Origin of the sequence: Streptomyces sp. NPDC059787 (assembly GCF_042732315.1) — a bacterium.
GTDB lineage: Bacteria > Actinomycetota > Actinomycetes > Streptomycetales > Streptomycetaceae > Streptomyces > Streptomyces atrovirens.
The window spans coordinates 57,672-105,396 of the sequence record NZ_JBHWHX010000027.1 but is presented as its reverse complement, the minus strand read 5'-3'; the positions used below and the strand labels follow the sequence as shown (position 1 = coordinate 105,396).

Annotated in this window: 46 protein-coding genes and 1 pseudogene (1 of these 47 running past the window's edge); 31 read left to right on the top strand and 16 right to left on the bottom strand. The window is 71.9% G+C overall.

What is annotated here, in order from left to right:
- Nucleotides 1-64: 64 nt before the first annotated feature.
- Nucleotides 65-3,208 (bottom strand): isoleucine--tRNA ligase, encoded by a 3,144-nt coding sequence (gene ileS, locus ACFV5H_RS24560; protein ID WP_385054801.1) that lies wholly within the window; start codon nt 3,206-3,208, stop codon nt 65-67.
- Nucleotides 3,209-3,787: 579 nt separating this feature from the next.
- On the opposite strand from ileS, the gene ACFV5H_RS24555 reads away from it, so the two are divergent.
- From ACFV5H_RS24555 to ACFV5H_RS24530, 6 genes are all read left to right on the top strand, one after another.
- Complete coding sequence (locus tag ACFV5H_RS24555) at nt 3,788-5,008, top strand: TraR/DksA C4-type zinc finger protein (RefSeq protein WP_385197294.1); 1,221 nt, start codon at nt 3,788-3,790, stop codon at nt 5,006-5,008.
- Nucleotides 5,009-5,074: 66 nt separating this feature from the next.
- Nucleotides 5,075-5,671 carry a signal peptidase II gene (gene lspA, locus ACFV5H_RS24550; protein ID WP_385054806.1) on the top strand — a complete coding sequence of 199 codons (597 nt, stop codon included), beginning with the start codon at nt 5,075-5,077 and terminating at the stop codon, nt 5,669-5,671.
- 43 nt (nt 5,672-5,714) lie between these two features.
- Nucleotides 5,715-6,659, top strand: coding sequence for an RluA family pseudouridine synthase (locus ACFV5H_RS24545; RefSeq protein ID WP_385054808.1), 945 nt, complete (start codon nt 5,715-5,717; stop codon nt 6,657-6,659).
- Nucleotides 6,656-7,123, top strand: coding sequence for a GNAT family N-acetyltransferase (locus ACFV5H_RS24540; RefSeq protein WP_385054811.1), 468 nt, complete (start codon nt 6,656-6,658; stop codon nt 7,121-7,123). The genes ACFV5H_RS24545 and ACFV5H_RS24540 overlap by 4 nt, the downstream gene beginning before the upstream one ends.
- Before the next feature lie 86 nt (nt 7,124-7,209).
- Nucleotides 7,210-8,796, top strand: a complete 1,587-nt coding sequence (locus ACFV5H_RS24535; protein ID WP_385197292.1) for a Na+/H+ antiporter — start codon at nt 7,210-7,212, stop codon at nt 8,794-8,796.
- A gap of 108 nt (nt 8,797-8,904) precedes the next feature.
- On the top strand, nt 8,905-9,645 hold the full coding sequence (locus ACFV5H_RS24530) for an SDR family NAD(P)-dependent oxidoreductase (protein WP_385054817.1): 741 nt from the start codon (nt 8,905-8,907) through the stop codon (nt 9,643-9,645).
- Between the two features lie 7 nt (nt 9,646-9,652).
- On the opposite strand, the gene ACFV5H_RS24525 is transcribed toward ACFV5H_RS24530, so the two are convergent.
- A complete protein-coding gene (locus tag ACFV5H_RS24525; RefSeq protein ID WP_385054820.1) occupies nt 9,653-10,768 on the bottom strand; it encodes a mechanosensitive ion channel family protein in 1,116 nt (371 codons plus the stop codon).
- A 107-nt stretch (nt 10,769-10,875) separates the two neighbouring features.
- On the opposite strand from ACFV5H_RS24525, the gene ACFV5H_RS24520 reads away from it, so the two are divergent.
- Nucleotides 10,876-11,451 carry a dienelactone hydrolase family protein gene (locus ACFV5H_RS24520; protein ID WP_385054822.1) on the top strand — a complete coding sequence of 192 codons (576 nt, stop codon included), beginning with the start codon at nt 10,876-10,878 and terminating at the stop codon, nt 11,449-11,451.
- Between the two features lie 13 nt (nt 11,452-11,464).
- Here the strand turns inward: ACFV5H_RS24520 and ACFV5H_RS24515 are convergent, their stop codons facing one another.
- The 4 genes from ACFV5H_RS24515 to ACFV5H_RS24500 form a co-directional block, all read right to left on the bottom strand.
- Nucleotides 11,465-13,150 carry an alkaline phosphatase D family protein gene (locus ACFV5H_RS24515; RefSeq protein WP_385197291.1) on the bottom strand — a complete coding sequence of 562 codons (1,686 nt, stop codon included), beginning with the start codon at nt 13,148-13,150 and terminating at the stop codon, nt 11,465-11,467.
- Between the two features lie 90 nt (nt 13,151-13,240).
- Nucleotides 13,241-14,056 carry a DsbA family protein gene (locus ACFV5H_RS24510; protein ID WP_385197289.1) on the bottom strand — a complete coding sequence of 272 codons (816 nt, stop codon included), beginning with the start codon at nt 14,054-14,056 and terminating at the stop codon, nt 13,241-13,243.
- A gap of 97 nt (nt 14,057-14,153) precedes the next feature.
- On the bottom strand, nt 14,154-14,855 hold the full coding sequence (locus ACFV5H_RS24505) for a hypothetical protein (RefSeq protein ID WP_385197287.1): 702 nt from the start codon (nt 14,853-14,855) through the stop codon (nt 14,154-14,156).
- 68 nt (nt 14,856-14,923) lie between these two features.
- Complete coding sequence (locus tag ACFV5H_RS24500; protein WP_385054833.1) at nt 14,924-16,264, bottom strand: DUF2252 domain-containing protein; 1,341 nt, start codon at nt 16,262-16,264, stop codon at nt 14,924-14,926.
- Nucleotides 16,265-16,469: 205 nt separating this feature from the next.
- Here ACFV5H_RS24500 and dnaE point away from each other — a divergent pair, with 205 nt between their 5' ends.
- Nucleotides 16,470-20,009, top strand: coding sequence for a DNA polymerase III subunit alpha (gene dnaE / locus ACFV5H_RS24495; protein WP_385054836.1), 3,540 nt, complete (start codon nt 16,470-16,472; stop codon nt 20,007-20,009).
- Between the two features lie 126 nt (nt 20,010-20,135).
- Here dnaE and ACFV5H_RS24490 read toward each other — a convergent pair whose 3' ends face one another.
- Nucleotides 20,136-20,303, bottom strand: coding sequence for a hypothetical protein (locus tag ACFV5H_RS24490; RefSeq protein WP_385054838.1), 168 nt, complete (start codon nt 20,301-20,303; stop codon nt 20,136-20,138).
- Nucleotides 20,304-20,523: 220 nt separating this feature from the next.
- Here ACFV5H_RS24490 and ACFV5H_RS24485 point away from each other — a divergent pair, with 220 nt between their 5' ends.
- The 4 genes from ACFV5H_RS24485 to ACFV5H_RS24470 all read left to right on the top strand — a co-directional run bounded on the left by ACFV5H_RS24485 (nt 20,524) and on the right by ACFV5H_RS24470 (nt 24,668).
- Nucleotides 20,524-21,732 carry an NYN domain-containing protein gene (locus tag ACFV5H_RS24485; protein ID WP_385197285.1) on the top strand — a complete coding sequence of 403 codons (1,209 nt, stop codon included), beginning with the start codon at nt 20,524-20,526 and terminating at the stop codon, nt 21,730-21,732.
- Between the two features lie 347 nt (nt 21,733-22,079).
- Entirely contained in the window at nt 22,080-23,054 is a 975-nt protein-coding gene (locus ACFV5H_RS24480) for an ABC transporter ATP-binding protein (RefSeq protein ID WP_352380352.1), read from the top strand.
- Nucleotides 23,055-23,140: 86 nt separating this feature from the next.
- Nucleotides 23,141-23,962, top strand: coding sequence for an ABC transporter permease (locus ACFV5H_RS24475; protein WP_385197284.1), 822 nt, complete (start codon nt 23,141-23,143; stop codon nt 23,960-23,962).
- 34 nt (nt 23,963-23,996) lie between these two features.
- The gene (locus ACFV5H_RS24470) at nt 23,997-24,668 is read left to right on the top strand and encodes an AAA family ATPase (protein WP_385054846.1); all 672 of its coding nucleotides are present in this window, start codon (nt 23,997-23,999) and stop codon (nt 24,666-24,668) included.
- A 242-nt stretch (nt 24,669-24,910) separates the two neighbouring features.
- Here ACFV5H_RS24470 and ybaK read toward each other — a convergent pair whose 3' ends face one another.
- From ybaK to ACFV5H_RS24450, 4 genes and pseudogenes are all read right to left on the bottom strand, one after another.
- Nucleotides 24,911-25,411, bottom strand: coding sequence for a Cys-tRNA(Pro) deacylase (gene ybaK / locus ACFV5H_RS24465; RefSeq protein ID WP_385054849.1), 501 nt, complete (start codon nt 25,409-25,411; stop codon nt 24,911-24,913).
- A 43-nt stretch (nt 25,412-25,454) separates the two neighbouring features.
- A complete protein-coding gene (locus ACFV5H_RS24460; RefSeq protein ID WP_385054852.1) occupies nt 25,455-26,195 on the bottom strand; it encodes an LON peptidase substrate-binding domain-containing protein in 741 nt (246 codons plus the stop codon).
- A gap of 11 nt (nt 26,196-26,206) precedes the next feature.
- Nucleotides 26,207-27,283, bottom strand: a pseudogene (locus ACFV5H_RS24455) (hypothetical protein).
- A 273-nt stretch (nt 27,284-27,556) separates the two neighbouring features.
- Entirely contained in the window at nt 27,557-29,134 is a 1,578-nt protein-coding gene (locus ACFV5H_RS24450; RefSeq protein WP_385054855.1) for an oxidoreductase, read from the bottom strand.
- A 193-nt stretch (nt 29,135-29,327) separates the two neighbouring features.
- On the opposite strand from ACFV5H_RS24450, the gene hisD reads away from it, so the two are divergent.
- The 8 genes from hisD to hisF are packed head-to-tail and all read left to right on the top strand — an operon-like array spanning nt 29,328 to nt 35,040.
- On the top strand, nt 29,328-30,653 hold the full coding sequence (hisD, locus tag ACFV5H_RS24445; protein ID WP_385054858.1) for a histidinol dehydrogenase: 1,326 nt from the start codon (nt 29,328-29,330) through the stop codon (nt 30,651-30,653).
- On the top strand, nt 30,650-31,759 hold the full coding sequence (locus tag ACFV5H_RS24440; RefSeq protein ID WP_385054860.1) for a histidinol-phosphate transaminase: 1,110 nt from the start codon (nt 30,650-30,652) through the stop codon (nt 31,757-31,759). Before hisD ends, ACFV5H_RS24440 begins: the two co-directional genes overlap by 4 nt.
- On the top strand, nt 31,756-32,349 hold the full coding sequence (gene hisB / locus ACFV5H_RS24435) for an imidazoleglycerol-phosphate dehydratase HisB (RefSeq protein ID WP_024882525.1): 594 nt from the start codon (nt 31,756-31,758) through the stop codon (nt 32,347-32,349). The genes ACFV5H_RS24440 and hisB overlap by 4 nt, the downstream gene beginning before the upstream one ends.
- Nucleotides 32,350-32,352: 3 nt before the next feature.
- Nucleotides 32,353-32,511: a hypothetical protein gene (locus tag ACFV5H_RS24430; RefSeq protein ID WP_385054863.1), complete on the top strand. Its 159-nt coding sequence runs from the start codon at nt 32,353-32,355 to the stop codon at nt 32,509-32,511.
- A gap of 4 nt (nt 32,512-32,515) precedes the next feature.
- On the top strand, nt 32,516-33,157 hold the full coding sequence (hisH, locus tag ACFV5H_RS24425; RefSeq protein ID WP_385054866.1) for an imidazole glycerol phosphate synthase subunit HisH: 642 nt from the start codon (nt 32,516-32,518) through the stop codon (nt 33,155-33,157).
- 4 nt (nt 33,158-33,161) lie between these two features.
- Nucleotides 33,162-33,887 (top strand): bifunctional 1-(5-phosphoribosyl)-5-((5-phosphoribosylamino)methylideneamino)imidazole-4-carboxamide isomerase/phosphoribosylanthranilate isomerase PriA, encoded by a 726-nt coding sequence (gene priA, locus ACFV5H_RS24420; protein WP_385054869.1) that lies wholly within the window; start codon nt 33,162-33,164, stop codon nt 33,885-33,887.
- On the top strand, nt 33,884-34,288 hold the full coding sequence (locus tag ACFV5H_RS24415) for a Rid family hydrolase (RefSeq protein WP_385054871.1): 405 nt from the start codon (nt 33,884-33,886) through the stop codon (nt 34,286-34,288). Before priA ends, ACFV5H_RS24415 begins: the two co-directional genes overlap by 4 nt.
- The gene (gene hisF / locus ACFV5H_RS24410) at nt 34,285-35,040 is read left to right on the top strand and encodes an imidazole glycerol phosphate synthase subunit HisF (protein WP_385054874.1); all 756 of its coding nucleotides are present in this window, start codon (nt 34,285-34,287) and stop codon (nt 35,038-35,040) included. The genes ACFV5H_RS24415 and hisF overlap by 4 nt, the downstream gene beginning before the upstream one ends.
- 3 nt (nt 35,041-35,043) lie before the next feature.
- Here hisF and ACFV5H_RS24405 read toward each other — a convergent pair whose 3' ends face one another.
- Together ACFV5H_RS24405 and ACFV5H_RS24400 are read right to left on the bottom strand one after the other, a co-directional pair.
- Entirely contained in the window at nt 35,044-35,442 is a 399-nt protein-coding gene (locus ACFV5H_RS24405) for a VOC family protein (RefSeq protein WP_385054876.1), read from the bottom strand.
- A gap of 21 nt (nt 35,443-35,463) precedes the next feature.
- Nucleotides 35,464-36,099, bottom strand: a complete 636-nt coding sequence (locus tag ACFV5H_RS24400; protein ID WP_385054879.1) for a TIGR03085 family metal-binding protein — start codon at nt 36,097-36,099, stop codon at nt 35,464-35,466.
- Between the two features lie 75 nt (nt 36,100-36,174).
- Here ACFV5H_RS24400 and hisI point away from each other — a divergent pair, with 75 nt between their 5' ends.
- From hisI to lgt, 11 genes are all read left to right on the top strand, one after another.
- Nucleotides 36,175-36,567 carry a phosphoribosyl-AMP cyclohydrolase gene (gene hisI / locus ACFV5H_RS24395; protein WP_385054910.1) on the top strand — a complete coding sequence of 131 codons (393 nt, stop codon included), beginning with the start codon at nt 36,175-36,177 and terminating at the stop codon, nt 36,565-36,567.
- Between the two features lie 11 nt (nt 36,568-36,578).
- Nucleotides 36,579-38,072 carry an anthranilate synthase component I gene (locus tag ACFV5H_RS24390; RefSeq protein ID WP_385197283.1) on the top strand — a complete coding sequence of 498 codons (1,494 nt, stop codon included), beginning with the start codon at nt 36,579-36,581 and terminating at the stop codon, nt 38,070-38,072.
- Between the two features lie 52 nt (nt 38,073-38,124).
- The gene (locus tag ACFV5H_RS24385; RefSeq protein ID WP_385054885.1) at nt 38,125-38,766 is read left to right on the top strand and encodes a TIGR02234 family membrane protein; all 642 of its coding nucleotides are present in this window, start codon (nt 38,125-38,127) and stop codon (nt 38,764-38,766) included.
- Nucleotides 38,767-38,908: 142 nt separating this feature from the next.
- Nucleotides 38,909-39,136, top strand: coding sequence for an HGxxPAAW family protein (locus ACFV5H_RS24380; protein ID WP_385054887.1), 228 nt, complete (start codon nt 38,909-38,911; stop codon nt 39,134-39,136).
- A gap of 65 nt (nt 39,137-39,201) precedes the next feature.
- Nucleotides 39,202-39,639, top strand: coding sequence for a DUF2752 domain-containing protein (locus ACFV5H_RS24375; RefSeq protein WP_385197281.1), 438 nt, complete (start codon nt 39,202-39,204; stop codon nt 39,637-39,639).
- A 120-nt stretch (nt 39,640-39,759) separates the two neighbouring features.
- Complete coding sequence (gene trpC / locus ACFV5H_RS24370; protein WP_385054893.1) at nt 39,760-40,569, top strand: indole-3-glycerol phosphate synthase TrpC; 810 nt, start codon at nt 39,760-39,762, stop codon at nt 40,567-40,569.
- A 21-nt stretch (nt 40,570-40,590) separates the two neighbouring features.
- Nucleotides 40,591-40,764, top strand: a complete 174-nt coding sequence (gene trpM / locus ACFV5H_RS24365) for a tryptophan biosynthesis modulator TrpM (protein ID WP_385054896.1) — start codon at nt 40,591-40,593, stop codon at nt 40,762-40,764.
- A 131-nt stretch (nt 40,765-40,895) separates the two neighbouring features.
- The gene (gene trpB / locus ACFV5H_RS24360; protein WP_385197280.1) at nt 40,896-42,179 is read left to right on the top strand and encodes a tryptophan synthase subunit beta; all 1,284 of its coding nucleotides are present in this window, start codon (nt 40,896-40,898) and stop codon (nt 42,177-42,179) included.
- Nucleotides 42,176-42,991 (top strand): tryptophan synthase subunit alpha, encoded by an 816-nt coding sequence (gene trpA, locus ACFV5H_RS24355; RefSeq protein ID WP_085573144.1) that lies wholly within the window; start codon nt 42,176-42,178, stop codon nt 42,989-42,991. Before trpB ends, trpA begins: the two co-directional genes overlap by 4 nt.
- A 97-nt stretch (nt 42,992-43,088) precedes the next feature.
- Nucleotides 43,089-43,868 (top strand): thioredoxin domain-containing protein, encoded by a 780-nt coding sequence (locus tag ACFV5H_RS24350; protein WP_385054902.1) that lies wholly within the window; start codon nt 43,089-43,091, stop codon nt 43,866-43,868.
- A 93-nt stretch (nt 43,869-43,961) separates the two neighbouring features.
- Complete coding sequence (gene lgt, locus ACFV5H_RS24345; protein WP_385054905.1) at nt 43,962-44,936, top strand: prolipoprotein diacylglyceryl transferase; 975 nt, start codon at nt 43,962-43,964, stop codon at nt 44,934-44,936.
- 307 nt (nt 44,937-45,243) lie between these two features.
- Here the strand turns inward: lgt and ACFV5H_RS24340 are convergent, their stop codons facing one another.
- The 3 genes in view from ACFV5H_RS24340 to ACFV5H_RS24330 are tightly spaced (each overlapping or abutting the next) and all read right to left on the bottom strand, a layout consistent with a single transcriptional unit that may run on beyond the window.
- Nucleotides 45,244-46,074, bottom strand: a complete 831-nt coding sequence (locus ACFV5H_RS24340) for an HpcH/HpaI aldolase/citrate lyase family protein (RefSeq protein ID WP_385056890.1) — start codon at nt 46,072-46,074, stop codon at nt 45,244-45,246.
- Entirely contained in the window at nt 46,071-47,291 is a 1,221-nt protein-coding gene (locus ACFV5H_RS24335) for a CaiB/BaiF CoA transferase family protein (RefSeq protein WP_385056888.1), read from the bottom strand. The genes ACFV5H_RS24340 and ACFV5H_RS24335 overlap by 4 nt, the downstream gene beginning before the upstream one ends.
- On the bottom strand, nt 47,288-47,725 hold the 3' end of the coding sequence (locus ACFV5H_RS24330) for an ADP-ribosylglycohydrolase family protein (protein WP_385197279.1). The gene runs 1,068 nt beyond the window's last position; the window shows 438 of its 1,506 coding nt (coding positions 1,069-1,506); its start codon lies off the right edge, out of view; it ends in the stop codon at nt 47,288-47,290. Before ACFV5H_RS24330 ends, ACFV5H_RS24335 begins: the two co-directional genes overlap by 4 nt.

Sequence of the window (47,725 nt, the reverse complement as noted above, 5' to 3'; positions counted from 1 at the left end):
CGGATCGTGTGTGGCTGATCGCGCAGTTCCCCGCGCCCCTTGGGGCGCGGGGCTCACCGGCGCCTTACGCCTTGCGCAGGCGGAACGTCAGGGACAGGCCCTCGTCGGTGAACGGCGTGCCGTACGTGTCGTCCGCCTCACCCTGCGCGAAGTCCGTCGCCAGGACCTCCTCCGCGATCAGTCCCGCGTGCTCCGTCAGCGCGGCGACCGTCGCCGGTTCCGTCGCCGTCCAGCGCAGGGCGATCCGGTCGGCCACGTCGAGGCCGCTGTTCTTGCGGGCCTCCTGGATCAGCCGGATCGCGTCCCGCGCGAGCCCCGCGCGGCGCAACTCCTCGGTGATCTCCAGGTCGAGGGCGACCGTGGCACCGGCGTCGGACGCCACCGACCAGCCCTCGCGCGGGGTCTCCGTGATGATCACCTCGTCCGGGGCCAGGGTGATCGTCTCACCGTCGACCTCCACCGAGGCCGTGCCCTCGCGCAGCGCCAGGGAGAGCGCGGCGGCGTCCGCGTTCGCGACCGCCTTGGCCACGTCCTGGACCCGCTTGCCGAACCGCTTGCCCAGCGCACGGAAGTTGGCCTTCGCCGTGGTGTCCACCAGCGAGCCGCCCACCTCGGACAGCGACGCCAGCGACTCGACGTTCAGCTCCTCCGTGATCTGCGTGTGCAGCTCGGGGTCGAGGGCGCTGAAGCCGCCCGCCGCGATCAGCGCGCGCTTCAGCGGCTGGCGGGTCTTCACGCCCGACTCCGCGCGGGTGGCCCGGCCCAGCTCCACGAGCCGGCGCACCAGCACCATCTGCTTCGACAGCTCCGGGTCGATCGCGGACAGGTCCGCCTCCGGCCACGCGGACAGGTGCACCGACTCGGGGGCGCCCGGGGTGACCGGGGCGATCAGGTCCTGCCAGACCCGCTCGGTGATGAACGGGGTCAGCGGGGCCATCAGCTTGGTGACCGTCTCCACGACCTCGTGCAGCGTGCGCAGCGCGGCCTTGTCGCCCTGCCAGAAGCGGCGCCGGGAGCGGCGGACGTACCAGTTGGACAGGTCGTCGACGAACGCGGAGAGCAGCTTGCCGGCGCGCTGGGTGTCGTACCCCTCCAGCGCCTGGGTCACCTGGTCGGTGAGCGCGTGCAGTTCGGAGAGCAGCCAGCGGTCCAGGACCGGGCGGTCGGCCGGGGCCGGGTCGGCCGCCGACGGCGCCCAGTTCGACGTACGGGCGTACAGGGCCTGGAAGGCGACCGTGTTCCAGTACGTCAGGAGCGTCTTGCGGACGACCTCCTGGATGGTGCCGTGGCCCACCCGGCGGGCCGCCCAGGGGGAACCGCCGGCCGCCATGAACCAGCGGACCGCGTCGGCGCCGTGCTGGTCCATCAACGGGATCGGCTGCAGGATGTTGCCCAGGTGCTTGGACATCTTGCGGCCGTCCTCGGCGAGGATGTGACCGAGGCAGACGACGTTCTCGTACGACGACCTGTCGAAGACCAGGGTGCCGATCGCCATCAGCGTGTAGAACCAGCCGCGGGTCTGGTCGATGGCCTCGCTGATGAACTGCGCCGGGTAGCGGGCCTCGAACAGCTCCTTGTTCTTGTACGGGTAGCCCCACTGCGCGAACGGCATGGAGCCCGAGTCGTACCAGGCGTCGATGACCTCCGGCACGCGTGTGGCCGTCTTGCCGCAGCCGCCCTGCGCGCACGCGAAGGTGACCTCGTCGATGTACGGGCGGTGCGGGTCGAGGCCCGACTGGTCGGTGCCGGTCAGCCCGGTGAGCTCCGCGCGGGAGCCGACGACCGTGAGGTGGTCGTCCTCGCAGCGCCAGATCGGCAGCGGGGTGCCCCAGTAGCGGTTGCGGGAGAGCGCCCAGTCGATGTTGTTGTTCAGCCAGTCGCCGTAGCGGCCGTTCTTGACCGTGTCCGGGAACCAGTTGGTGTTCTCGTTCTCCTGGAGCAGCCGGTCCTTGACGGCGGTGGTGCGGATGTACCAGGACGGCTGCGCGTAGTAGAGCAGCGCGGTGTGGCAGCGCCAGCAGTGCGGGTAGCTGTGCTCGTACGGGATGTGCTTGAAGAGCAGGCCGCGCTCGTCGAGGTCGGCGGTGAGCTTCTCGTCGGCCTTCTTGAAGAAGACGCCGCCGACCAGCGGGACGTCCTCCTCGAAGGTGCCGTCGGGGCGGACCGGGTTGACCACGGGCAGGCCGTAGGAGCGGCAGACCTTGAGGTCGTCCTCACCGAAGGCGGGGGACTGGTGGACGAGGCCGGTGCCGTCCTCGGTGGTGACGTAGTCGGCGTTCACCACGTAGTGCGCGGGCTCGGGGAACTCGACCAGCTCGAAGGGGCGCCGGTACGTCCAGCGCTCCATCTCGGCGCCGGTGAAGGACTGGCCGGTGGCCTCCCAGCCCTCGCCGAGGGCCTTGGTGAGCAGCGGCTCGGCGACGACCAGCTTCTCCTCGCCGTTCGTGGCGACGACGTAGGTGACCTCGGGGTGGGCGGCGACGGCCGTGTTGGAGACCAGGGTCCACGGGGTCGTCGTCCAGACGACCAGCGCGGCCTCGCCGGCCAGCGGTCCCGAGGTGAGCGGGAAGCGGACGTAGACGGACGGGTCGACGACCGTCTCGTAGCCCTGCGCCAGCTCGTGGTCGGACAGGCCGGTGCCGCAGCGCGGGCACCAGGGGGCGACGCGGTGGTCCTGGACCAGCAGGCCCTTGTTGAAGATCTCCTTCAGCGACCACCAGACGGACTCGACGTACTCCGGGTCCATGGTGCGGTAGGCGTCGTCGAGGTCGACCCAGTAGCCCATGCGGGTCGTCAGCTCGGTGAAGGCGTCGGTGTGCCGGGTCACCGACTCGCGGCACCTGGCGTTGAACTCGGCGATGCCGTACGCCTCGATGTCCTGCTTGCCGGAGAAGCCGAGCTCCTTCTCGACGGCCAGCTCCACCGGGAGGCCGTGGCAGTCCCAGCCGGCCTTGCGGGCCACGTGGTAGCCGCGCATGGTGCGGAAGCGGGGAAAGACGTCCTTGAAGACGCGGGCCTCGATGTGGTGGGCGCCGGGCATGCCGTTGGCGGTGGGCGGGCCCTCGTAGAACACCCATTCGGGGCGGCCCTCGGACTGCTCCAGGCTCTTGGCGAAGATCTTCTGTTCGCGCCAGAACTCGAGCACGGCGTGCTCGAGGGCGGGCAGGTCGACCTGGGCGGGTACCTGGCGGTACGTCGGCGTTGTCATCAGCGGGCTTCCTCCGGCGGACTTGCTGCCTTCCGTCCGGAGGGACGAGAGCTGTGTCGATCCCTGCGCCGCCGTCGGCGCGCTCCCGCGGTACCACCCTCCTTGGCCCCCCGGTGCGTCGTGTGCTCCGGTGAGCCCCCTCATTGGGGTCGCGATGCCGGTTCTACCGCCCCGTACAGGGGTTTCCTCCGGCGGCTCCGGGGTGATCTTCACGTCGCGCTCGCCCCCGGGCTCACACCGTCCCCGGGTCGCTCTGGGCTGCGTACGCCGCTACTCGTCCCCATCCACGCTTTTCGCTCCGCCCAGTGTACGGCGCGGCGGGGACAGCGGCCGACCGGATTTCCGCTCGCCGTGCGACCCGGCGTACCTCGAATGGCGAAGTGCGCCCGTCCGGATCCCGGGACGTCCGTGTCGGCGGCATACCCGGCGGGGAGCTGGGCACAACGCATGAAGGTTCGCCGCGCGGCGTCCGCGGGGCGAGGAATCGGGCGGTGCGCCCCGTTGCCGCGGGACTCGAGTCGATTTATCGTCCCAGCACGATTCGCGCGCAAGATCACAATATGTGAAGGGGCCGCGGCCATGGTGGCGAAGAAGACCGCCGTACAGCAGCCGGCACCGTCCGGCGCCGCTCCCGGCGGTGGGGCCGAGAGGGCGGGTGGGACGGCCGGAGCCGCGGCGGCGGCGAAGGCACCCACGCGGACCACGACGGCGAAGAAGGCGACGGGCAGGGTGACGGGGGCACCCGCCAGGAAGACGGCGGGGAAGACGACGGCGCGGACGGCGCACGACGGCGAGCCGGTGGCGTCGAAGCCATCCGCCGGAACACCCAGGAAGAAGGCCGCGACCAGGAAGGCACCCACGAAAAAGGCCACCGCGCGGAAGCCGGCCGTCGAGGAGGCGCCCGCAGGGAAGGCCACGGTGAAGAAACCGCCCGTCGACGGGGCGTCCGCGGGAAAGGCCACCGCGCGGAAGCCGGCCGTCGAGGGGGCTTCTGCCGGGGAGGCCGGGGCGAAGGAGGAGGCCGTCGAGGGGGCGTCCGTCGGGAAGGCTGCGGTGAAGAAGCCGGCCGGGGCGAAGAAGCCGGCCGGGGTGAAGAAGGCGGCCGCCAAAAAGGTGGCTGCCGAGGCGGTGGTGCCTGGTGGGGGTGCCGTGGGGAAGAAGGGGTCGGGGAAGGGTGCCGTCCGGGAGGCGGCTTCCGCGGGTTCCCGGGAGGCCGGCCTCCCGGGGAGCGGGGCCGGTGGGCCCGTACAGGATGTGGCCGGGCACAGCACGGCCGATGACGCGGACGCGGTGGATGCCGCGGCGCAGACGGGAGTGACGACGGTGGGTGCGAAGAAGACTCCTGGCACGGCCACGGCGGCGAAGAGCCCCGTACCCAAGGCCCGGATCGGCGCGGCGGAGCCGGGCGACCTCGCGGTGCGTCCGGGGGAGGAGCCCTGGACTCCGGAAGAGGCCGAGGAGGCGCGGGCCGAGCTGACGTCCGAGGTGCTGCGGCTGCGCGAGGAGATCACCTCCTCCGAGCAGTCGCTGGCCGGCCTGATGCGGGACTCCGGCGACGGCGCGGGCGACGACGACGCCGACACCGGCACCAAGAACATCACGCGCGAGCACGAACTCGCGCTCGCCGCGAACGCGCGCGAGATGCTCACCCAGTTCGAGCGCGCCCTCCAGCGCCTCGACGCCGGTACCTACGGCCTCTGCGAGAACTGCGGCGACCCCATCGGAAAGGCCCGTATGCAGGCCTTTCCCCGGGCCACCCTGTGCGTCGAGTGCAAGCAGAAGCAGGAGCGACGGTACTGATCGGCGGGCGCGCGGGGCGTGCCGTACCCTCGTCCTTTAGTCAGGTACCTAGGTTGAGGGACTCACGTGGCAGAGGCGGAGCGCATCATCGGTACGCCGGACACCCCGGACGCGGACCGGGAGGAGCGGGAACGGGCCGGCACCGGGGCGACGTCGGCGGAGGCCGAGCGGCCCCGCGGCAAGCGGCGGATCGCCGTGCTGTTCGCCGTCGCCGTGTTCGCGTACGCCCTCGATCTGATCAGCAAGATGATCGTGGTCGCCAAGCTGGAGCACCACGAGCCCATCGAGATCGTCGGGGACTGGCTGCGCTTCGAGGCGATCCGCAACGCGGGCGCGGCCTTCGGCTTCGGCGAGGCCTTCACCGTGATCTTCACGGTGATCGCCGCGTCCGTGATCGTGGTGATCATCCGCCTCGCCCGCAAGCTTTACAGCCTGCCCTGGGCGATCGCGCTGGGCCTGCTGCTCGGCGGCGCCCTCGGCAACCTCACCGACCGGATCTTCCGCTCGCCGGGCGTCTTCGAGGGCGCGGTGGTCGACTTCATCGCGCCCAAGCACTTCGCCGTGTTCAACCTGGCGGACTCGGCGATCGTGTGCGGCGGCATCCTGATCGTGCTGCTGTCGTTCCGCGGCCTCGACCCGGACGGCACCGTCCACAAGGACTGAACGCGCGTACGGGGTTGTCGGACCCGTCCGGCATACTCGACGGGTGAGCACGATTCCCGAGATCCGTACCCTGCCCGTGCCGGACGGCCTGGAGGGCGAGCGCGTCGACGCCGCCATCTCCCGCATGTTCGGCTTCTCCCGCACCAAGGCGGCCGAGCTCGCCGCCGCGGGGAAGGTCACGGTCGACGGGTCGGTGGTCGGCAAGTCCGAGCGGGTCAGCGGCGGCGCCTGGCTCGAGGTGGAGATGCCGCAGGCGCCCGCGCCGGTGCAGGTGGTCGCCGAGCCGGTCGAGGGCATGGAGATCGTGCACGACGACGACGACGTGGTCGTGATCGTCAAGCCCGTCGGCGTCGCCGCCCACCCCTCGCCGGGCTGGACCGGCCCGACGGTGATCGGGGGCCTCGCCGCCGCCGGGTACCGCATCTCGACCTCAGGCGCCGCCGAGCGCCAGGGCATCGTGCACCGCCTCGACGTCGGCACCTCCGGCCTGATGGTCGTCGCCAAGTCGGAGTACGCGTACACGTCGCTGAAGCGCCAGTTCAAGGAGCGCACGGTCGACAAGCGCTACCACACGCTCGTCCAGGGCCACCCCGACCCGACCAGCGGCACCATCGACGCCCCCATCGGCCGCCACCCGCAGCACGACTACAAGTGGGCCGTCACCGCCGAGGGCAAGCCGTCCGTCACGCACTACGACCTCATCGAGGCCTTCCGCGCCGCCTCCCTGCTCGACGTCAAGCTGGAGACCGGCCGCACCCACCAGATCCGCGTCCACATGGCCGCCCACCGGCACCCCTGCGTCGGTGACCTCACCTACGGCGCCGACCCCACGCTCGCCAAGCGGCTCCGCCTGACCCGCCAGTGGCTGCACGCCGTACGTCTGGGCTTCGAGCACCCCGGCGACGGGCAGTGGGTGGAGTTCTCCTGCGACTACCCCGACGACCTTCAGCAGGCGCTGGAACAGGTCCGCGAGGAGACCTACGCATGAGCGCCGGCCACGTGGTCCGGGTGGCGGAGGAGTCCGCCGACCGCGAGGCGTGCTTCGCGGTCCGCAAGGAGGTCTTCGTCGCCGAGCAGGGTGTCCCCGAGGACATCGAGTACGACGCCTACGACGCCGGGGCCGTCCATGTGCTGGCGGTCGCGGCGGACGGCACACCCCTCGGCACCGGACGGCTGCTGCACGGCGAGGCCGCCGCGGCGAAGAACGGCGGCGACCCGGCGGTCGGCTCGCTGGGCCGGCTCGCGGTGACGAGCCGGGCGCGGGGCCTCGGCGTCGGCGCGGCGCTGGTGCGGGCCATCGAGGAGGCGGCCCGCGACCGGGGCCTCACCGCCGTCGACCTGCACGCGCAGACGCACGCCCTCGGTTTCTACGAGCGGCTGGGCTACGAGGCGTACGGGCCCGAGTTCCCGGACGCGGGGATCCCGCACCGGGCCATGCGGCGCGTTCTGTAGCGGAGGCCGCGAACGGCCGGTGAGGGCGTCGACGTGGCAGGGTGGAGATCCGCCCGCCGATCGTCGATCCGCCCGGAGCCGTGACCGTGGACCAGTTGACCCTGCTGTTCGCCCTGCTGCTCGGGGCCGTGGTGAGTGTCCCGGTCGGGGAGCGGCTGAGGCTGCCGGCGCCGGTGCTGATGACGGTCCTCGGGGCGGTACTGGCCCTGCTGGAGTTCGTACCGAACGTCGACATCCCGCCCGACCTGATCCTCCCGCTGCTGCTGCCGCCCCTGCTCTACGCCGCCGTACGACGGACCTCCTGGCGGCAGTTCGCGGCGAACGTCAGACCGATCCTGCTGCTCGCGGTGGCGCTGGTCTTCGTCACCACGCTGTGCGTGGCCACCGTCGCCCACGCGATCGTGCCGGGACTGCCGCTCGCCGCCGCCTTCGCCCTCGGCGCGCTGGTCGCGCCGCCCGACCCGGTCGCGGCGACCGCCGTCGCCGGGAAGCTGGGGCTGCCGCGCCGGCTGGTGTCGATCCTGGAGGGCGAGGGGCTCTTCAACGACGTCACGGCGATCGTCCTCTACAACGTGGCGATCGCCGCCGCCGTCAGCGGCAGCTTCTCCGCCTGGGAGGCCGGGCTCGACCTGGTGCTGTCGGCCGTGGTGGCGGTCGCGGTCGGGCTCGCCCTGGGCTGGGGCGCCAACAAGCTGATGGATCTCCTCGGGGACGCGACCCTGCAGATCGGGCTGAGCCTGCTCGTGCCGTACGCCTCCTACGTCGCGGCCGAGGAACTGCACGGCTCGGGCGTGCTCGCCGTGCTCACCACCGCGCTGTTCCTCGTCGAGTACGCCACCGACGCCGACGACGTCATGACCCGGCTGGCCGGGCACACCTTCTGGGACATCGTCGACACCCTCGTCACCGGGGTCGCGTTCGGGCTGGTCGGGCTCGAACTGCACAACGCGGTGCGGACCGCGTCCGGCCACTGGGGCGAGCTGCTCAGCTGGGCGGCGGTGATCGTGGGCGTGGTCGTCCTGGTCCGGCTGCTGTGGCTGCTGCCGGCGACCTGGCTGACGAAACGGCTGCACGCCGCGCGGGACACCGCCGAGGAGATCCCGGTGAGCTGGCGCGAGACCGTGGTGATGTGGTGGTCCGGGATGCGCGGGGTGGCCTCCGTCGCGCTGGCGCTGGCGATTCCGCTGGAGACCGACGCCGGGGGTGACTTTCCCGGCCGGAGCGAGATCATCTTCATCGCGTTCGGAGTGATCATGGCGACTCTGCTGGTGCAGGGGCTGAGCCTGCCGTGGCTGGTGGGGCGACTGGGGGTGCGGGCCGACACCGGGCGGGAGAAGCAGTTCGAGCACGACCTGGCGGTCCGGGCGGCGAAGGCGGCGAAGCGGAGGCTGCGCGAGATCGAGGAGGTCGAGGACCTGCCGGAGGAGCTGTCCGAGCAGATGCTGCGCAGCGCCTTCGACATCGGGATGCGGATCAGCCCCGACCTCGCGGACGACGAGCGGCGGGAGGCGCACCGGCAGCGGGCGCGGCGGCTGAAGCGGGTGCGGGGGATTCAGCGGGAGATGCTGAGCGCGGCTCGGCACGAAGTGCTGGCGGCGCGGAGTGAGGCGGGGGCGGATCCGGAGGTCGTGGACCGGGTGCTGCGGCATCTGGATGTGCGCAGTTTGCGCTGATTTTCTGGTTCTACCATCAGCGCACCGCTCGTCCTGTCTTGTTGAGAAATGGGCGTTTACCCAAGGGGCTTGGCATCTTTGGCGGCTTTTCGTTCGTAGAGTCCTCCTATGAATCGGAATGTTGTGATCAGTGGGGGCGGTACCGGGATCGGGCTCGCCGCCGCGCGGGTGTTCGCCGCCGGCGGGGACCGGGTGCTGTTGCTCGGGCGGCGCAAGGACGTGCTGGAGCGGGCCGAGGTGCCGGGCGCCCTGACGTACGCCGCCGATCTCGCCGAGCCCGAGGCCGTGCGCGGTGTCGCCGGCTTCGTGGGCCGGGAGTTCGGGGCCGTGGACGTGCTGGTCCACAGCGCCGGAGGCAACGGGCTCCTCGAACCACCGGCCGACGACGACGATCCGCTCGACGCCGTCGCCCGCTCCTGGACGGTCAACTTCCGGCTCAACCTGCTGACTGCCGCACTGCTCACCGAGGCCCTGCGCGACCGGCTCGCCGAGCCCGGCGGGCGCGTGCTGTTCATCGGCTCCATCGCCGCCTACCGGGGCCACGGACAGGTGGCGTACGGGGCGGCCAAGGCCGGCCTGCACCCGTACGCCCATGACCTCGCCCGGAGACTGGGCCCGCACGGCATCACCGTGAACGTGGTCGCCCCCGGCTACATCGAGGACACCGCCTTCTTCGGCGACGGCATCGACGGGGAACTGCGCGCCCGGCTGGTCGAGGAGACCCTGGACGGGCGCGCCGGAACGCCCGGGGACGTCGCCGCTACCCTGCACTGGCTCGCCTCCCCGGGTGCCGCACACATCACCTCGCAGATCGTCCAGGTCAACGGCGGCGCCGAGCGCGGCCACTGAGGTCCGGTCAGCGCTCCCTCGGATGGGTGTGCACGCGGCGGGCCGCCGGTACGCCGTCGGCGGAGCGGTGATCGCGCCGGCCGGGCGGCGGTACCGCGTCGGCCGCGTTGACCCGGGGCAGCGCGTAGGGGTGGTCGGCGGCCAGCCAGCGGATCATCCCCTCGCGGACCGCGACCCGTACCGTCCAGATGTCGTCCGCGTCCTTGGCCGTCACCAGGGCGCGCACCTCCATGGTGCTGGGGGTGCTGTCGGTCACGGTCAGGTTGAAGGCGCGGCCGTCCCAGGCCGGGCACTCCCGGAGGATGTCGCGGAGCTTCTCGCGCATCGCGTCCAGCGGGGCCGAGTGGTCGAGGTGCCAGAAGACGGTGCCCGTCATCTGCGGCGTCCCGCGCGACCAGTTCTCGAACGGCTGGGACGTGAAGTACGACACCGGCATGGTGATCCGGCGCTCGTCCCAGGTGCGCACGGTCAGGAAGGTCAGCGTGATCTCCTCGACCGTGCCCCACTCGCCGTCCACGACCACCGTGTCGCCGATGCGCACCATGTCGCCGAAGGCGATCTGCAGTCCGGCGAACATGTTGCCCAGCGTGGACTGGGCGGCCACACCGGCGACGATGCCGAGGATTCCGGCCGAGGCCAGCAGCGAGGCACCGGCCGCCCGCATCGCGGGGAAGGTCAGCAGCATCGCGGCCACCGCCACCACACCGACGATCGCCGAGACCACCCGCCGGATCAGCGTCACCTGGGTGCGCACCCGGCGGACCCGCGCCGGGTCGCGCTCGCGGTGGGTACTGGCGTACCGCGTGTACGTGGTCTCGACGACCGCGGCCGCGATCCGGATCGCCAGCCAGGCGGCCGACCCGATCAGCACCAGGGTCAGGGTCCGGCCGATGGCGGCCTCGTGGTCCGGCAGCAGTTCCGCCTCGTCGTACGACCCTCTCAGCAGGGCCGCGCACAGCAGCAGCTGGTAGGGGATCCGGCCGCGGCGCAGCAGACCCCACAGCGGAGTCTCGGGGTGGCGTTCGTCGGCCTTGCGCAGCAGCAGGTCGGTGGCCCAGCCGAGCAGCAGGGTGAGTACGACCGAGCCGCCGACCACGATCAATGGGCGGAGCACGTCATCCATGCCCCCGAACCTAACCGGCTCGCGCGGGCATGAACATGTGACTTCCGCGCGATCGCGGGTAGGGCCGTGATCCGGCGTCGTCACACCGGGCTGGCACCATGGACCGCATGAACATCATGCTCTTTCACTCGACCTACGGTCTGCGGCCCGCTGTGCGCCGGGCCGCGGACCGGCTGCGCGCGGCCGGACACGAGGTGTGGACGCCCGACCTCTTCGAGGGCAGCACGTTCGACACGGTCGAGGACGGCATGGCGTACAAGGAGGAGACCGGCAAGGACGAGTTGCTGAAGCGGGCCGTGCTGGCCGCCGCGCCCTACTCCGAGCGGGGGCTGGTGTACGCGGGGTTCTCCTTCGGCGCCTCCGTCGCCCAGACGCTGGCCCTCGGCGACGACAAGGCGCGCGGACTGCTGCTCCTGCACGGCACGTCGGACATCGCGGAGAACGCCTCGGCGGACGAACTGCCGGTGCAGCTGCACGTCGCCGAGCCGGACCCGTTCGAGACGGACGACTGGCTCACCGCCTGGTACCTGCGGATGGGCCGGGCCGGGGCCGACGTCGAGGTGTACAGATACGCGGGCGCCGGTCACCTCTACACCGACCCCGATCTCCCCGACTACGACGAGGAGGCCGCCGAGGCCACCTGGCGGGTGGCGCTCGGCTTCCTCGACTCGCTGGAGGGCTGACGTCAGCTGGGCGTCACACCGGGTCGTGGGTGCGCTCGACCTTCTGCGTGCCGCTGCGGGTGCGGTAGGAGCGGACCCACTCGGACGTGGCGTCCGCCGCCGTACGGTCGGACAGCACGTAGTAGTCCATCTGCGCCCGCTCGGCGGTGATGTCCAGTACGCCGTAGCCGTGCCGGTCGGTGTCGACCCAGTGGACGTGCCGGTTGGCGGCCCGGATCAGCGGTGCGGCGAGCGTGGAGACGGTGCCCTCGGGGACCTTCACGATGTCGTCGAGGTTGTCGGAGGTGACCGAGGTGACCACGAACTCCGTGGCGGCCGACGCCGACAGCGGATAGGTACCGGCGTTCACCGGCACGTCGTTGGCCCACGCCATGTGGATGTCGCCGGTGAGGAAGACCGTGTTGCGGACGGCGTTCGTCCGCAGGTGGGCGAGGAGTTCGCGGCGGTCGTCGGTGTAGCCGTCCCACTGGTCGGTGTTGAGGGCGAGCCCCTCCTGCGGCAGGCCCAGCAGCTTCGCGAGCGGCTTGAGGAGGCTCGCGGGAAGGGAGCCGAGGGAGAACGGCGAGATCATCACCGAGGTGCCGACCAGCCGCCAGGTGGTGTCGGACGCCGTCAGCCCCGCCTTCAGCCAGTCCAGTTGGGCGCGCCCGGTGAGCGTGCGGTCCGGGTCGTCGACCTCGCCGTCGCCGAGGGAGACCTGCTGGGAGCGGAAGGAGCGCAGGTCGAGCAGGGACAGATCGGCGAGCTTGCCGAAGCGGAGCCGGCGGTAGGTGGTGCCGGCGAGCGCGGGCCGTACCGGCATCCACTCGAAGTAGGCCTGCTTGGCGGCGGCCTGGCGGGCCGCCCAGGCGCCCTCCGCGCCCTCGGTGTGGTTCTCGGCGCCGCCCGACCAGGTGTCGTTGGCGAACTCGTGGTCGTCCCAGATCGCGACGACCGGCGCCTTGGCGTGCAGGGCCTGGAGGTCCGGGTCGGTCTTGTACGTGGCGTGCCGGAGCCGGTAGTCGGCGAGGGTGACGATCTCGTGGGCGGGGGTGTGCGGCCGGACGACCTCGTCGCGGGCGCCGTACTCGCCGGTGCCGTACTCGTAGATGTAGTCGCCCAGGTGCAGCCAGGCGTCCAGGTCGCCGCGGGCCGCGAGGTGGCGGTACGCGGCGAAGTGGCCGGCCTCCCAGTTGGCGCAGGAGACCACGCCGAAGCGCAGGCCGGTCACGGCGGCGTCGGCGGCCGGGGCGGTGCGGGTGCGGGCGACGGGCGAGTCCGTGCCGCCGGCGGAGAAGCGGAACCAGTAGTCGGTGGCCGGACGCAGGCCGCGGATGTCCGCCTTGACGGTGTGGTCGGAGGCGGCGGTGGCGAGGGTCGAACCCTTCGCGACGACGTCGGTGAACGCCCTGTCCCGGGCGACGGTCCAGCTCACCTCGGTGTCCGGGCCGAGCCCGGAGCCGGGTATCGCCTCCGGCGTCGGCGTCACGCGGGTCCACAGCAGGACGCCGTCCGGCAGCGGGTCGCCGGAGGCGGCGCCGTGCAGGAAGGCGGGCGCCTGCGCGGTCGCGGCACGCGCGGGGAGGGCGGCGGCGAGCGGTCCGGCCAGCACCGCGGTGGCGGCGGCTGCCCTGACGACCGTACGACGGCGCGGGGACGGGGAGTCGGTGTCCGCGGTGGCGGAGACGGCGCTCTCGGATGATCTGTGTCGACTGGTCACAGCCGATCAGGTTACTGACAGGTACACGCAAGAGCGGGCGAACTCGCGAAAGTTCGCCCGCTCTTCGGCGTGCCGTCGTACGGCCGGGACTCAGGCCTTGAGGGCCGCGTCGACCGCCGTGTTGAACTCGTCCACCGTCATGGGCGCGTTCTGCCCGTCGGAGCCGGTGAGCTTCTTGCCGTCCATCATCAGCGTCGGCGTGCCCTCGACGCCCTCGGTGTTGTCGAACACGTCGGACATCTCCAGCGCCCACTTGTCGTAGGTGCCGTCCTTCACGTCCGCCTGGAACTCCTTGTTGTTCTTCAGCGCGTCGACCGTGTTGGCGACCTTGATCAGGTACGCGTCGTCCGCGAACTTGTCGTCCGACTCCTCGGGGTGGTACTCGGCCGAGTAGAGCGCGCTCTTGTAGGCGAGGAACGCCTCGGGGCTGACGTTCAGCGCGGAGCCCAGGGCGCTCAGGGCGTTCTTGGAGCCCTCGCCGGTCAGGCCGCGGTCGAGGAACGAGGCGCCTATGAAGCGGATCTTGTACTTGCCGTCCTCGACGTCCTTCTCGACGGTCTTGCCGACCGTCTGCTCGAAGGAGGCGCAGACCGGGCAGCGCGGGTCCTCGTACAGCTCCAGGGTCTTCTTCGCGTCGGACTCGCCGATGACGACGGTCGTGCCGTTCTTGCCGCTGGTGTTGGCCGGCTTGACGAGCTTGGCGTCCTTCGCGGCCTCCCAGGCGTCGGGCTTGTTGGCCTGGACGACCGCGTAGCCGATGCCGCCGGCCGCGGCCAGCACGCCGACGACCGAGGCGGCGACGATGAGCTGCCGCCTGACCTTCGCCTTCTTCGCCTGGCGCTCGCGCTCCACGCGCAGCCGCTCCCGGGCCGCCGTCTTCGCCGCCTGGCTGTTCCGCTTGCTCATGGTGATGTCTCCACGGGGGACGCACACGGTCGTGCCGTGTGCGGGATACGTATGGGGATGCTGGTGCTCGGAGGGTTCGCCGGGGCGGGGGCCGCCCTCAGGCGAAGGCGACGGAGCACGGCGGTCCGCGCCGTCCCAGGGAGTGCGCGAGGAGCAGGGTGCGGGCCGTGGCGGTACGGCGGACCGGGCGGGCCGGACGGCGGACCTCCGGGGCCCGGCACACGGTCACCGCGGCGACCGCGAGCAGCAGCGGCCGGAAGGTCGTGGCCGCCACCGCGCCCAGCAGCTGGGCCAGCGCCCGCTCGCCGCGGCGCAGCCAGGCGGCGGCGAACAGACCGACCCCGATGTGCGCGCCGAGCAGTGCCCAGGCGGTCGCCGGGTCGGCCTGGGCGAGCAGGGCCGCCAGCCGGTCGCCGCCCTCGGCGGCGTGCCCGGTGGCCCGGACGAGCGGTGTGCCCACGCTGGTGCCGTCGCCGCACAGCACGTCGAAGCCGACGGAGCGCAGCGGGCCCGCGACGGGGCCGCCCATCCGGCCGTAGCAGACGTGCTGGCCGGTGGTGAAGACGGTGTCGGCGGCCAGCTCCAGCGGGATCAGCAGGGCGGCGATCCGCCCGAAGGAACGCTCCCGCCCCGCCAGGGCGTACGCCAGGAGGAACACGGCGGCGGCGATCGCGGCCACCGTGTTCAGCGGCAGCGGGACCCCGGACAGCAGCACGTGCGACGCGGCGCTGAGCGTCACGACGACTGCCGTGAACAGCGCCGCGCGTACGGCTCTGAGCTGGGTTCCGGATATGTCCATGGCGGGAACGAGTGTGTCACGTGCTCCGGTAAGGGATCCCTAAAGGGTTCCTGTGGATGTGCGGATGGTCACAGGCCCGGAATCCGGCCGTTGCGGAACAGGTCCAGGAAGATCTGGTGGTCGCCGCGCGCGCGGGCGCCGTAGTCGTGCGCGAACTCGACCAGGAGGGGGACCAGGGAGTCCTCGTCGGCGGCGATCGCCGCGTCGATGGCGCGCTCGGTGGAGAACGGCACCAGGGACTCGCCGGAGGTGTCGTCCGCCGCCGCGTGCATCGTCGCCGTGGCCCGGCCGAGGTCGGCGACGACCAGGGCGATCTCCTCCGGGTCGTCGATGTCGCCCCAGTCCAGGTCCACGGCGTACGGCGAGACCTCGGCGACGAGCTGGCCCGCGCCGTCCAGCTCGGTCCAGCCCAGCCACGGGTCGGCGTGCGCCTGGAGGGCGCGCTGGGAGATCACCGTGCGGTGCCCCTCGTGCTGGAAGTAGTCCTGGATCGCCTGGTCGGTGATGTGCCGGGAGACGGCCGGGGTCTGGGCCTGTTTGATGTAGATCACCACATCGTTCTCCAGGGCGTCGCTGTGACCCTCCAGGAGGATGTTGTACGACGGCAGCCCGGCCGAGCCGATGCCGATGCCGCGGCGGCCCACGACGTCCTTCACGCGGTAGGAGTCCGGGCGGGCCAGCGAGGCGTCCGGCAGCGTCTCCAGATAGCCGTCGAAGGCGGCGAGCACCTTGTAGCGGGTGGCGGCGTCCAGCTCGACCGCGCCGCCGCCGGCGGCGAAGCGGCGCTCGAAGTCACGGATGTCGGTCATCGAGTCCAGCAGCCCGAACCGGGTCAGCGAGCGGGCGTCGCGCAGCGCGTCGAGCAGCGGCCCCTGGGCGGTGTCCAGGGTGAACGGCGGCACCTCGTCGCTCTTCGCGCCGGTGGCCAGCGCGTGGATCCGCTCCCGGTAGGAGGCCGCGTAGATCGTGACCAGCTCGGTGATCTGCTCGTCGCTGAGCGCCTTCGCGTAGCCGATCAGCGCCACGGAGGCCGAGAAGCGCTTGAGGTCCCAGGTGAAGGGGCCGACGTAGGCCTCGTCGAAGTCGTTGACGTTGAAGACCAGGCGGCCGTTGGAGTCCATGTACGTGCCGAAGTTCTCCGCGTGGAGATCGCCGTGGATCCACACCCGTGAGGTGCGCTCGTCCAGGTACGGGCCGCTCCGCTTCGAGCCGAACTGATCGGACACGGTCAGATCGTGGTAGAAGAGACACGCCGTCCCGCGGTAGAAGGCGAACGCCGAGGCCGCCATCTTGCGGAACTTCACCCGGAACGCGGCCGGGTCGGCGGCCAGGAGATCGCCGAAGGCGGTGTCGAGGACGGCGAGGATCTCCTCACCGCGGTGCTCGTCGTTGAGCTGCGGTACCGACATCGCTTTGTGCCTCCAGGTGCGGGATGTCTCGGGACGGCTGGTCCGTCCCCTGTCCAACGTGCGACGGGTCACGGGAGTGCCCGCGCCACCGTCCGAAGGTACGTCGTGGCGGCCTCCGCGTGTCAGCGTCGGGGCATAGACTTCGACGCTGTCCCCCAGACCGTCCGCCTGCCCGTCACAGGCCGTTTTCCTTGGAGGCCGCACCGTGTCGAAGCCGCCGTTCACGCACCTGCACGTCCACACCCAGTACTCGCTGCTGGACGGTGCCGCGCGGCTGAAGGACATGTTCAACGCCTGCAACGAAATGGGCATGTCGCACATCGCCATGTCCGACCACGGCAACCTGCACGGGGCGTACGACTTCTTCCACTCCGCGCAGAAGGCCGGAGTCACCCCGATCATCGGGATCGAGGCGTATGTCGCGCCCGAGTCCCGGCGCAACAAGCGCAAGATCCAGTGGGGCCAGCCGCACCAGAAGCGGGACGACGTCTCCGGTTCCGGTGGCTACACCCACAAGACGATGTGGGCCGTGAACAGCACCGGCCTGCACAACCTCTTCCGGCTCTCCTCCGACGCGTACGCCGAGGGCTGGCTGCAGAAGTGGCCCCGGATGGACAAGGAGACCATCAGCCAGTGGTCCGAGGGGATCGTGGCCTCCACCGGCTGCCCGTCCGGCGAGGTGCAGACCCGGCTGCGCCTCGGCCACTTCGACGAGGCCCTCAAGGCCGCCGCCGACTACCAGGACATCTTCGGCAAGGACCGCTACTTCCTGGAGCTGATGGACCACGGCATCGAGATCGAGCACCGGGTCCGCGACGGCCTCCTGGAGATCGGCAGGAAGCTCGGCATCCCGCCCCTGGTCACCAACGACTCGCACTACACGTACGCGCACGAGGCGACCGCCCACGACGCGCTGCTGTGCATCCAGACCGGCAAGAACCTCTCCGACCCCGACCGCTTCAAGTTCGACGGCACCGGCTACTACCTCAAGTCCACCGACGAGATGTACGCCATCGACTCCTCGGACGCCTGGCAGCAGGGCTGCGCCAACACCAGGCTGATCGCCGAGATGGTCGACACCACGGGCATGTTCGAGAAGCGCGACCTGATGCCCAAGTTCGACATCCCGGACGGGTACACCGAGGTCAGCTGGTTCAAGGAGGAGGTCCGCCGCGGCATGGAGCGCCGCTTCCCCGGCGGTGTCCCCGAGGACCGCCAGAAGCAGGCGGACTACGAGATGGACGTCATCATCCAGATGGGGTTCCCGGGGTACTTCCTCGTCGTCGCCGACTTCATCATGTGGGCCAAGAACAACGGCATCGCGGTCGGCCCCGGCCGTGGCTCCGCGGCCGGCTCGATCGTCGCCTACGCCATGGGCATCACCGACCTCGACCCGATCCCGCACGGCCTGATCTTCGAGCGGTTCCTCAACCCCGAGCGCGTCTCCATGCCCGACGTCGACATCGACTTCGACGAGCGCAGGCGCGTCGAGGTGATCCGGTACGTGACCGAGAAGTACGGCGCCGACAAGGTCGCCATGATCGGCACCTACGGCAAGATCAAGGCGAAGAACGCCATCAAGGACTCCGCGCGCGTACTGGGCTACCCGTACGCGATGGGCGACCGCCTCACCAAGGCGATGCCCGCCGACGTCCTCGGCAAGGGCATCGACCTGAACGGCATCACCGACCCCTCGCACCCCCGCTACAGCGAGGCCGGCGAGATCCGCGGGATGTACGAGAACGAGCCGGACGTGAAGAAGGTCATCGACACCGCCAAGGGCGTCGAGGGCCTGGTCCGGCAGATGGGCGTGCACGCCGCCGGCGTGATCATGTCCAGCGAGCCCATCGTGGACCACGCCCCCATCTGGGTGCGGCACACCGACGGCGTGACCATCACACAGTGGGACTACCCCCAGTGCGAGTCGCTGGGCCTGCTGAAGATGGACTTCCTCGGCCTGCGCAACCTGACCATCATGGACGACGCCGTCAAGATGGTGAAGGCCAACAAGGGCGTCGACCTGGACCTGCTGAGCCTGCCGCTCGACGATCCGAAGACCTTCGAACTCCTCCAGCGCGGCGACACCCTCGGCGTCTTCCAGTTCGACGGCGGACCGATGCGCTCGCTGCTGCGGCTGATGAAGCCCGACAACTTCGAGGACATCTCCGCCGTCTCCGCGCTCTACCGTCCCGGCCCGATGGGCATGGACTCGCACACCAACTACGCGCTGCGCAAGAACAAGCTCCAGGAGATCACCCCGATCCACAAGGAGCTGGAGGAGCCGCTCGAAGAGGTCCTCGCGGTCACCTACGGCCTGATCGTCTACCAGGAGCAGGTGCAGAAGGCCGCCCAGATCATCGCCGGCTACTCGCTCGGCGAGGCCGACATCCTCCGCCGCGTGATGGGCAAGAAGAAGCCCGAGGAACTGGCGAAGAACTTCACCATCTTCCAGGCCGGCGCCCGTAAGAACGGCTACAGCGACGAGGCCATCCAGGCGCTCTGGGACGTGCTGGTGCCCTTCGCCGGCTACGCCTTCAACAAGGCGCACTCCGCCGCGTACGGACTGGTGTCCTACTGGACCGCCTACCTCAAGGCGAACTACCCGGCCGAGTACATGGCCGCGCTGCTCACCTCGGTGAAGGACGACAAGGACAAGTCGGCGATCTACCTCAACGAGTGCCGCCGCATGGGCATCAAGGTGCTCCCGCCGAACGTCAACGAGTCGGTGCACAACTTCGCCGCCCAGGGTGACGACGTGATCCTCTTCGGCCTGGAGGCCGTGCGCAACGTCGGCACCAACGTGGTCGAGTCGATCATCAAGAGCCGCAAGGCCAAGGGGAAGTACACCTCCTTCCCCGACTACCTCGACAAGGTCGACGCGGTCGTCTGCAACAAGCGCACCACGGAGTCGCTGATCAAGGCCGGCGCCTTCGACGAGCTGGGGCACACCCGCAAGGGCCTCACCGCCCACTACGAGCCGATGATCGACAACGTGGTCGCGGTCAAGCGCAAGGAGGCCGAGGGACAGTTCGACCTCTTCGGCGGCATGGGCGAGGAGGAGACCAGCGAGCCCGGCTTCGGCCTCGACGTCACCTTCACCGACGACGAGTGGGACAAGACCTACCTGCTCGCCCAGGAGCGCGAGATGCTCGGGCTCTACGTCTCCGACCACCCGCTGTTCGGCCTGGAGCACGTGCTGTCCGACAAGGCGGACGCGGGCATCTCCCAGCTCACCGGCGGTGACTTCGGCGACGGCGCGGTGGTCACCATCGGCGGCATCATCTCGGGCCTCCAGCGCAAGATGACCAAGCAGGGCAACGCCTGGGCGATCGCCACCGTGGAGGACCTCGCGGGCTCCATCGAGTGCATGTTCTTCCCGGCGACGTACCAGCTCGTCTCGACGCAACTCGTCGAGGACGCCGTGGTGTTCGTCAAGGGCCGGCTCGACAAGCGGGAGGACGTGCCGCGGCTGGTCGCGATGGAGCTGATGGTCCCCGACCTGTCCAACGCCGGCACCAACGCGCCCGTGGTGCTCACCATCCCGGCCACCCGCGTGACCCCGCCGATGGTCAGCCGGCTCGGCGAGATCCTCACCCACCACAAGGGCGACAGCGAGGTGCGGATCAAGCTCCAGGGGCCGACGAAGACGACCGTGCTGCGCCTGGACCGGCACCGGGTGAAGCCGGACCCGGCCCTGTTCGGTGATCTGAAGGTCCTCCTCGGACCGTCCTGCCTGGCGGGCTAGCGAGCGCGTCCGGCCGACGCGTGCGAGGGGCGCACCCTGTGGTGGGTGCGCCCCTCTTCATGTGCCCGGACCTTCGTGCGCCCGGGTCTTCAGGTGCCCGGACCGCGACGGTCCGTCACGAGGACGTCAGTTGTGGCCGAAGCGCTTCTGCCGGCCCTTGCCCCGGCCGACCTCGCCGGGCACGACCTGTGTGGTGCGCTGCTCGTCCGGCGTCTCCATCGTGGACGCCTGCGCCGCCCGCTGGGCGCGTTCGGCCTGCGGCTGCTTACGGTCACGGTTCTTGTTCTTGGCCATGGTGATGCCTCCTGTGGGGGACTAGGGGCCAGGGCCGGGACCAGATTCACATAGCCCGATAACAGGCGCATGTTGGACAATTACCGTGTGTGACCGGGGTGATCGGGGAGGAAGTGTGGAAACGCCACGCCGAAGATCGAGTTCGGGCCGTTAACCCCGGCGTGGTCGGGCAGACTCGAAGCAAGCCCGAAGCAAACCTCCCGGAAAGAGGGTGGATCGCGTGGACCGCTGCATCGTCCTGGTGGATGCCGGGTATCTGCTGGGGGCCGCCGCCAGTCTCCTCGCCGGGGAACCGTCGCGGTCCCGCATCACCGTCGATCACGCGGCCCTCATCCAGGGGCTGCGGGAGCGCGCCGAGTCCGACACGCGTCAGCCGCTGCTGCGCATCTACTGGTTCGACGGCGCCCCCGACCGCGTCCCGCAGCCCGAACACCGCAGGCTGCGCGTGATGCCCCGGGTCACCGTCCGGCTCGGCGCGCTGACCCGCAGCGACGGCCGCTGGGCGCAGAAGGGCGTCGACGCCGCGATGCACGCCGAGCTGACCGAGCTGGCCCGCAACCGGGCCTGTTCCGACATCGTCCTGGTCACCGGGGACGGCGACCTGCTGCCCGGCATGATGGCCGCCAAGGAGCACGGCGTCGCCGTGCACCTGTGGGCCGTGCAGGCCGCCGACGGCGACTACAACCAGTCCGAGGACCTGGTCGCCGAGGCCGACGAGCGCCGGGTGCTGGACCGGGCGTGGATCACCCGGGCCGTACGGGCCAAGGAGTACACGGGGGTGTGCGCCCCGCCGCCCGTGCCGCGGCCCGAGATCGCCGCGATCCTCTCCGCCCCGCTGCCGGAGTCCGCGCTCGGCGCGACGGCGGAGCGGACCGTCGAGGAGCCGCGGCACTCGGCTGCCGCCGGGCACAACGGGGCCGCCGAACGGGCGGCCACGGCCAAGGGCGTACCCACCCCCAAGGACCTGGCCGCGCTGCGCGGCCCCGGTCCGCACCCGCCCCAGCAGCCCGCCTCCGCGACTCTGCGCTGGTCCTCCGACAAGGGCTGGGTCGACCGGCCGGCCGCCGAGCCGCCGGACGCGGCCTCCATGCCGACGCTCGCCCAGTTGACCACGGCGGAGCAGCGGTGGGCCGACCGGGAGGAGGACATCACCACCGTCGGTGGGGACCCCTTCGAGGTGGGGCAGGTGTTCGCACGGCGCTGGGTGGAGCGGCTCGGGGACCAGGGGCACATCCAGAAGCTGTCCGGGATGTATCCCCGGATCCCGCACCGTGTCGACGGGGAGCTGTTGCGGTACGCGGCGCGTTTCGGGCTGCTCGCCCACAAGGACGATCAGATCGACGAGCGTGATCGTTACGCCATTCGGGCGGGTTTCTGGCGTGAGCTGGATCTTCGTACCGGTACGGAAAGGGCTCCCGCCGGGGAGTAGGTAGGTGGGGGGCTGCCCCTCGCGCCCCTTGTGGGGGGCTCCGCCCCCGCGCCCCCGCCAGGGGGCTCCCGCCCCCTGGCCCCCGGCCTGTGCCCACCCACCACCCGACCCGGTGGGCTGGAAAGCGGGCCACGGCCCCGAAGCGTGCGGATGTTGTCCCGGCTCGGTGGGTTGGGAGGCGGGCCACGACCTCGGCGTGTGCGGATGTTGTCCTGGGCCGGTGGGCGGTTGGGGTGGGTTTGAGGGGTGGTGGGGTGACCCGAGGGTGGGGCGGGGCTCGAGACCCCGTAGGCTCGTGCCTTGTGAGTACGCGCGCGGCACAGGGATTCCGGCACGGTGGTGATGTCGTGTGTGCGGTGCGCGGGCTGACCAAGACCTATCCGGCGGTGCGCGGCCGGCGCGGGGTCCCCGCGACGCCCGAGGTCCGGGCCACCGACGACGTGGGACTCGACATCCGGCGCGGTGAGATCTTCGGGCTGCTCGGGCCGAACGGCGCCGGCAAGTCCACCCTCGTACGCCAGCTCACCGGGCTGATGCGGCCCGACCGCGGCAGCGTCGAGATCCTCGGCCACGACATCGTGCGCCACCCCGAGCGCGCCGCGCGCATCCTCGCCTACCTCGGCCAGGAGTCCAGCGCCCTCGACGAACTGACCGTGTCCCTCGCCGCCGAGACCACCGGCCGGCTGCGCGGGCTCGACGCACGCCGGGCACGGGCCGAGCGGGACGACGTCCTGGACGAACTGGGGCTCACCCCGATCGCCGGGCGCCCGCTGAGGAAACTCTCCGGCGGCCAGCGCCGGCTGGCCTGCTTCGCCGCCGCGCTGGTGGGGGAGCGGCCCCTGCTCGTCCTGGACGAGCCCACCACCGGCATGGACCCGGTGGCCCGGCGCGCCGTGTGGTCCGCCGTCGACCGGCGCCGCGCCGGGCACGGCACCACCGTCCTGCTGGTCACCCACAACGTGATCGAGGCCGAGACCGTGCTCGACCGGGTCGCCGTGCTCGACCGGGGCCGGGTCATCGCCTGCGACAGCCCGGCCGGGCTCAAGGAGCGGGTCGCCGGCGAGGTCCGGGTCGACCTGGTGTGGCGCGAGGCGGCCCCCCTGCACGTGCCCGAGGTCGCCGCGCTGCGCGACCGGGTCGTCGAGTCGGGCCGCCGCTGGACCCTGCGGCTGGCGCCCGAGGAGGCCCGTACGGTCGTCGCCACCGTCACCGGCGGGGCCGCCTTCGCCGCGCTGGACGACTTCACGCTGGCCACGCCCAGCCTGGAGGACGTCTACCTGGCGCTGGGCGGCGCCGTACGACAGGGACTGGTGAAGGCGTGAGCACACGGGCCGCGTCATCCGTACGGAACAGGGCGACCGCCGCAGTGGATCCGGGCGAACCTCCGAGCGAAGGGGAGCAGCACGACGTGAGTGTCGTACCCGCCGATGTCGTGCCGGGCGGCGCCCTGGCCGTGGAGGAGGCCGCGCCGCAACCGGCCGGACTCGGCCCCCGGGCGCGGCTGTGGCCGTCGCTGGCGGCCGTGTACCGGGCCCAGCTCTCCCGGGCCCGGGTCGCGCGGATACCGCTGCTGTTCGTGGCGACCTTCCAGTCGGTCGGCATCATGATCCTGATGCGCGGGGTCGTGGACGGCGGCGGCGAGGCACAGGCCGTGGTCGCCGGCTCGGCGGTCCTGGTCGTCGCCTTCGTCGCGCTGAACCTGCTCGCCCAGTACTTCGGTCAGCTGCGGGCCAGCGGCGGGCTCGACCACTACGCGACCCTGCCGGTGCCGCCGGCGGCGGTGGTGCTGGGCGCGGCGGGCGCGTACGCCTCGTTCACCGTGCCGGGGACCGTGGTGACCGCCGTCTTCGGGTGTGTGCTGTTCGGGCTGCCGCTGGCGAACCTGTGGGTGCTGGCCGCCGTGATCCCGCTCGCCGGGGCCGCGCTCGCCGGACTCGGCGCGGCGCTCGGCCTGCTCGCGCCCCGCGCGGAGCTGGCCACGCTGCTGGGGCAGCTCGGCATGTCGGCCGCGCTGCTGCTCGGTGTGCTGCCGGCGGAGCGGATGCCGGAGGCGGTGCGGCTCGCCCGGGACCTGCTGCCGTCGACGTACGGCGTCGAGGCCTTCGCACGGACCTTCGGACCGCACCCCGACTGGGCGCGGGTGCTCGGTGACCTCGCCGTGTGCGGAGTCGTCGGTGTCCTCTCGCTGACCGTCGCGACCTGGGCGTACCGCAGGGCGGCCGTCCGGTGACGCGCCGCACAGCCGGGCCTGGCACGATGGCAGGGTGAGCGCACCTCTGACACCACCACCGCCTCCGCACGAGCACGAGCAGGCGGTCGCCGCGTACCCGTACGGGAAGGACGGCGACGCCGCGTATCCACGGCACGGCTGGTGGTACGAACAGGACGGCCCCGGCATGAAGGCGGAGATACGTGAGGCCGCCGTGACCGCGGTGGCGGTGGCGCTCGGCGGGGTGCTGCTCGGTGTGCTGTGGTGGTGGCTGGCGCCACGCGTGCCGTACGTGGGCACCGTGATCGGCGACAACTGGTTCGTCTACCTCAAGGACTCCGAGGGCGAGCAGGTCATCGGGGTGGACGGGATGTTCTCGCTGCTCGCGCTGGGGTTCGGTGCGGTGAGCGCGCTTGCCGTGTTCCTGGTGCGACGGCGCGGGGGTGTGCCGTTGGTGGTGGCGTTGGCGGTCGGTGGGCTGCTGGGGTCGTTGCTGGCCTGGCGGCTGGGGGTGTGGCTCGGTCCCGCGCAGGATGTGATCGCGCAGGCTCGGAGTGCCGGTGAGGGGGTCACGTTCGACGCGCCGTTGAAGCTGAGCGCGAAGGGGGCGTTGTTGGCGTGGCCGTTCGCGGCGCTGGTGTTGCATCTGGGGTTGACGGGGTTGTTCGGGCCGCGGGATCCGGAGCAGTTTCCGCCGGCTGAGCCGTATGTGTCGCCGGGGGCGTAGGTTTCCGGGTGCCCCGCGCGGGTGTGGGCTGTGCCGTACGGGTGCCCCGGCGTCGGGGTGGGCCGGGGGTGGGGTTGCGCGGCCCGGCGCTTGCGGGGTGCCTCCCCCACTCTCGGCTCCGCTCGAGCGGGAGGTACCCCCACCGCCCACCCGTGCCGCTCTGCGGCACGACTGCCCGCGGAGGGCGGTGGTGCGATTCCGCGGTGGGCGGGGGCGGCGGTATGGCTGCCCGAGGGTGCGGGTTACCCGCGGCCGATCGGGGCCAAGGTGGCAGAGGTCAGGGTGGTCAGGTCGGTCGGGGTGAGTTCCACCTCCAGGCCGCGGCGGCCCGCTGAGACGCAGATCGTTCCGTGCCGGGTGGCCGACTCGTCCAGGACCGTGGGGAGTTTCTTGCGCTGGCCCAGGGGGGAGATGCCGCCGCGGACGTAGCCCGTGGTGCGTTCCGCCAGGGTCGGGTCGGCCATCGTGGCCCGCTTGCCGCCCACCGCCGACGCCAGGGCCTTCAGGTCCAGCTGGCCCGCCACCGGCACCACCGCCACCGTCAGCGTGCCGTCGACGTCCGCCACCAGCGTCTTGAAGACCCGGTCAGGCGAGACCCCCATCGCCTCGGCCGCCTCCTCGCCGTAGGACGGGTGGGCCGGGTCGTGCTCGTAGGAGTGCACCGTGAACGGCACCCCGGCCGCGGTGAGCGCCACCGTCGCGGGCGTGCCTCCCGGCTGCTGCTTCTTGGACTTCTTCGCCATCCCCGCCTGTACCCCGGTCGATTTCGTACGTCGGTTTCGTACGTCAGTTGAGACTCGTCGGACCGCGCGTCAGCTCCGCGGCCGGCAGTGACGGCAGATGACGGATGACGGCCGTCTCCGCGCGCAGCAGTTTCAGCTCGTCACGGAGCCGGGACGCGGTGTCCGGCGCCTGGAGCAGCCGCTGCTTCGTCGGCGTGTCCAGCATCATCGCGGCGGCGACCAGGTAGGAGACGACACCCGGTTCGTCCGGCAGTTCCGCGCCGGTCGTCAGCGACCGCTCCCGCGCCCCCGCCAGCCGCTTCTGGTACTGGCGGAAGGACCGCAGCACCCCCTCGGCCAGCGCCCCCGCCTCGTCACCGGGATCCTCGGCCAGCGGCTCCGCCTCGGCCGTCAGATACGGCCCCGAGGCGTCGACGGACAGCAGCCGCACCCGGGTCGTACCGGTCGCCAGCACCTCGAAGGTGCCGTCGGCCCGCTCCCGGACCGTCGCCGCGTCGGCGACACAGGCCACCTTGTGGAAGGCGCGCAGCGGATCGGTGCCGAAGCCCGCCGCCGGACCGCGTGCGGGCACGGCCGTCGGATCGGGCAGGCCGGGCGCGCTCGGCGCCACCTCGTACCCGTCGCGGATCGCCACGACGGCGAACCGGCGCGGCTCGTCCTCCGGGGTCTTCAGCAGCTCGCGCATCATGGCGCGATAGCGCTCCTCGAAGACGTTGAGCGGAAGCACGAGCCCCGGGAACAGCACCGTGTTCAGGGGGAAGAGCGGGAGCCGGACGGTGGTCACGAGCCAAGAGCCTAATGGTCGCCGAAGCGGAGCCGACCGCCCTGTTCACTCCTCGGTCGGTCCAGGGCCGGTGCCGGGGAGCCGGAGCCCGGCTAGGGACAGCCGGACGCCACCGCCGCGCGCACGTTCTGACGGACCTCCAGGAACCGGCCGAGGGGATCGTCCGCCTCCCGGTCCCAGGGGAAGGACGTGGCGTACGGGCCGGTCAGCCGCAGCTGCTCCAGGGCGTCCCGCCGGCGTTCCAGCCGGACCAGGACGTACGTCAGCAGATTGCGCAGCTCGGCCGGCCAGGACTGGCCCGCCGGCAGCCGGGCGGACAGGGCGGCGGCGCGGTCGGCCGCCGCTTCCAGCCGGGCGCGCGGTACTTCGGGACCGCAGCGGTCGGTGAGGTAGCCGAACGCCGCCCGCAGCGGCAGTGCCTGGGTGAGCGAGTCCTCCGGCGCGTCCTGCGCGGCCAGGTCCGCGAAGGTGAAGCACTCGTGGTGCGAGCCGTGCCAGGAGGACGCCAGATAGCGCAGGGCCGCCACATGGCAGCCGTGGTGGTGCGGGGCCCGCCGGACCGCCGCCTCCCACAGCTCCTCGAAGTACGTGTGCCCGGCGCGCGCGCCACGGGCGTGGTCCAGGGCGAGCCGCCAGGGCACCGGGTCGCGGTTGTCCGCCCGGGCGGCGGCCGTGATCAGCGGGCTCACCTCGCGCAGCAGCTCGACGCGGGCCGGTGAGTCCCAGGCGCGGTCCACCGCCCGCTGGGCGTCCACCAGCAGCCCGTCGGGGTCGCGCGGGTCGTGGGCGCGCCAGGTGTCCAGCCACTCGGGGCGCGAACGCGCGAAGGCGGCCAGCCGCCGCACATACCGGTCGCGGTGCTCCCAGGCGCCGCTGCGCCGGGTGACGGCGAGCAGTTCGGCGACGGGCGTGTGGTCACCGCCCGCGGCCCCGACCAGCGCCGGGCCCAGCAGATCGTCGGGTGCGTCGAGCAGCACCTCGTCGTCGGCGGGCAGCACGACGGGGGCGGGAGGCGCGGCGCCCGTCGTCTTTCCTCGCACCCGGGATGTGCGGGTGAACGCGTCCATCAGAGCCATGGTGTCGACCATTGAAAGACCGCAGGTCACAGCGGCGCCAGAGGCGACACGGAAGTCATGGAAGGTTGTACGGGGTTCGGTCAAGGCCCGGCAAAAAGCAGAGCGCTTTTCACCTTGCGCGGGCCTTTCGCGCCCCCGGCCACCGGTGGGACGCCGTCGGTGGATCCGTCGGACGACCGCCAGGCACTCGTCAGGCACCCACCCCGGCGCCACACCGAGGGGAACGCTCCCCTCACCGGACGGTGACGGGGTCCGCCGACAGCGTCACCGGTGGCAGCGGGGCCGCTACGTACGGCGCAGTGTCCGCGTCGCCCCCGCCGCCACCGTCGTCGCCAGGATCCAGCCCAGCAGGATGAACGCGGCCGACAGCCACTGCCAGCCGCCGCGCAGCTGCCAGAAGCCGACCTGGCCGAGGTCGATCACCGGCAGCAGCAGGTCCAGGGCGAACAGGGGCGGGTTCCACGCCGGATGCTCGCCGTTCTTCATCGGCGGAGGATCGGCCCGCGCGAAGGCCAGCGAACCGGCCGCCCACAGCACCGCCATCCACACCGCGGCCCGGCCCGGACGGTACCCGTAGGCGACCGTCCAGTCCTGCGCGTAACCCCACAGCTTGGCCGCCATCGGCAGGCTCTCGCGGCGCCGGCGCTGCTTGGCGAGCAGCACCTCGCGGGCGTCCTCGTCCTCCCCGCCCTCCCGCAGCACGGCGGCCAGCCGCTCGTACGGCTCCGGGTTGTACTCGGCGCTCGCCGCGTCCACCCAGCGCAGCCGCAGCGCCAGCGGGAACGGCCCGCGCGGCACCAGGTTCTCGTAGGTGAAGCCGCCCATGTGCAGCCGGCCGGGGCCGGGCCAGCTGTCCGCCCTGTCCATCAGGTTGACCACCTTCGCCCCCGACAGCACCACCCTGCCGCGCACCGGCCGCTCCCCGAGGAAGCGCAGCTCCGGCGTCTGCACCCGGCGCAGCGACAGCTCCTGCTCGTCGGTGAAGGTGAACCGGGCCCCCTCGAAGTCGACCGCGTCCCCGAACCGCCCGTCGTCGAGACGCACCCCGCCCTGGCACTCGAAGCGCTGGATCCGCGTCCCGCGCGCCGGTGTCATCCCGCTGCGCGCCTGGGCGCCCACCCCCGCCGGGGTCAGATACAGCGAGCGTTCCACGGTCAGCTGCGGCGCGTTCAGCGCGAGCCGGGTGTACGGGTTGGCCAGCCGGGCCCCGCGCAGACTCAGCGACACGCCGATCGTCGCGCTGCGCAGGCTCAGTTCGCCGTGCGACTCCAGCATCTCCGCCTGGAGGTCCTGGCCCACGTTCATCCCGTCGGCCGCTATCGAGCGGCCACTGCGGTCCCGGTGCACGATCGCCTGGTTGAGCAGCAGGTCCGTACCGATCCGCGCGTCGGTGAGCCGTACGCCGCCCGTGAACCGGCAGCGCGGCAGGTGCAGATCGCCCTCGGTGTGCAGCCGGGCCGCCTCCAGGCGCGGTATCGAGCAGTCCACCATCCGCACGGTCGTGAAGCGGGCCTCCGGCAGCAGCACGTCCCGCTCGAAACGGCAGGCCCGCATCTCCAGGTACGGCACCACCGTGCCGCCCGCCAGGTCCAGCGGGCCGCTGATCTGCACCCCGACCAGCTTCAGCGACGAGACCCGGCCGGCCAGGGCGGGCGGCCCGTCCAGCAGCAGCCAGCACACGACGCGCGCCCGGACCGTCCGCTCGGGGCCCCACGGATGTCCTCCGTGCGGATCGTCGACGACCGTGTCCCCGCTGCTCAGGTCGTACACGCTGCCGTTGCGGAAGGCCTGCCACATGCCGGCCTCCGTGGCGGTCAGATTCTCCGGCGGCTCTCCGCCGCCCGGTCCCACCCCGTCGGTCACGGCACTCCCCTCCTTCTCACCTACTCGCCGGTTCGTCCCTTCGTACAACCGTTCATGCCCGGTGGGGTGACGCGTTGAACACGGAAAGTGAAGAGGATCTCGGAAATGTGCGCGTACCGTCACCGGGGGCGTGACGTATCAGCCATTGGAACGGGCGGACGGCCCACCATGCGGGTCTGAGAGAATTGAGCACGTGATCTCCCGAATCGATCTGCGCGGCGACGCCCTCCCCGAGGGCCCCGCCCTGCGCGACCTGCTGCCCCGAGCCGACTTCGACGTCGCGGCCGCCCTGGAAAAGGTGCGGCCCATCTGCGAGGACGTGCATCATCGGGGCGACGCGGCGCTGATCGACTTCGCCGAGCGGTTCGACGGCGTGAAGCTGGATCGGGTACGGGTCCCGGCCGCCGCGATCGAGCGTGCGCTGGAAGAGCTGGACCCGGCCGTGCGCGCGGCCCTGGAGGAGTCCATCCGCCGCACCCGGCTCGTTCACCGCGAGCAGCGCCGCACCACCCACACCACCCAGGTCGTGCCCGGCGGCACGGTCACCGAGAAGTGGGTGCCGGTCGACCGCGTGGGGCTGTACGCGCCGGGCGGCCGGGCCGTCTACCCGTCCTCCGTGATCATGAACGTGGTGCCCGCCCAGGAGGCCGGCGTCCCGTCCCTCGCGCTCGCCTCACCGGCCCAGGCCGACTTCGGCGGCCTGCCGCACCCCACGATCCTCGCCGCCTGCGCCCTGCTCGGCGTCGACGAGGTCTACGCGGCCGGCGGCGCCACCGCCGTCGCGATGTTCGCGTACGGCACCGAGTCCTGCCCGCCCGCGAACATGGTCACCGGCCCCGGGAACATCTGGGTCGCCGCCGCCAAGCGCTACTTCACCGGCATGATCGGCATCGACGCCGAGGCCGGCCCGACCGAGATCGCGATCCTCGCCGACTCCACCGCCGACCCGGTGCACGTCGCCTCCGACCTGATCAGCCAGGCCGAGCACGACCCGCTGGCCGCCGCCGTCCTCGTCACCGACTCCGCGGAGCTCGCGGACGCGGTGGAGAAGGAGCTGGAGCCGCAGGTCGAGGCCAGCAAGCACATCGACGAGCGGATCGTCCCGGCCCTGTCCGGCCGCCAGTCCGCGATCGTCCTGGTCGACGGTCCCGAGGAGGGCCTGCGGGTCGTCGACGCCTACGGCGCCGAGCACCTGGAGATCCAGACCGCCGACGCCGCGGCACTCGCCGACCGGGTGCGCAACGCGGGCGCGATCTTCGTCGGCCCCTGGTCCCCGGTCTCCCTCGGCGACTACGCGGCCGGCTCCAACCACGTGCTGCCCACCGGCGGCTGCGCCTGCCACTCCTCGGGCCTGTCCGTCCAGTCCTTCCTGCGCGGCATCCACATCGTCGACTACACCGAGGACGCGCTGGCCGAGGTCGCGCACCACGTGGTCACGCTGGCGGAGGCGGAGGACCTGCCCGCGCACGGCGCGGCGATCAAGGCGAGGTTCGGGTGGAAGGTGCCTGAGAACAAGTGAGCTTCGGAATCGACGATCTTCCCGTACGGGACGAGCTGCGCGGCAAGTCCCCCTACGGCGCCCCCCAGTTGGACGTCCCCGTACGGCTGAACACCAACGAGAACCCCTACCCGCTGCCCGAGCCGCTGGTCGAGCGGATCACCGAGCGGGTCCGCGAGGCCGCCCGGCACCTCAACCGCTACCCCGACCGGGACGCGGTCGAGCTGCGCACCAGGCTGGCCGAGTACCTGACGAAGACCGCCGGACACCCGGTCGGCGTCGAGAACGTGTGGGCCGCCAACGGCTCCAACGAGGTCATCCAGCAGCTGCTGCAGACCTTCGGCGGGCCGGGTCGTACCGCCATCGGCTTCGAACCGTCGTACTCGATGCACGCCCTCATCGCGCGCGGCACCGGCACCGGCTGGATCTCCGGGCCGCGGGGCGAGGACTTCACCATCGACCTCGCCGCCGCCGGGAAGGCGATCGCCGGGCACCGGCCCGACGTCGTCTTCGTCACCACCCCCAACAACCCCACCGGCAACGCGGTCCCCCCGGAGACGGTCCTCGCGCTGTACGAGGCCGCCCAGGCGGCCAAGCCGTCGATGGTGGTCGTCGACGAGGCGTACATCGAGTTCAGCCACGGCGACTCGCTGCTGCGGCTGCTCGACGGACGCCCCAACCTGGTCGTCTCCCGCACCATGTCGAAGGCGTTCGGTGCGGCGGGCCTGCGCCTCGGCTACCTCGCCGCGCACCCGGCGGTCGTCGACGCCGTCCAGCTGGTCCGGCTGCCGTACCACCTCTCCGCGATCACCCAGGCGACCGCGCTGGCCGCCCTGGAGCACACCGACACACTGCTCGGCTACGTCGAGCAGCTCAAGGCCGAGCGCGACCGGCTGGTCGCCGAACTGCGCGCCCTCGGCTACGAGGTGACCGAGTCCGACGCCAACTTCGTCCAGTTCGGACGGTTCGAGGACTCCCACGCCGTCTGGCGGAAGATCCTCGACCGGGGCGTCCTGGTCCGGGACAACGGAGTGCCGGGATGGCTGCGGGTCACCGCGGGCACCCCGGCCGAGAACGACGCGTTCCTCGACGCGGTACGTGAGATCAAGAAGGAGCAGAGCGCATGAGCCGCGTAGGACGCGTGGAACGCACCACCAAGGAGACCTCCGTCCTCGTCGAGATCGACCTCGACGGCACCGGAAAGACCGAGATCTCCACCGGGGTCGGCTTCTACGACCACATGCTCGACCAGCTCGGCCGGCACGGTCTGTTCGACCTGACCGTGAAGACCGAGGGCGACCTGCACATCGACTCCCACCACACCATCGAGGACACCGCCCTCGCGCTCGGCGCCGCCTTCAAGCAGGCGCTCGGCGACAAGGTGGGCATCTACCGCTTCGGCAACTGCACGGTCCCGCTGGACGAGTCCCTCGCCCAGGTCACCGTCGACCTCTCCGGCCGCCCCTACCTCGTGCACACCGAGCCCGAGAACATGGCGCCGATGATCGGCGAGTACGACGTGACGATGACCCGGCACATCCTGGAGTCCTTCGTCGCCCAGGCCCAGATCGCGCTGCACGTGCACGTGCCCTACGGGCGCAACGCGCACCACATCGTGGAGTGCCAGTTCAAGGCCCTCGCCCGCGCCCTGCGCTACGCCTCCGAGCGCGACCCCCGCGCGGCCGGCATCCTGCCCTCCACGAAGGGCGCGCTGTAAGCCATGAACGGCCTGTCCACCGTCCTGATCGTCGTCGGCCTGTTCTTCGTCGGCGGGATCATCTCCTTCGTCAAGCAGAAGATGCCCATGAGCCTCATCGTGCTGCTCTCCATCGGCGCCGTGATGTGTCTCGGCACGGGGCTTCTGAGGCTGGAGGTGTGAACCTTTGAGCACCACCAAGAAGGTCGTGGTCTTCGACTACGGCTTCGGCAACGTCCGTTCCGCCGAGCGCGCCCTCGCCCGCGCGGGAGCCGACGTCGAGATCACCCGTGACTTCGACGCGGCCATGAACGCCGACGGGCTGCTGGTGCCCGGCGTCGGCGCCTTCGCCGCCTGCATGAAGGGCCTCAAGGAGGCGCGCGGCGACTGGATCGTCGACCGCAGGCTCTCCGGCGGGCGCCCGGTGATGGGCATCTGCGTCGGCATGCAGATCCTCTTCGCGCGGGGCATCGAGCACGGAGTGGAGAGCGAGGGCCTCGACGAGTGGCCCGGCTCCGTCGAGCCGCTCCAGGCCGACATCGTGCCCCACATGGGCTGGAACACCGTGGACGCCCCGGCCGGCTCCGAGCTGTTCGCCGGCCTCGACGCGGACGCCCGCTTCTACTTCGTGCACTCCTACGCCGTCCACGACTGGACCCTCGAGACGACCAACCCGGCGATGCGCGCCCCGCTGGTCACCTGGTCCACCCACGGCAAGCCGTTCGTGGCCGCCGTGGAGAACGGCGCCCTGTGGGCCACCCAGTTCCACCCCGAGAAGTCCGGCGACGCCGGTGCCCAGCTCCTCACCAACTGGATCGGAACCCTGTAGAGACATGGCCAAGCTCGAACTCCTCCCCGCCGTCGACGTCCGCGACGGCCAGGCCGTCCGCCTGGTGCACGGCGAGTCCGGGACGGAAACCTCGTACGGCTCCCCCCTGGAGGCCGCCCTCGCCTGGCAGCGCTCGGGCGCCGAGTGGCTGCACCTGGTCGACCTGGACGCCGCGTTCGGCACCGGCGACAACCGCGCGCTGATCGCCGAGGTCGCCGGGGCGATGGACATCAAGGTGGAGCTGTCCGGCGGCATCCGCGACGACGACACCCTCGCCGCCGCCCTCGCCACCGGCTGCACCCGCGTCAACCTCGGCACCGCCGCCCTGGAGACCCCCGAATGGGTCGCCGGGATCATCGCCGAGCACGGCGACAAGATCGCCGTCGGTCTCGACGTACGCGGCACCACCCTGCGCGGCCGCGGCTGGACCCGCGACGGCGGCGACCTCTACGAGACGCTGGAGCGCCTCGACAAGGAGGGCTGCGCCCGCTACGTCGTCACCGACATCGCCAAGGACGGCACCCTCCAGGGCCCCAACCTGGAGCTGCTGAAGAACGTCTGCGCCGCCACCGACCGCCCCGTGGTCGCCTCCGGGGGCGTCTCCTCCCTGGACGACCTGCGCGCCATCGCCGGCCTCGTGCCGCTCGGTGTCGAGGGCGCCATCGTCGGGAAGGCCCTGTACGCCAAGGCGTTCACCCTGGAAGAGGCCCTGGAGGCTGTGTCCTCATGACGACCGATGCCGTACGGCGCGTACAGGGCACGAACCCCTGGGAGGAGACCCTCGGCTTCGCACGTGCCGTGGCGGCGGGCGACCGCGTCCTGGTGGCGGGCACGACCGCGTTCCGGGGCGATGTGCTGTACGGGGAGGGCGACCCGTACGAGCAGGCCAAGGTGGCCTTCACCAGCGCGCTGGAGGCGATCGGCGAGTTCGGGCTCGGCGTCGAGTCCGTGATCCGCACGCGCCTCCACCTCGCCCACGCGCGGGACGTCGACGCGGCCGGACGCGCCCACAAGGAGCTGTTCGACGCGGTGCGCCCGGTCACCACCCTGCTGGTGGTCGAGGGCTTCGTCGACTCGCGCGTCCTGGTCTCAGTGGAACTCGAAGCATTCAGAGGAGCCGTGACCTCATGACCCTGGCGGTCCGAGTCATCCCCTGCCTGGACGTGGACAACGGCCGGGTCGTCAAGGGCGTCAACTTCCAGAACCTGCGCGACGCGGGCGACCCCGTCGAGATGGCCAAGGTGTACGACGCCGAGGGCGCCGACGAGCTGACGTTCCTGGACATCACCGCCTCGTCGGGCAACCGCGAGACGACCTACGACGTGGTGCGCCGCACCGCCGAGCAGGTGTTCATCCCGCTCACCGTGGGCGGCGGCGTCCGCACCACCGAGGACGTGGACAAGCTGCTCCGCGCGGGCGCCGACAAGGTGGGCGTCAACACGGCGGCCATCGCCCGGCCCGACCTCATCCGCGAGATCGCGGAACGCTTCGGCCGACAGGTGCTCGTCCTCTCGGTCGACGCCCGGCGCACCGACTCCGGCTCCTTCGAGGTCACCACGCACGGCGGCCGTCGCGGCACCGGCATCGACGCCGTCGAGTGGGCGCACCGGGCCGCCGAGCTGGGCGCCGGCGAGATCCTGCTCAACTCCATGGACGCCGACGGCACCAAGGACGGCTACGACCTGGAGATGATCGCCGCCGTCCGGGAGCACGTCACCGTCCCGGTGATCGCCTCCGGGGGCGCCGGCAGGCTCGCCGACTTCCCGCCGGCGGTCGCGGCGGGCGCGGACGCGGTGCTGGCCGCCTCCGTCTTCCACTTCGGCGACCTGCGCATCGGCCAGGTCAAGGAGACGCTGCGGGGAGCCGGTCACCCGGTGCGGTGAGGCTCAGCCGGTCGGCTGGGCCAGCTGAATGAGATTGCCGACCGTGTCGTCCAGGACGGCGGCGATCACCGGACCCTGCTCCTGCGGGTCCTGGACGAAGTGGACACCCTCCCCGCGGAGCCGTTCGAACTCCGCGCGGAGGTCGTCCACGGAGAACACGATCGCGGGCAGCCCCGCCTCGCGCACCGCCCTGCGGTACGGCTCCGCTATGGGCCCCTGGCCCGGCTCCAGCAGCAGCTCCAGGTCCCGCTGGGCGCCGTCCTTCGCGCCCACGGTGACGAACAGCGTGCCGCCGCCCAGATCCATGTGGGTACGGGTCTCGAAACCGAGGACATCGGTGTAGAAGGCGTGCGCCTTCGCCACGTCGTCGACGTACACACTGGTCATGGCCACTTTGATCACGAGCTGCGCCTTTCGTGCGGATCAGATGCCGAGCTGTTTGGTCTCGCGCAGCTTCGTGATCGCGTCCTCGTCGCCGTCCAGCTCGACCTTGGCGGCGCTCTGCCGGCCGTAGGCGAACAGCACCAGCTCGGACGGCTCCCCGGTCACCGTGACCACCGGGGTGCCGCGGTGCGCCACCACCGTCTGGCCGTCCGGGCGGCGCAGCACCAGACCCGTCGGCACCCCGCGGCCCATCAGCCGCGCGGAGCGCTCCAGACGCGACCACAGGGCGTCCTGGAACACCGGGTCGAGCTCGCGCGGCGTCCAGTCGGGCTGGGCGCGGCGCACGTCCTCCGTGTGGACGTAGAACTCGACGATGTTCGACAGCTCGTCGATCTGCTTGAGCGAGAAGGGCGAGAAGCGCGGCGGACCCGTCCGGATGAGCTGGATCAGCTCCTCGTACGGCTTGTCGGTGAACTCCGCCGTCACCCGCTCCAGACGCGCCGCCAGCTGCTTGACCAGCATGCCGCCGGCCGCGTCGGGGCGGCGCTCGCGCACCACCACGTGGGCGGCGAGGTCCCGGGCCGTCCAGCCCTCGCACAGGGTGGGGGCCTCCGGGCCCGTGGTCTCCAGCAGGTCGGCCAGGAGAAGTCGTTCACGCTTGGCATGGGTCGACATGCATGCCAGCCTACGGCCGGGCGGGAAGTCCGCCCAGTGGACGTGTGCGTGGGCGCGACATCCCCGCGCGGCACAATGGTCGGCATGACCAGCAGCACGTCCCGGCCCAGCCGCCTCGACCCGGAGATCGCCGCGCGGCTCAAGCGCAGCCCCGACGGCCTCCTGCCCGCCATCGCCCAGCAGTACGACACCGGAGAGGTGCTGATGCTGGGCTGGATGGACGACGAGGCACTGCACCGCACGCTCACCACCGGCCGCTGCACCTACTGGTCGCGCAGCCGTCAGGAGTACTGGGTCAAGGGCGACACCTCCGGCCACTTCCAGTGGGTCAAGTCGGTCGCCCTGGACTGCGACGCGGACACCGTGCTGGTCAAGGTCGACCAGGTGGGCGCCGCCTGCCACACCGGCGCCCGTACCTGCTTCGACGCCGACGTCCTGCCGGCGGACGCACCCGCCGCGGATCAGTAAGGTCTGCCGCCATGGACCTCGAGACGTTCCGCAAGCTCGCCACCGACCGCCGGGTCATCCCGGTCACCCGCAAGCTCCTCGCCGACGGCGACACCCCGGTCGCGCTCTACCGCAAGCTCGCCGCCGAGCGCCCGGGCACGTTCCTGCTGGAGTCGGCGGAGAACGGCCGCTCCTGGTCCCGCTACTCCTTCGTCGGCGTCCGCAGCGCCGCCACCCTCACCGAGCGCGCCGGACAGGCGCACTGGGAGGGGGCCCCGCCCGTCGGCGTCCCCGTGGACGGCGACCCGCTCGCCGCGCTGCGCACGACCCTCCAGACCCTGCACACCCCGCGCGACCTCGCCCACGACCTGGGCCTGCCGCCCTTCACCGGCGGCATGGTCGGCTACCTCGGCTACGACATCGTGCGCCGCCTGGAGAAGGTCGGCCCCGGCGAGCGGGACGACCTGAGGCTGCCCGAGCTGACCATGCTGCTCACCAGCGACCTCGCCGTCATGGACCACTGGGAGGGCGCCGTCTGGCTGATCGCCAACGCGATCAACCACAACGACCTGGAGACCGGCGTCGACGAGGCGTACGCCGACGCCGTGGCCCGGCTCGACGCCATGGAGGCCGACCTCACCCGCGCGGTGGCCCAGCCGCCCGCCGTGCTGCCGCCCTCCGAGCTGCCCGAGTACACCGCGCGGTGGGGCGGCCCCGACTTCCGGCAGGCCGTGGAGGACATCAAGGAACGCATCCGCGCGGGGGAGGCCTTCCAGGTCGTCCCCTCCCAGCGGTTCGAGACGCCGTGCACGGCGAGCGCCCTCGACGTCTACCGGGTGCTGCGGGCCACCAACCCGTCCCCGTACATGTACCTGTTCCGCTTCGACGGCTTCGACGTGGTCGGCTCGTCCCCCGAGGCGCTGGTGAAGGTCGAGGACGGGCACGCCATGGTCCACCCCATCGCCGGCACCCGGCACCGCGGCGCCACCCCGCAGGAGGACCAGGCCCTCGGTGACGAACTGCTCGCCGACCCCAAGGAGCGCGCGGAGCACCTGATGCTCGTCGACCTCGGGCGCAACGACCTCGGCCGGGTCTGCGAACCCGGCTCCGTCGAGGTCGTCGACTTCATGTCCGTCGAGCGGTACTCGCACGTCATGCACATCGTCTCGACGGTCACCGGCCGGGTCGGCGCCGGCCGTACCGCGTTCGACGTGCTCACCGCCTGCTTCCCGGCCGGCACGCTCTCCGGGGCGCCCAAGCCCCGCGCGCTGCAGATCATCGACGAACTCGAACCGTCCCGGCGCGGGCTGTACGGCGGCTGCGTCGGCTACCTCGACTTCGCGGGCGACTCCGACACCGCGATCGCGATCCGTACCGCCCTGCTGCGGGACGGCACCGCGTACGTGCAGGCCGGAGCGGGGATCGTGGCCGACTCCGACCCGGTCGCGGAGGACACCGAGTGCCGTGACAAGGCGGCGGCGGTGCTGCGCGCGGTGCACACCGCCAACCGGCTGGGAACGGTCTGAGGGGCGTCCGAGGCGAACCCCGGGTGTCGGTTCGCCCGGGGTTCAGGCGATAGTGGAGGGCGTGACTGCTGTACCTACCCCCCGTTCCGAGGCCGCCGGCACCGCCCGCAGTGGCCGTCTCAGCCTCGCCGTCGCCCTGCTGAGCGGCGCCCTGGGCGCGGCCGTGGCCCTGCTCGCCACCCGGCAGCAGTGGTCGGAGGGCACCGCCACGGTGGCCGGCGGCGCGTTCCCGCTGACCGCGCAGGGCAGCGACGTGACGGGCGTGCCCGCCGCCCTGGCCGTCGTGGGGCTGGCGGCGCTGGTCGCGGTGTTCGCCGTGCGCCGGGCCGGGCGCTTCGCCGTCGCGGCGCTCTTGGCGCTGTCCGGGGCGGGCACGGTGGCGGCGGCGCTGTTCGGGGCGTCGGACAGCGGGGCGCTCGACGAGAAGGCGGCGGAGGCGTCGGGCGACACGTCCGCGACCGTGGAGGCCCTGAGCCACACGGCGTGGCCGTACGTGGCCGCCGTGGGCGGTGTCCTGCTGCTGCTGGCCGGCCTGCTCGCCCTGCGCTACGGCCGCCTCTGGCCGGCCATGTCCGGCCGCTACGAACGGGGCGGCGCCCCACGCCCACGCCGCAGGCCCGCCTCCGTCGACCCCGACCGCCCCGAGGACCTCTGGAAGGCCCTGGACAGGGGCGAGGACCCGACGGGCGCCTGACGCGCGGCCGTGCCGCTCCGCGGCACTACTGCCCGCGGTGAGCGGGGGAGGCGCGGTACCCCCGCTCACCCTCGGCGCGTGCGTGCGGGACAATGAGGGCGAGCGTCTGCTCAGACACGTACACAGCAACGAGGAGCAAGCAATGGCGGGCAGCAGCCACGGTCACACCCCGGCCGCCTGGACCGGTGTCATCATCGCCTTCATCGGTTTCTGCGTCGCGGGCGCGTTCATGGTGATGGACCAGCCCGCGGGCTTCTGGGCCGGCATGGGCCTCGTGATCCTCGGCGGCGTCGTCGGCGCCGTCATGCGCTCGATGGGCATGGGCCAGCCGAAGAGCAACCACGCCGTACCGGCCCGCGCCGAGGGCTGAACACTCCGCACAGGGGCGGGCCCGGCACACCGCCGGAACCGCCCCTGAGCCGTGTCCGGGGCACAATGCACAGCGTGAACGCCCCCACCCCCCAAGCGCCCCCCGGCAGAGCGGCCCGACTGGCCGTCCCCGCGGGGCTGCTCGCCGCCGTCGCCGGGGCCTTCGCCTACGTCGGGGCCGTGGACCCCAACGAGCCCGGCCACTACCCCGCCTGCCCGCTGCTGCGCCTCACCGGCCTGTACTGCCCCGGCTGCGGCGGACTGCGCAGCGCGCACGCCGTCGTCCACGGCGACCTCCCGGCCGCCCTCCAGGCCAACGCGCCCGCCGTCCTCGGCTACGCCGTCTGCGCCGTGCTGTGGACCGTCTGGGTGGTCCGCGCGGCGCGCGGCGGTCCGCCGCTGCGGATCGATCCGCCGCCGGTGCTCCTGTGGTCCCTGGCAGCACTGTTCGTGGTGTTCACGGTTGTCCGGAACCTGCCGTTCGGCGGCTGGCTGCATCCTTGATCAACAAGCGAAAGCCCAGGTGGAGAGAGCGGCGTCAACCTGGATGCGAGGCATCCGCCCTGCTGCGGATACCATCGCAGTGACCAGTGAAGACCGACCGTCAGGAAGGGGGCCGCTCGCGTGAGTGTGCTCGACGAGATCATCGACGGAGTCCGTGCCGACCTCGCGGAGCGGCAGGCGCGCGTCAGCCTCGACGAGCTCAAGGAGCGTGCGGCGAAGGCTCCCGCGGCCAAGGACGGCGCGGCCGCCCTGCGCGGCGACGGCGTCAAGGTGATCTGCGAGGTCAAGCGCTCCAGCCCGTCCAAGGGCGCGCTGGCCGCGATCGCCGACCCGGCGGGACTCGCCGCCGACTACGAGGCGGGCGGCGCCGCCGTCATCTCCGTCCTCACCGAACAGCGCCGTTTCGGCGGCTCGCTGGCCGACCTGGAGGCCGTCCGCGCGCGCGTGGACATCCCCGTCCTGCGCAAGGACTTCATCGTCACGTCGTACCAGCTCTGGGAGGCCCGCGCGTACGGCGCCGACCTCGCCCTGCTGATCGTCGCGGCCCTCGACCAGCCGGCCCTGGAGTCGCTGATCGAGCGCGCCGTGTCCATCGGCCTCACCCCGCTCGTCGAGGTGCACGACGAGGACGAGGTCGAGCGCGCGGTCGACGCGGGCGCCAAGGTCATCGGCGTCAACGCGCGCAACCTGAAGACGCTGAAGGTCGACCGCGGCACGTTCGAGCGGGTCGCCCCGGAGATCCCCGCGCACATCGTCAAGGTCGCCGAGTCCGGCGTCCGCGGCCCGCACGACCTCATCGCCTACGCCAACGCCGGCGCCGACGCCGTCCTGGTGGGCGAGTCCCTGGTCACCGGCAAGGACCCCAAGACGGCCGTCTCCGACCTGGTGGCAGCGGGCGAACACCCCGCACTCCGCCACGGCCGCGGCTGATCCACCGGTAGGCTGACCCCGATGACACCCGTACTCCCCCTGGCCCCTCGTGACCCGTACGCCCGCCTCGCGCGCGGCTGTCGGCCCCGGGGCTGCCGCGCGCCCGCGCGTAGGGTGCACGGCCGCCGGGTGCGATACGTCATCGGCGACGAACCCGGGCAGGTCAACGGCATGCGATGGCACCAGCCGACCTAGGGGCGCGGGGCTGTACTGAATATGCGACTCCGTCGCGTGAGCGCGACCAGCCACACACGGCCTGAAGCCGGCCGACACCCCCCGCTCCACGGCGAAACGTGCCCGACACACACTCACCGTGAGGTACACGCATGCCCAGCACCTTCTTCATCCCCGACCCGGAGGGTCTGACCCCGACCGCCGAAGGCTACTTCGGCGCCTTCGGCGGCAAGTTCATCCCGGAGGCCCTCGTCGCCGCGGTCGACGAGGTCGCCGTCGAGTACGACAAGGCCAAGCACGACCCCGAGTTCGCCCGGGAACTCGACGACCTGCTCGTCAACTACACCGGCCGCCCGAGCGCGCTCACCGAGGTCCCCCGTTTCGCGGAGCACGCCGGCGGAGCAAGGATCTTCCTCAAGCGCGAGGACCTGAACCACACCGGCTCGCACAAGATCAACAACGTGCTCGGCCAGGCCCTCCTCACCCGGCGCATGGGCAAGACCCGCGTCATCGCCGAGACCGGCGCGGGACAGCACGGCGTGGCCACCGCCACCGCCTGCGCCCTCTTCGGCCTCGACTGCACGATCTACATGGGCGAGATCGACACGCAGCGCCAGGCCCTCAACGTGGCCCGGATGCGCATGCTCGGCGCCGAGGTCATCGCCGTGAAGTCCGGCAGCCGCACCCTGAAGGACGCCATCAACGAGGCGTTCCGCGACTGGGTCGCCAACGTCGACCGCACGCACTACCTCTTCGGCACCGTCGCGGGACCGCACCCCTTCCCGGCGATGGTGCGCGACTTCCACCGCGTCATCGGCGTCGAGGCCCGCCGCCAGCTCCTGGAGCGCGCCGGACGCCTGCCCGACGCCGCGATCGCCTGTGTCGGCGGCGGCTCCAACGCCATCGGCCTCTTCCACGCCTTCATCCCGGACACCGACGTACGCCTCATCGGCTGCGAGCCCGCCGGACACGGCATCGAGAGCGGCGAGCACGCGGCCACCCTCACCGCGGGCGAGCCCGGCATCCTGCACGGCTCCCGGTCGTACGTCCTCCAGGACGAAGAGGGCCAGATCACCGAGCCGTACTCGATCTCGGCCGGCCTGGACTACCCGGGCATCGGCCCGGAGCACTCCTACCTCAAGGACAGCGGCCGCGGCGAGTACCGCGCGGTGACCGACGACGCCGCCATGCAGGCCCTGCGCCTGCTGTCGCGCACCGAGGGCATCATCCCGGCCATCGAGAGCGCCCACGCCCTCGCCGGCGCCCTGGAGGTCGGCGAGGAACTGGGCAAGGACGCGCTGATCGTCGTCAACCTGTCCGGGCGCGGCGACAAGGACATGGACACCGCCGCCCGCTACTTCGGGCTGTACGACACCGACGCCGAGGTCGCCGCCGAGGAGGCCGGCACCGCCGAGATCGAGGGGGACGCCAAGTGAGCGGGAACGTGCGGCTGCTGAACGACACCCTCGCCGCGGCGAAGGCCGAGGGCCGCTCCGCCCTCATCGCCTACCTCCCGGCCGGGTTCCCGACCGTGGACGGCGGCATCGAGGCCGTCAAGGCCGCCCTGGACGGCGGCGCCGACGTCGTGGAGGTGGGTCTGCCGCACAGCGACCCGGTCCTCGACGGCCCGGTCATCCAGACCGCCGACGACATCGCCCTGCGCGGCGGCGTGAAGATCGCCGACGTGATGCGCACGGTCCGCGAGGCCCACGCGGCCACCGGCAAGCCGATCCTCGTCATGACGTACTGGAACCCCATCGACCGCTACGGCGTCGAGCGGTTCACCGCCGAGCTGGCCGAGGCGGGCGGCGCCGGGTGCATCCTGCCCGACCTGCCCGTCCAGGAGTCGGCGCTGTGGCGGGAGCACGCGGAGAAGCACGGGCTCGCCACGGTCTTCGTGGTCGCGCCCAGCAGCAAGGACGAGCGGCTCGCCGAGATCACCGCGGTCGGCAGCGGCTTCGTCTACGCCGCCTCCCTGATGGGTGTCACCGGCACCCGTGAGTCGGTCGGCGCGCAGGCCGAGGACCTGGTGCGGCGCACCCGCGCCACCACCGGCATCCCGGTCTGTGTCGGACTCGGCGTCTCCAACCCCGCCCAGGCCGCCGAGGTCGCCCGCTTCGCCGACGGCGTGATCGTCGGCTCGGCCTTCGTCAAGCGGATGCTGGACGCCCCCGACGCCGCCGCCGGCGTCGAGGCCGTCCGGGCGCTCGCCGGTGACCTGGCCAAGGGCGTACGCCGGCAGGCGTGACCGGCCGGGATATCCGCAGGTAGTCGTACGGGTCCCTCGTACGGGTGGTCCTGGGACCGGGGAGGCGCTGTGCGCCTCCCCGGTTCGTTCTGCGGGTGTGAGCGAGAAGAACCGTGAGGGAAAGCGCACCGCCCGGGAGCGGATGGCGGACGAGCGCGAGAAGCAGAAGAAGGCGGAGAAGCGACGCCGTGCCCTGATCGTGGGCGCGAGCGTGCTCTGTGTCCTGGGGCTCGCGGCGGTGATCGGTGTCATCGCCGCCAATTCGGGCGGGGACGACGAGAGCGAGGCGTCCGGCCCCGTCGTGGCGCCCTCCGGGGCCCTGGGCAAGGACGGCCTCGCCATCCCGGTCGGCAAGGAGAGCGCCAAGGCCACCCTCACCGTGTGGGAGGACTTCCGCTGCCCGGCCTGCAAGGTCTTCGAGCAGAACTACCGCCCCACCATCCACGAGCTGACCGAATCCGGTCAGCTGAAGGTGGAGTACCACCTGGTCACACTGATCGACAACGGCCTGGGCGGCACCGGCTCCCGCAACGCGGCCAACGCCGCCGCCTGCGCCCAGGACGCCGGGAAGTTCGCCGCGTACCACGACGTGCTGTTCGAGAACCAGCCGCCGGAGAGCGACGACGCCTTCGCCGACAACGGCAAGCTGATCGAGCTGGCCGGCAAGGTCGACGGACTCGACACCCCCGCCTTCCGCTCCTGCGTCGAGGACGGCACGCACAACAGCTGGGTCGCCAAGTCCCACGAGGCGTTCCGGAAGGGCGGCTTCAGCGGCACGCCGACGGTGCTGTACGAGGGCGAGAACATCCACCAGGACCGCTCGATGACCCCCGAGAAGTTCAAGCAGATGGTGGAGGAGGCCAACAAGGGACAGTGACGCCCCGGACCGATCGTCCGACGGTCCTGTTATGGAGCCGTAGCCGGGCTGCCTGCCGTGCGGCCGGTCCGGCACGGTAGCGTCGACCCTGCCATGGAACTTGCCTACATTCCCAGCCCGTCGAGCGGGGTGCTGTACCTCGGCCCCGTTCCGCTGCGCGGCTACGCGTTCTGCATCATCATCGGCGTCTTCGTTGCCGTCTGGCTCGGCAACAAGCGCTGGATCGCCCGGGGCGGGCGGGCCGGCACGGTGGCCGACATCGCTGTCTGGGCCGTGCCCTTCGGCCTGATCGGCGGCCGGCTCTACCACGTGATCACGGACTACCAGCTGTATTTCAGCGAGGGCCGTGACTGGGTGGACGCCTTCAAGATCTGGGAGGGCGGCCTCGGCATCTGGGGCGCGATCGCCTTCGGCGCGCTGGGCGCGTGGATCGGCTGCCGGCGCCGTGGCATCCCGCTGCCCGCCTACGCCGACGCCATCGCGCCGGGCATCGCCTTCGCCCAGGCGATCGGACGCTGGGGCAACTGGTTCAACCAGGAGCTGTACGGGCGGGAAACGGATCTGCCGTGGGCGGTGGAGATCACGTCCTCCTCCGACGGCCGGGTCGCGGGGACGTACCACCCGACGTTCCTGTACGAGTCGCTGTGGTGCGTCGGGGTGGCGCTGCTGGTGATCTGGGCGGACCGGCGGTTCAAGCTCGGGCACGGGCGGGCGTTCGCGCTGTATGTCGCGGCGTACTGCGCGGGGCGGTTCTGGATCGAGTACATGCGGGTCGACGAGGCGCATCACATTCTCGGGCTGCGGCTGAACAACTGGACGGCGGTCCTGGTGTTCCTGCTGGCGGTGCTGTACATCGTGCTGTCGGTGCGGAAGCGGCCGGGGCGGGAGGATGTGGTGGAGCCGGGAGTCTCCGACGGTGAGGCTGCCTCCGGCGGTGAGGCTGCCTCCGATGGCGAGACCGAGGCCGAGGCCGTGGAAAAGGGCAAGGAGGATTCTCCTTCCGAGGAGGAGGAGTCCTCTGAGGCCGAGGACTCCAAGGATGGGGCCGGGTCGGCGAAGAAGAGCTGACGGTTTGCCGTACGACACCGAGGGCGCCCGGGGTTTTCCGGGCGCCCTCGGTCTGTGCGGGGCGGGGGTGTTGCGCAGCCCGGCGTTCGCGGGGTGCCGCCGCGCCCACCCGTGCCGCCCTGCGGCACGATTGCCCGCGGATTACGGGGGCGGTGGCGCGGTTGGCCGCGGATTGCGGGGGCGGTGGCGCGGCTGTTCGCGGTTTGTGGGGGTGGGGGTGCGGTTGGCCGTGGTTTGCGGGGGTGGTGGTGCGGCTGTTCGCGGTTTGTGGGGGTGGGGGTGCGGTTGGCCGTGGTTTGTGGGTGGGTCAGGGTCTGGTGGTCAGGGACAGGGTTCTCTGGGCTGCTTTCACTACTGCTGTGTCGATGAAGGTGCCGTCGGGGAGGGCTTGGGCGCTCTGGTCGGAGGCTGCTGCCTTGAGGATGGTTTCCGCCTGTTCGATCTCCTCCTCCGTGGGGAGGTAGGCGCGCTCGATGACCGGCAGTTGGCGGGGGTGGATCGCGGCGCGGCCCAGGAAGCCCAGGGCGCGGCCGCGGGCGCAGGAGGCGGCCAGGCCGTTCAGGTCGCGGATGTCGGGGTGGACGGACTGGGTGGGCGGGGCGAGGCCCGCCGCACGCGCGGCGACGACCACCCGGGAACGGGACCAGTCGAGGCCCGCGTCGTCGCGTACGCCCAGGTCGGCCCGTAGGTCCGCCTCCCCGATGGCGATACCGCGCAGGGACGGGTGGGCGGTGGCCACGGCATGGGCGCGTTCGATGCCGAGGGCCGTCTCCAGGAGGGCGTACAGGGGCAGCGCGCCGCCGTGGGCGGACACGGTGCGCCGGGCGACGCGTACGACGTCGGCCGGGGACGACACCTTGGGCAGGCGCAGGCCGGACAGACCGGGGGCGTGCGCGACGGCCGCGAGGTCGGCGCGGGCCCAGGGGCCGGACAGGGCGTTGACGCGGACGTGGACCGGGACCGGCTGCGGGTCGCGCAGCAGCTCGGCGGTGGCGGAGCGGGCGTAGGCCTTGCGGTCGGGGGCGACCGCGTCCTCCAGGTCGACCACCACCACGTCGGCGCCGGAGGTGAGCGCCTTCGCCACCACGGGAGGGCGGTCACCGGGGGCGTACAGCCAGGTCAGCGGGAAGCCCGTCACAGGGCGCCCTCCGCGCGGAGCTCCGCGAGGTCGTCGGGCGTGAGACCCAGCTCGGTCAGGACCTCCTCGGTGTCCGCGCCGTGCGGGCGGCCCGCCCAGCGGATCGCGCCCGGGGTGCCGGAGAGCCGGAAGAGCACGTTCTGCATGCGCAGCGGGCCCAGCTCGGGGTCGTCGACCGTGGTGATCGTGTTCAGGGCCTGGTACTGCGGGTCCGTCATGACGTCCCGTACGTCCTGGACGGGGGCGATGGCCGCCTCCGCCTTCTCGAAGGCGGCCAGCACGTCGGTGCGGGTGTGCCGGGCGATCCAGCCGCCGACCGCCTCGTCCAGCACGTCCGCGTGCCGGGCCCGGTCCTCGCCGGTGGCGAACCAGGGTTCGTCGATCAGGTCGGGACGGCCCACCAGCACCATCACGCGCTCGGCGATCGACTGGGCCGAGGTGGAGACGGCGACCCAGGTGCCGTCGGCGGTGAGGTAGGTGCCGCGCGGGGCGTTGTTCTGGGAGCGGTTGCCGGTGCGGGGCTGGACGTGGCCGAGCTGGTCGTACCAGGTGGGCTGGGGGCCGAGCGCGGTCAGGATCGGCTCGATCAGCGCCATGTCGACGACCTGGCCCTCTCCCGTGCGGTCCCGGCCGGCGAGCGCGGTCATGACGGCGTACGCCGTGGTCAGGCCCGTGATGGAGTCCGCCAGGCCGAACGGGGGGAGGGTGGGCGGCGCGTCCGGTTCGCCGGTGATCGCGGCGAAGCCGCTCATCGCCTCGGCGAGGGTGCCGAAGCCGGGGCGGTGTGCGTACGGGCCGAACTGGCCGAAGCCGGTGACCCGGACCAGGATCAGCCGGGGGTTGACGGCGGACAGCTCGGGCCAGCCCAGGTCCCACTTCTCCAGGGTGCCGGGGCGGAAGTTCTCGATGATCACGTCGGCGGTCCCGGCGAGGCGCAGGAGGGTGGCCTGTCCGCCGGGTGTGGACAGGTCGAGGGTGATGGTGCGCTTGTTGCGGCCGAGCATCTTCCACCACAGGCCGACGCCGTCCTTCGACGGGCCGTGGCCGCGGGAGGGGTCCGGTTTCCTCGGATGCTCGACCTTGACGACCTCCGCGCCGAAGTCGCCGAGCAGGGTCGCGGCGAGGGGGCCGGCGAAGAGGGTGGCGAGGTCCAGGACGCGCAGGCCGGTCAGCGGGGGGCCGGTGGGGACGGGGGCGGGGTCGTCGTACGGCGTCATGGGCGGGTGGCCTCCAGATGGGTCAGACGGGCCAGGGTGTCGAAGCCGGTGCCGTGGAAGTCGCCGACGGAGGTGGCCAGGCGGTTCTTCAGCGGGGCCGTCCAGTGTTCGGGGAGGGCGCGGGGCGAACCGGCGAGAAGGGCGGCGACGCTGCCGGCCGTCGCGCCGTTGGAGTCGGTGTCCCAGCCGCCGGACACCGCGCGGCGGACGGAGCCGGTGAAGTCGCCGTCGGCGTGGGTGAGGGCGGCGGCGATCAGGGCGGTGTTGGGGACGGCGTGCACCCAGTGGTGGGTGGCGGCGTAGGTGGCGTGCAGGACGTCGACGACGGTGTCGAAGTCGGTGTGCTCGTGCGCCAGTCGAACGGCCTGGCGGACGGCTCGGGCGAGGCGGGAGCGGGGCGGGACGACGGTGAGGCCGGTGCGCAGACAGGCGTG

Excerpts from the sequence above, each read along its gene's own strand:
- ileS (WP_385054801.1), bottom strand. The coding sequence starts at position 3,208 with ATGACAACGCCGACGTACCGCCAGGTACCCGCCCAGGTCGACCTGCCC.
- hisF (WP_385054874.1), top strand. The coding sequence starts at position 34,285 with ATGACCCTGGCGGTCCGAGTCATCCCCTGCCTGGACGTGGACAACGGC.
- hisB (WP_024882525.1), top strand. The coding sequence starts at position 31,756 with ATGAGCCGCGTAGGACGCGTGGAACGCACCACCAAGGAGACCTCCGTC.
- ACFV5H_RS24525 (WP_385054820.1), bottom strand. The coding sequence starts at position 10,768 with ATGGATGACGTGCTCCGCCCATTGATCGTGGTCGGCGGCTCGGTCGTA.
- priA (WP_385054869.1), top strand. The coding sequence starts at position 33,162 with ATGGCCAAGCTCGAACTCCTCCCCGCCGTCGACGTCCGCGACGGCCAG.
- ACFV5H_RS24430 (WP_385054863.1), top strand. The coding sequence starts at position 32,353 with ATGAACGGCCTGTCCACCGTCCTGATCGTCGTCGGCCTGTTCTTCGTC.
- ACFV5H_RS24415 (WP_385054871.1), top strand. The coding sequence starts at position 33,884 with ATGACGACCGATGCCGTACGGCGCGTACAGGGCACGAACCCCTGGGAG.
- lgt (WP_385054905.1), top strand. The coding sequence starts at position 43,962 with ATGGAACTTGCCTACATTCCCAGCCCGTCGAGCGGGGTGCTGTACCTC.
- ACFV5H_RS24390 (WP_385197283.1), top strand. The coding sequence starts at position 36,579 with ATGGACCTCGAGACGTTCCGCAAGCTCGCCACCGACCGCCGGGTCATC.
- ACFV5H_RS24500 (WP_385054833.1), bottom strand. The coding sequence starts at position 16,264 with ATGTCGGTACCGCAGCTCAACGACGAGCACCGCGGTGAGGAGATCCTC.
- trpM (WP_385054896.1), top strand. The coding sequence starts at position 40,591 with ATGACACCCGTACTCCCCCTGGCCCCTCGTGACCCGTACGCCCGCCTC.
- ACFV5H_RS24400 (WP_385054879.1), bottom strand. The coding sequence starts at position 36,099 with ATGTCGACCCATGCCAAGCGTGAACGACTTCTCCTGGCCGACCTGCTG.
- ACFV5H_RS24520 (WP_385054822.1), top strand. The coding sequence starts at position 10,876 with ATGAACATCATGCTCTTTCACTCGACCTACGGTCTGCGGCCCGCTGTG.
- ACFV5H_RS24490 (WP_385054838.1), bottom strand. The coding sequence starts at position 20,303 with ATGGCCAAGAACAAGAACCGTGACCGTAAGCAGCCGCAGGCCGAACGC.
- ACFV5H_RS24505 (WP_385197287.1), bottom strand. The coding sequence starts at position 14,855 with ATGGACATATCCGGAACCCAGCTCAGAGCCGTACGCGCGGCGCTGTTC.
- ACFV5H_RS24375 (WP_385197281.1), top strand. The coding sequence starts at position 39,202 with ATGCACAGCGTGAACGCCCCCACCCCCCAAGCGCCCCCCGGCAGAGCG.
- ACFV5H_RS24540 (WP_385054811.1), top strand. The coding sequence starts at position 6,656 with ATGAGCGCCGGCCACGTGGTCCGGGTGGCGGAGGAGTCCGCCGACCGC.
- hisI (WP_385054910.1), top strand. The coding sequence starts at position 36,175 with ATGGTCGGCATGACCAGCAGCACGTCCCGGCCCAGCCGCCTCGACCCG.
- ACFV5H_RS24335 (WP_385056888.1), bottom strand. The coding sequence starts at position 47,291 with ATGACGCCGTACGACGACCCCGCCCCCGTCCCCACCGGCCCCCCGCTG.
- ACFV5H_RS24510 (WP_385197289.1), bottom strand. The coding sequence starts at position 14,056 with ATGAGCAAGCGGAACAGCCAGGCGGCGAAGACGGCGGCCCGGGAGCGG.
- trpB (WP_385197280.1), top strand. The coding sequence starts at position 40,896 with ATGCCCAGCACCTTCTTCATCCCCGACCCGGAGGGTCTGACCCCGACC.
- ybaK (WP_385054849.1), bottom strand. The coding sequence starts at position 25,411 with ATGGCGAAGAAGTCCAAGAAGCAGCAGCCGGGAGGCACGCCCGCGACG.
- ACFV5H_RS24380 (WP_385054887.1), top strand. The coding sequence starts at position 38,909 with ATGGCGGGCAGCAGCCACGGTCACACCCCGGCCGCCTGGACCGGTGTC.
- ACFV5H_RS24555 (WP_385197294.1), top strand. The coding sequence starts at position 3,788 with ATGGTGGCGAAGAAGACCGCCGTACAGCAGCCGGCACCGTCCGGCGCC.
- ACFV5H_RS24530 (WP_385054817.1), top strand. The coding sequence starts at position 8,905 with ATGAATCGGAATGTTGTGATCAGTGGGGGCGGTACCGGGATCGGGCTC.